The following is a 42615-nucleotide window of genomic DNA, read 5'->3' as shown; positions in this document are numbered from 1 at the left end:
GCCGAGTCGTAAAGCTCAGAAAGTTGTTATTGAACAAAGAAATTTAAATCCTGTGCTTGACTCTTGTAGTTAAAAACAGGACATTTTAAATGGTTTATCGCATAGACATTTTAATTGGTGAATAACAGTGTTTGTAAGCCCAAAATAGAAATGTCCGGTTTCTCCAAAGTAAAAATGTCCGCTTTTAGAATATGCGCTTTTGCAATTTCCTTAGCGGACGGTTTGATATGTTGGTGTCTATGTCGGATAAAGAACTTAAACGATTGTCGGTCTTGCAAGAAATCTGTGATCAACGTATAACTCAATCCCAGGCTGCTCAGCTACTTCATATCTCAGAACGTCAGATCAGACGCTTACTGCAGAAATACAAAGCTCAAGGTCCCGCTGCATTAGCCCATGCCGGTCGTGGCCAAATCAGCAATTCTAAACTTCCTGAAGAACTCAGACTTAAGTGTCTCAATATTGTTTCAGATCAACTTTATGGTTTCGGACCCACTTTAGCGCATGAAAAGCTCACCACTGTTCATGGATTTGATATTTCAGTGGAAACACTACGTTCTTGGATGATTGCAGCCGATTTATGGATCCCTCGCTGCAAGCGCCTGAAACGACCATATCAGCCTCGTTATAACCGAGATTGTTATGGTGAATTGATCCAAATTGATGGCTCACACCATGATTGGTTTGAAGGCCGTTCTGCCAAGTGCTGCCTACTGGTATTTATCGATGATGCCACAGGAAAATTGCAGCATTTACGCTTCTGTGCGTCAGAGTCAGCCTTTGACTATATGATTTCGACACGTTTATATATCGAACAGCATGGTAAGCCATTGGCATTTTACAGTGACAAACATTCAGTTTTTAGGGTGAATCAAAGTAGCAAGAAAGACACCAAGATTACCCAGTTTGGACGTGTTCTGAGCACTCTCAATATCGATATCATTTTCGCTAACTCCCCTCAAGCCAAAGGTCGTGTAGAACGAGCGAATAGAACACTTCAGGATCGTCTGATTAAGGAGATGCGTCTAGAAGGCATCAGTTCAATTGCAGATGCCAATAAGTGGCTGCCGTGCTTTATTGAGCAATTTAATCGTAAATTCGCCAAGATGGCTTTTAATTCCAAGGATCTACATCGGCCTATCGCTGAAACAGCCGAAGAATTAGATGATGTTTTTACCTGGCGTGAACCCCGCAGGGTCACGAACAGCTTGACGATTACTTATGATAAATGCGTATATATCTTGGAAAACAGCGAAGAAAATCAAAGATTGGGCGGCAAGTATCTTGAGTTCCTGGAATATCCGGATGGTACTGTAGCCATTGAATATCAGGGAAGAAAAATCAATTACAGCATCTTTGATAAATTAAGTCAGCTCAACCAGAGAGAGATCGTTGAGAATAAACGTTTGGGTTCTGTGCTGGCACATATTCAACAACAGCATGAACAACTGGAACACCAAAACAAACGCAATCGTTCTCAAAAGATGCCACGTAGACAAGCACAGAAAACAGCGATTGAACAACGAAATCTAAATCCTGTGCTTGACTTGGAAATGTCCATATAGGACATTTCTATTTGGTTATTAGGTAGGACATTTCTACTTGGTGAATAACATCTCTTCATCACACTTCTTACATTCCAACATTACCCCTAACTTTTCTTTCCGTCCTTGCTCAGTGATAACCCAAGGACGGTTTTGCCATGGAGGATCATGGCGGACATGCTGTGTATGACCACAAGCTAAAATGGCATACCAATGATTTTCATCATCCAAGGCAAAATCAACAATGGCTTGCTGCATATTAAACACCTATCTAAATTAAAATGATGCTGAAAAGGGAAAAGAGTTCATGTTGAGCAATCACAACGGCTTGAATATCGAATTGCAAAATAGACTGTGAAATTTGGTTTATTTCTGGCGCACACTTAGGCCGCGACAATTCTATTTTTCCCGCCATGTTTAGCTTTATACAGCGCTAGATCAGCACGTTGAATTGTATCTTCGTAGGTGCAATCTTCAGGCATGATGGTTGTCACTCCTATGCTCACGGTGACATGCGCGTTATCTATTGAAAACCGACTTAATTCTTTTCTGGAATGTTCATGAATCCGTTTGGCAAACTGGATGGCCTGCTCGCAGCCCGTATTGGGCAAGGCGACCACAAACTCATCTCCACCTAAGCGGCAGGCGCAATCAGTCTTGCGCAGCGTTAAACGAAGAATATCTGCGACTGCTCGGATTGCCTCATCACCGACATGATGACCTTTGCTGTCGTTGATTTTTTTGAGGTTATCAAGATCGAACATCAAAATCGAGGTCTGTATGGAATGCCGTAGGTATGACTCATAATGTAATGCTAAGTCATGCTCTAATTTTCTTCGGTTGAAAAGACCGGTTAACTGATCTGTATGGCTGAGTTCTTTCAGCTTGATTTCCAAGTCGTGACGCGCTGAAATATTACTTGCGACCCAAAGTACAACGTCTTCTTCATCTACCGAAAAACTAAGGGCTTGGATGCGCACTTCAAACCAAATGGGCTCTTCAGGACCATAATCGGGCAGACCTTTTACATCCCTATTGCTCAATTCGTACTCTTCGATGAGTAGATTTCCTGACGCTAGAGCTTGGTCGATCAGTTGCATAAAAAAGTTGGCTTTATCTGGCTTGATCACATCTGAAATATAGGTACCAACAAGACCGGAACCATCGTGGTAATAGCGATTATCGCGCCCACCAAAAACCGCAACGTATTTTCCACTACGCGATATGACAAAAGCAGGGTCTGGCAAAGCATTAAGAATGATAGCCATCTGCTCAATGTTGATCATTAATTAATTCTATTTCTTTATTTACAATAATTAACACAATAGCTAAAAAAAAATAAAAAGCACGTGTTTTTTCACCAAAAATAGTGATGGGCGAGATGTAGATGTGATGAATATCTGTATCGATTGTTTGGCGTCGATTTACACAGGCCTAACGCCATAATGCTTTCACGGCTTATTTCCTTTATTGAGATAAGGCCGATGATAGAAATATATCGAATTATCGCCTGCATCACACGAATCCATACATACACATGCAAAATCAGAATAAACAAAAGAAAAATCTCGGCTATACTCATTCATAAATTGATAATGAACAGAGCACTGAATAATGCGTGTACTTGTTGTGATGGATCCCATCGAAAATGTAAACCTAAAAAAAGATACCTCAATGGCGATGCTATGGGCAGCAGCACGTCGTGGACATGAGCTAGGCTATGCATTACAGCAAGATTTATATATCGATCAAGGCAAAGCCTTTGGTTTGATTTCACCGCTAAAAGTTTTTGAAGACTACAACCACTATTACGAACTCGGCGAAAAACAAAAAGAACCAATTGCTGCTTATGACGTGGTTTTGATGCGTAAAGATCCGCCGTTTGACATGAACTTTGTCTATACCACCTATATTTTGGAACAGGCTGAACGCGAAGGCGCATGGATTATTAACAAACCGCAAAGCCTACGTGACTGCAATGAAAAATTGTTTGCGACGCAATTTCCTGAACTTCAAGTACCGACCTTGGTGACTTCACAACAAAGTCTGATTCGTGAATTTTTACAAGAACATGGCGATGTGATCGTGAAACCATTAGATGGCATGGGTGGTATGGGTATTTTCCGTTTATACCAAGATGGCGTTAATATCGGTTCAACTATTGAAATCCTGACCAATAACGGCACACAGCCGATTATGGCGCAGAGATACATCCCTGAAATTGTGGATGGTGACAAACGCATTTTGATGATCAATGGCGAACCCGTGCCGTATTGTTTGGCGCGTATTCCGCAAAATGGTGAAGTGCGTGGTAACTTGGCGGCAGGTGGTTTGGGCGAGGCGCGTCCATTGACTGAAAATGATAAAGCCATCGCAGCCAAAGTCGGGCCATTCCTTCGTGAAAAAGGTTTAGTCTTTGTTGGTCTGGATGTGATTGGTAATTACGTGACTGAAATCAATGTCACCAGTCCAACCTGTGTACGTGAAATTGATGCGCAATTTGGTACCTCGATTGCCGATGATTTATTTGATGTCCTTGAGGCAGGTTTAAAAGCTTAATTTTGCACTAGATTTAAAAGAGTCCTTCACGGGCTCTTTTTTTTGTCCTGCGCTAAGGGGAGGGGAGCTTAAAAAGCAAAAAAACTGTAAGTGAATGCAATTAAAGTGAAAAATTGTCTGATTTTTTTTCAATTCTCATAGATTAATAATAAAACTAGTTTAAACTTTTAAAATAGTAGAAAAAAACAATCATACGCCTGTTGAAAAAAAGTAAATTACCTTTCACGGTCATGCGTTTGTGATTACAATTGTTTGCTTAAAATCGAATATCATTAGCCTCTTTTTAGAATTGAAGAATTAGACAGTGACCGAAGTAACGCAAGTAAAGCCGAAACATGTCATGATGATGGCTGCCGGAACCGGTGGTCACGTCTTTCCAGCGCTCGCTGTTGCCAAAGAGTTGCAACAACAAGGCTGTGAAGTTTCTTGGCTCGCAACGCCAACAGGCATGGAAAATCGCCTGCTTAAAAATCATAATATTCCAATTTATCAAATTGATATCCAAGGCGTACGCGGCAATGGAGTCGTGCGTAAGCTGATGGCACCATTTAAAATTCTCAAAGCTACATTGAGTGCCATGCGTTATATGAAACAACTCAAAGTCGATGCAGTTGCAGGCTTTGGGGGGTATGTGGCTGGGCCGGGTGGCTTGGCAGCTCGTGCATTGGGCATTCCAGTCATTATCCATGAACAAAATGCGGTGGCAGGTTTTACCAATACGCAGTTGTCACGTGTGGCCAAAATTGTTTGTCAGGCATTTCCAAATACCTTTCCAGCACAAGATAAAATCGTAACCACAGGGAATCCTGTACGTAAAGAAATTACAGAAATTTTAAATCCGTCATGGCGTTACCAAGAGCGTGAAAAAGCTGGGTTGCCATTACGGGTTTTAATTGTGGGTGGCTCACTGGGCGCACGTGCTTTAAATGAATGTGTGCCGGCAGCCTTGCAGCAATTAGAACAGCCACTCAGTGTATATCACCAGTGTGGTCAAAATAACGCTGAAAGCACATTGGCTCGTTATGCAAATGCACCTGAACATATGCAAGTTGAAGTTCAGCCGTTTATTGAAGATATGGCAGCAGCCTATTCTGCAGCGGATTTGATTATCTGCCGTGCTGGTGCGCTAACCGTCACTGAAATTGCGACAGCAGGTGTAGCAGCCGTGTTTGTTCCTCTGCCAAGTGCTGTGGATGACCATCAAACTGCAAATGCAGGGTTCTTGGCCAATATCAATGCCGCAAAAATTTGCCCACAAGCGGACATGACCGCAGAAAGTTTAACAGCGTTGTTGAAGCCGCTGATGAATCGCCAACGACTTATGGAAATGGCGGTTAAGGCTCGACAACAGGCACAACCCGATGCGACACAGCACGTGGTTGGTTTAATTCAAGATTTGTAAAATTCGAGTAATCTATGTCTCCATCAACGCCTGCCGATCAAGCGAAAAAGCTCATTAAAGTGCCAGAAATGCGCCGTATTAAACACATCCATTTTATTGGGATTGGTGGTGCGGGCATGTGCGGTATTGCCGAAGTATTGAAAAACCAAGGCTATAAAGTTTCAGGTTCAGATATTAAAGCGTCGAAAACCACGGCTCAGCTTGAAGAAAACGGCATTCAAGTTTTCATCGGTCATGCTGCTGAAAATATTCAAGGCGCCAATGTAATCGTTGTATCAACAGCTATTGATTCTGAAAACCCAGAAGTGAAAGCGGCGATTGAAACCCGTACACCTGTCGTGCGTCGTGCAGAAATGTTGGGTGAATTAATGCGTTACCGTCATGGTATTGCCGTTGCGGGGACGCATGGTAAAACCACGACAACCAGTCTGGTGACCTGCATGTTGGCAGAAGAAAATCTGGACCCAACTTATGTCATTGGTGGTTTATTAAATCGTACTGGTGTGAATGCTGCATTGGGTGCAAGCCGTTATATCGTGGCTGAAGCAGACGAATCAGATGCGTCATTCCTGCATTTACAGCCGATGGCAACGATTGTCACTAATATCGACGCTGACCATATGGATACCTATGGCGGTAGTTTCGATGTATTGAAAGATACCTTCGTACAATTCTTACAGCGCCTTCCATTTTACGGTTTAGCTGTGATGTGTGGTGATGATGCCAACATCCGTGAAATTATGCCGCGTATTGGTCGTCCTGTCGTGACTTATGGTTTCAATGAAGACAATGACATTCGTGCCGTTGATGTGGCTCAAGAAGGCATGCAATCACACTTTACAGTTTTGCGTAAAGACCGTGAGCCGTTACGTTTAACCATTAACTTGCCGGGTCTTCATAATATCTTAAATGCCTTGGCAGCGATTGGTATTGCAACGGATGAAGGCGTTTCTGATGCTGCGATTGCACGTGCCTTAGAAAGCTTCAGTGGCGTAGGTCGTCGTTTCCAAGTACAAGGCGAATTTGAAGTTGAAGATGGCTTGGTAAAATTGGTGGATGACTATGGTCACCATCCAAAAGAAGTGGAAGCGACCATTAAAGCGGCACGTGCAAGTCATCCTGATCGCCGTTTGGTGATGATGTTCCAGCCACACCGTTTTAGTCGTACGCGTGACTGTTTTGATGACTTCGTCGATGTCTTGTCTCAAGTCGATCAACTGTTGTTATTAGAAGTTTATCCTGCAGGTGAAAAACCAATTGTGGGTGCGGATAGTCGTGCGTTGGCTCGAAGCATTCGTCTCCGTGGTGAAGTTGAGCCGATTCTCATCGATCCAGTAGAAGGCAACTTACAAGCAGTAATGAAAAAAGTGTTACAAGCAAATGACTTGTTATTAACACAGGGCGCAGGTAATGTTGGAGCAATCTCAATCGAACTTGCTCAAAACAATCTCTATGTAAAATGATCACCGCTTGGTGATCCAAAGTTTGTTTAGACTGTAGATAAAAGTTTAAGGATATAAACGTGTCAAATGCTTCAAAATTCGGCAAAGTTGCCGTGTTATTAGGTGGGAAATCTGCCGAACGTGAGGTTTCTCTCGATAGTGGTAAAGCTGTACTTGAAGCATTGGTGCGTTCGGGTGTAAATGCCGAAGCATTTGATCCGCAGCAACGCAGTGTGACTGAGTTGGTGGCTTATGACCGTGCATTTATCGTACTTCATGGCCGTGGTGGTGAAGATGGTCAAATTCAGGGTACTTTGGAATGGTTAAACATTCCGTACACTGGAACGGGCGTTCAAGGCTCAGCGATTGGTATGGATAAAGTCAAAACTAAACAAGTTTGGCAAGGTTCAGAACTACCGACAGCACCTTATCGTATTGTCAGCAAAGATTCAGATTTACAAGAAATTGTAGATTCAATTGGTTTGCCATTTATTATCAAGCCAGTGCATGAAGGCTCAAGCATTGGTATGAGCAAAGTTGAAAAAATTGAAGACTTTGCAACCGCAATTGCCAAAGCGACCCAGCATGATGCCGTCGTGATGGCTGAAAAATGGATTACCGGACGTGAATTTACCATTGTGATTTTAAATGGTCAGGCATTACCGGTGATTCGTTTAGAACCGCCTGCAGATGTGGCTTTTTACGATTACGAAGCGAAATATAACCGTAACGATGTGCAATATGGTATTCCATGTGGCTTGACTGAAGATGAAGAAAAGCGTCTACAAGCTTTATCTTTACGCGCTTTCCAAGCGGTAGGTGCGAGTGGTTGGGGCCGTATTGACGCGATGCAGGATGCAGAAGGAAACTTCTGGTTACTTGAGGTAAATACTGTTCCGGGTATGACCAGTCATTCTCTAGTGCCAAAAGCGGCCAATGCCGTAGGTTATAGTTTTGATGATCTTTGTGTCGCGATTTTGGAACAAACCCTGACAGGTGCGGCACACTAAATTATGGCTCAACTTCCTGCGTCTATGCGCCGTAAACGTGCAGCAACGACATCGATACATGACAAACCACCGACACGTAAGGAAAAGCTTACCAATGTGGGTGGATGGCTGTTGTTGTTTATTGCATGTGTGGTTTTGATTGCCGGAATTTGGGGGCTATATAAAGTCATGACGGATGCACGTGTGGCTGAACTTGATGTGGTGGGTGTGCGTAGCGCCCAAGAAAAACAACAAGTGATGTCATACGTTTCACCGATGATGACTCAAAATTATTTTACCTCTGATTTACGTGTCATTCGTGACCGTACTTTAGAAATTTCGTGGGTCGATCGCGTGGTGGTATCACGTGCTTGGCCAAATGCAATTCGTGTACGGGTGATGCCGCGTCAAGCGATTGCACGTTGGGGAACTGGGCGACTGTTAAGCGACAGTGGTGATGTATTTGCCGAATTAACCCCGACCAATCATCAGAATTTGCCGTTATTGCATGGGCCGACGAGTCAGTCCAAAATGATGATGCGTCGCTATAATGAAATTAATCAATTATTTATACCTGTTGGCATTCGTTTAAAAGAATTATATTTAACCGAACGAATGACTTGGTTTATGCAGTTTGATTCAGGCTTACGCGTGATTGTCGATCAAGATCAGACCATGAGTAAGTTGCAGCGTTTAAGTTATCTCGCACACAGTGACTTAAAACCTGTATGGCCACGAATTTCTGCCATCGATTTGCGCTACCGAAATGGTTTAGCGATTCAATGGAAAAACTCTGTGCCAGCAAAGTCGGTAAATGGTCAGTTTGTTGTAACCAGTGATGACATAGGCATTGCGAATGCAGCGCCGGTAAAGCCATAATGATCGGCTTTATAAGTAGAGGCTTTAAGCCATAAATTAAACAAACATGTGAATGGTAGTAGTAAATAATGAATGAAGCTGTTCCCTCGGTTGTTGCGATTGACATTGGGACACACAAAGTTTCAGTTTTGATTGGTAAGGTACACGCGCCAGACAATATCCAAGTGGTAGGGATGGCGACCGCTCGTAACCGCGGCATGAATAAAGGGAAAATTGTCAGTCTCGATAAAGTTGTTACCGCAATTAAAAATGCAGTGCAGGAAGCGGAAGATATGGCGGAATGTCGTGTACATTCTGCGTGGATTTCCATTCCAAGTGCTGAACTAAAAAGTTTTTATGCCTCTGGTCGCACTCCAATTGAAAATAATGACCATGCGATTACCACCAATGAAGTGGTGCGTGCATTAGAACTGGCCAAAGCCAGTCATTTAACGTCTGACCACTATTTGGTGAGTGCTGTACCTTTAGGTTTTGAACTAGATGATGAACCTGAGTGGGTATTAAACCCGATTCGCATGTCAGCACGGAGTATGACAGGGCATTATCATTTGATGATGTTGCCCATCAGCACCATGCAGAATTTGGATCGTGCATTAAAAGGCGCCAATATTGGTGTTGAACGCATGGTCATTTCATCATTAGCAACAGCTGAAGCCAGTTTGCTTAAAGATGAAAAAGAATATGGTGTGTGCTTGGTCGATATTGGTGCAGGTACGACCAATATCGCGGTGTATTTAGATGGTCGCTTGGCGATGACACATACCTTGCAACGTGGCGGTGAGCATGTAACACGTGATATTGCTGCTGTATTGCAAACCACAACAGAAGAAGCTGAACGCATTAAGCTGTTGTATGGTTGTGTTGACCTGAAAGTGGTTAAACCTGAAAGTATGATTCAGTTCCAAGGGATTGATGGTCCACAAACCATTAGCCGTATTGAACTGACCGAAATCATTATTGCGCGCTATGAAGAAATCTTTAATCAAGTGCGTAATGAATTGGTCGATCATGGTGCGATTCATGGTTTATATCATGGTGTTGTACTCACAGGTGATGCCTGCCAAATTGAAGGGATGGTGACATTTGCACGTCGGATTTTAGGTGTCTCTGCACATTTAGGTAATCCACCTATGCAAGTGTATGCCGATGATCAACAGCAAGCTGCTTTACGTCGTTCACAATACGCGACTGCCGCAGGTCTGTTAATTTTCAGTCAAAGCGAAACACAAGATACGATCGTTGAGCCAGAAGATACGGAAAAACTTTCAGTATTGAATCGGGTAAAACGTGCATGGTCGGGCTTCAATGACACCTTGAAGTCGATCTTTTAAGTTGAAATATTTGGGAATATTGTTGGGAAGTTGTACGGATTATTGCTTGTACTTGACAAGCTGGAACTTGGACAGCATTCTAAAAAACAATTTTTATTAAGATCAAGGCAGTATACGGGCTGAAGTGTCTGCCAATTATGGATTAGGAATTTTTTAGGCATGGCCTCATTTGAATTTTTAGAAGATGATCAAAGCGACAGCAACGGTCAAGCCCGTTTCACAGTATTCGGTGTAGGTGGTGCTGGCGGTAACGCTGTGCAGCATATGTTGGAATCAGATATCGAAGGTGTAAAATTTGTTTGTGCCAATACAGACAAACAAGCGCTCGACCGCATGAATGCACAATTTAAAATCCAACTCGGCGAGCAAAGTACGCGTGGTTTGGGTGCAGGTGCAAATCCACAAGTGGGTCAAACTGCTGCTGAAGAAAGCCGTGAGTTGATTCGCCAACACCTTGAAGGTACGGACATGGTGTTCGTGACTGCAGGTATGGGCGGTGGCACAGGTACAGGTGCTGCGCCGGTTGTTGCTGAAATTGCCAAAGAAATGGGTATCTTAACTGTAGGTGTGGTGACGACTCCGTTTAACTTTGAAGGTAAACGTCGTCAGCAATCTGCTGAGAAAGGTATTGAAGCACTTGAGCAACATGTTGATTCTCTGATTATTATTCCGAACCAACGTCTACTTAAAGTATTCCGCGATATTTCAATGAAAGATGCCTATAAAAAGGCAGACGATGTATTGTTAAATGCGGTGCGTAGTATCTTTGATTTGGTGGTACGTCCAGGTCATATCAACCTTGACTTCGCCGATTTGAAAACTGCCATGAGTACACGTGGTTACGCAATGATGGGTGCAGGTTCTGGTCGTGGTGAAAACCGTGCGCGTCAAGCTGCTGAGCAAGCGATCCGTAGCCCGTTGTTAGATAACGTGACCATTATGAATGCAAAAGGCATTTTGATTAACGTTACAGGTGGCGATGACGTAACCTTCGGTGAAATTGAAGAAATCACTGATGTGGTGAACCAAATTGTCGATCTTGATGAAGGTCAAGTGTTCTACGGTACGGTATTTGATCCAGATGCACGTGATGAAATTAGCGTAACGGTGATCGCAACGGGTTTAACTCGTAATTCTGCCGATTCTGCTGAGCCAGTGAAACGCCCTGTCGCACAAGCAACACGTACAGTCGCTTCTGCACAAGCTCCTGTAGATGAAGATGATGTACCAGCGATTCAACGTCAGCACAATGAAGCAGCTGCTCCGGCGGCTGCGGCGGCGTCAGCATCGAATTCACGCCCTACGCCAATGAGTATTCAAGACTACTTGAAAAATCAGCAACGTAAATAAAACAAATTCAATGACTTAAGTGTCTATTGATTACAAAAGGTAGCTGATCAGCTACCTTTTTGTTTTTTATCAATGGCTAAATATGCTAACGTATAGCGGTTTTGTGAACTGATGATAGAAGACACATGTTGAAACAACGTACCCTGAAACGCATCGTGAAAGCGAGTGGCATCGGACTGCATAGTGGGCAAAAAGTGATGATTAACTTTGTGCCACATCATGCCGATGGGGGCATTGTGTTTCGTCGTATCGACTTAAATCCACCGATTGATATTCCAGCTGATGCTATGCTGATTCAAGAAGCATTCATGTGTTCTAACTTGGTGCAAGAAAACGCCAAGGTGGGCACAATTGAGCACATTATGAGTGCGATTGCTGGTTTAGGGATTGATAACCTGATTGTGGAAGTGTCGGCATCTGAAGTGCCTATTATGGATGGGAGTGCAGGCCCGTTCATTTATTTGCTTATGCAAGGTGAACTACAAGAACAAAATGCACCTAAAAAATTCATAAAAATACTTAAACCTGTCGAAGCACTGATTGATGATAAACGTGCTGCCTTTCAACCGCATGACGGTTTCCAATTAAATTTTACGATTGATTTTGACCATCCTGCATTTAAGAAAGAATTTCAATCGGCAACCATCGACTTTTCAACCGAAACATTTGTCTATGAAGTCAGTGAAGCGCGGACTTTTGGCTTTATGAAAGATTTGGATTATCTCAAAGCCAATAATTTGGCTTTGGGGGCGAGTCTCGAAAATGCCATTGGCGTAGATGAAAATGGTGTGGTCAATGAAGAGGGTTTACGCTTCTCGGATGAGTTTGTTCGTCACAAAATATTAGATGCTGTGGGTGATTTATATTTGCTTGGTCATCAAATTATTGCGAAATATGATGCCTATAAGTCAGGTCATGCATTAAATAATCAGTTATTACGCAATGTCAAAAGTGATCCAGATAGCTATGAAATTGTAACATTTGATGACATTAATGATTGCCCAATTAGTTATGTGAATGTGACATAAGTCATTGTCTTATAATAGTGATGTTATATTGTATCATTTGTAAGTGTTAAGTCTGTCACATTCTGAGCATTCAAATTTGTCTGTTACAACTGGGTGGTTACTTTTTATTGCTTGCCAAACGCAGCATTGCTTGGCTAAGCTTAGGGTCGCTCACAAAGTCAGCAGCATTACGGAGTAAATCCTGAGTTTCTGTACTGAGGGTTCTTGAAATTTTTTCAGGGGAATGAGGCGTTGGAGACGGAGTTCTCAGACGGACTTGAATCTTGTGCAAATCCTTGAATTCGTATATTTGTGATAATTGTGCAATATATTGCTTTTGCAAATAGGCCAACTGACTAATCAGTGCCTGATTTTCTCCAGTTAATATAAGTACACCATTTATATAACAAACAACTTGCCATTGATCCGGTTGGGGCAATAGCGGTTGAACAATTTTCGTAAGTTTCTGCCATACAGCAACTTGCGTTGAGAGAAACGACAAGTTTCCTGTTTTTATGTGTTTTCTTGTTGGTTGAAAGACGTTGACAGGTTCTGACATACATATTTCCTACATGTTTATGTCTTAATCTTATGCGCTCCTTTTGGCTGATATCAAGGACGAAATCACACAAGGAACGAAAGAGAACAGTTTATAGAGGTTTTTTATGCATTTACGACGTATTTTATTGGCGTTTTCATTGACAGCTTCGGCCGCTTCAGTCGCTTTTGCAGATTTAGTTGAATTAAATCAAGCAGACTCATCATCAGATCGTATTGAACAGTTAACTCGCACCTTGTCTCAAGGTGCTTACTCTGAAAGCAATGATATTGATGTTCCAGCGGAAACGAAGTTGAATGTTCAAATTCGTGAAAAATCAATTGAACTCAACAATACGACAATCGCAAAAAAATACGGTTCAAGCACTTCCTCTAAAAACTATTCTGCAAGTTCAAATAATCCATATTCATGGTTAATTGCCCACCCACTTCCAGACATGAAGCGCGTGAGCTCAAACTATGGTGGCCGTACCATGGGTGGTCGTGCAGAAAATCATTCAGGTTTAGATCTTTCTGCGGCAAGTGGTACGCCTATTTATGCAACAGGTCCAGGCATTGTAACCAAATCAGGCTGGGGCACAGGTTATGGTCAATATGTTGAAATTAACCATGGTAATGGTTACCTGACACGTTATGCACATGCATCACGCTTAATTGCACGTGTAGGCGACCGTGTTGCTGCGGGTGAGCATATTGCTAACGTTGGTTGTACTGGTCGTTGTACTGGCCCACATTTGCATTACGAAGTAGTGAAAGATGGTCAACGTAAAAACCCATCGACGTATTTAGCGATGTTGCCATAAGCGCATACAAAATTTGTATACGAAGCCATTGTCCGAACCTCTACAGACAATGGCTTTTTTATTTATCGCTAATAACTATAAAATTATCATTCTAAAAAAATATTGTCTGTATGAAATATGGCGAAAATTGACCCAAAAATGTAAATTTGTGTAATTGTTAATCAATAAGTATTTAGTAAATAAATAATAGAGCTATTTCGTATTCATCTGTGGCGATAACTGAGCCTAGCCAAAATATGGTACTAATAGAGCCATATATTTAGCACATAGGATAGGTGAAGTATGGCGTTTTATGGCGATACAGATGCGCAAGAAACCCAAGAATGGCAGGACGCATTTGATTCAGTTTTACAGCACATGGGAACTGACCGCGCTGCATTTTTGCTTGAAAAACTCTATCAACAAGCGATTGCTAAGCACGTTCCCATTCAGCGACTAAATACTCCTTACTTAAATACCATTTCAGTTGAAGAACAACCGCCTATGCCGGGTGATTCGGATATGGAGCGCCGTATTCGTGCGCTGATCCGCTGGAATGCCTTAGCGATGGTACTGCGTGCCAATAAAACAGGTGATGACTTAGGTGGTCACTTGGCAAGTTTTGCATCATCTGCAACTTTATATGACGTGGGCTTTAACCACTTCTTCCGTGCCAATAGCGACAGCTTTGGCGGTGACATGATCTATTATCAAGGTCACTGTGCGCCGGGTATCTATGCACGTTCGTTCTTAGAAGGTCGTTTGACTGAAGAACACTTAAATAATTTCCGTCGTGAAGTCGGCGGTAAAGGTTTGCCGTCATACCCACATCCGTACTTGATGCCAGATTATTGGCAGTTCCCAACTGTATCGATGGGTCTAGGCCCAATCATGTCGATTTATCAAGCACACATCCAAAAATACTTGATGAACCGTGGTTTGATCAAAGAAGAAAACCGTAAAGTTTGGGCTTACCTCGGTGATGGTGAGATGGATGAGCCTGAAAGTACAGGTGCCATTTCACTTGCAGGTCGTGAAAAGCTCGATAACCTGATTTGGGTCGTGAACTGTAACTTACAGCGTCTAGATGGCCCTGTTCGTGGTAACGGTAAAATTATTCAAGAACTTGAATCATTGTTCCGTGGTGCAGGCTGGCGCGTGATTAAAGTGGTATGGGGTCGTCATTGGGATCCGCTACTGGCAAAAGATGATACAGGTGCTTTAAAAGCTGTGATGGAAGAAGCGGTTGATGGTGACTTCCAGCGTTATCAAGTGAAAGGTGGTGCGTATACGCGTGCGCATTTCTTTGGTAAATATCCTGAAGCTGAAGAGTTGGTTCGCAACTTAAGCGATGAAGATATCGATAACCTGAACCGTGGTGGTCATGACCCGTACAAAGTGTATGCGGCTTATGCAGAAGCGATGAAGGCCAATGGTCAGCCAACTGTAATCCTAGCGAAAACAGTGAAAGGCTATGGTTTGTCTGAAGAGATTGAAGCCGTCAACAAGACGCATCAAATCAAGAAAATGCAGCTTGAGTCGTTGAAATACGTGCGTAACCGTTTCAACTTGCCATTTACCGATGAACAGCTTGAAGAAGTGCCATTCTATCGTCCGAGCGAAAACTCCCCTGAATTAAAATACATGAAGGCGCGTCGTGAGGCATTGGGTGGTTATTTACCGGCACGCCGTAAAGAAAGTGAGCAGCTGGCGATTCCAGAGTTGTCTGTGTTTGATGCGGTGCTCAAAGGCAGTGGCGGTAAAGAACAATCGACAACTATGTTGATGGTGCGTTTGATTTCTTCGTTATTGAAAGAAAAAGCCATTAAAGACCGTGTCGTGCCAATCGTACCAGATGAAGCCCGTACTTTTGGTTTAGAAGGTATGTTCCGTCAGTTGGGGATCTATGCTGCGCATGGTCAAAAATATACCCCTGAAGACCAAGAACAGTTGATGCACTATCGTGAAGCCAAAGATGGTCACATGTTACAAGAAGGGATTAACGAAGCGGGTGCGATGAGTGCTTGGGCTGCGTTAGGGACCAGTTATTCGACCAATAACTTGCCAATGATTCCGATGTATATGTACTACTCGATGTTCGGTTTCCAACGGATTGGTGATATTGCATGGGCGGCAGGTGATGCGCAGGCACAAGGTTTCTTGTTGGGTGCAACTGCGGGTCGTACAACACTGAATGGTGAAGGTTTACAGCATCAAGATGGTCATTCACATATCTTGGCAAATACGATTCCAAACTGTATCTCTTATGACCCATGTTTTGGTTATGAGTTGGCAGTGATCGTACATGATGGTTTAAAACGTATGTACGTGAACCAAGAGCGCGTGTTCTATTACTTAACAGTAATGAATGAAAACTACGAACACCCTGCTATTCCTGAAGGTGCTGAAGAAGGCATTAAACGTGGTATGTATCTCTTCGAAGAAGATGAGAAAGCAACGGTTCAGTTGATGGGTTCAGGTGTGATTCTGCGTGAAGTGATTAAAGCGGCGAAAATCCTTCGTGATGAATATCAAATTCATTCAAACGTGTGGAGCGTCACTAGCTTTAACGAATTAGCTCGTGATGGTATGGCGTGTGAAGAATACAACCGCTTACATCCGTTGGCTGAAGATACGAAAGAAGCTTGGGTCTCTCAATTACTTCGTGAAAAAGACGGTATTGTGGTATCGGCAACCGATCACATGCGTGCATATAGCGAACAAATCCGTGCCTATCTTCCAGACAATCGTCCATTCGTGGCATTAGGCACAGATGGTTATGGTCGTTCAGATACACGTGGCAACTTACGTAGCTACTTTGGTGTTGATGCCGCACATATTGTGGTTGCAACATTGAAAAAACTCGCGGATGAAGGCGAAGTTGATGCACGTTTAGTTAAAGATGCCATCTCAAGCTTTGAACTAGATACTGACCGTCCAGTGGCATGGGCTCCGCAAGAAACGCCGGAACTGCATGCTGTGGCTGACTACAAAGAGGAGAACTAATCATGCAAATTACGACTCCTGATATTGGTGTAGATAAAGCAACGGTCGCTGAGATTTTAGTGAAAGTCGGCGACACCATTAGCGTTGATGACAGCATTGTGTTGTTAGAGTCTGACAAAGCCTCTGTTGAAGTGCCAAGCACTTCGGCAGGCGTGGTGAAAAGCATTGCAGTTAATCTGGGTGACAGTGTTGCTGAAGGTGCTGTGCTGATCGAGTTGGAATCAGAAGGTCAAAGTACTGCTACCGCTGAGCCAGTACAAAATGCAACTGAAGACCAAGCAGTAGAACCAACTCCGGTTGTGGAAGCAGAACAAGCTGCAGCAGCACCTGTTGCAGCCAATGCTACTCAGTCGCAAAGTATCGATGTGCAAGTCCCTGATATTGGCGTAGAGAAAGCTACGGTGAGTGAGATTTTGGTCTCTGTTGGTGATGAGATTGATGTCGATCAAAGTATTATCGTGGTGGAATCAGACAAAGCGACAGTCGAAGTTCCAAGTACTGTATCAGGCCGTATCGAATCGATCACGATCAGTGCTGGCGATGTAGTGAAAGAAGGCGTAGTGATTTTAACTGTGAAAACGGCGGCTTCATCTGCTGCGGTTGCATCGGCTGCTGTGCAAGAAACTGCACAGCCTGTTGCTGCACCCATTGTCGCAGAAGCAACACCAACGCCGTCTACGGCTGCGGCGTCTGGGCCTGTAGAAATTGCAGTGCCTGACTTAGGTGTTGATAAAGCAGCAGTGGCTGAAATTTTAGTCGCTGTGGGTGATGTGGTTGAAAAAGACCAAAGTATCATCGTGGTGGAATCAGACAAAGCAACGGTAGAAGTACCAAGCTCTACCGCTGGTAAAATCACCGCGATTCATGTTCAGTTAGGGCAAAGTGTCTCTGAAGGCGTCGCTTTAGTGACGATTGAAGCCGAAGGTCAAGCTGTTGCAGCACCTGCACCAGCGCCAGCAGCGAAACCTGCACCAGCTGTAGCACAGCCTGCGACAGTTGCACCTAAAGCTGAAAGCAAAGTTGAAGCAGCAGCACCGCAACCACAAGGCGCAGATAAGCTCACCAAAGAGCAAAATGCTGCCAATGCCAAAGTGTATGCAGGTCCGGCCGTTCGTAAGCTTGCACGTGAATTAGGTGTGGTTTTGGCAGAAGTCAAAGCATCTGGCCCGCATGAGCGTTTAATGAAAGAAGATTTATTCGCTTATGTAAAAACCCGTTTGACCACTCCGCAAGTTGCACCTGCAGCTCAAGCTGTGGCACAGGTTTCAGGCTTACCGAAATTGCCAAGCTTTGATGCTTTTGGTGGTGTCGAAGAGAAAGTTTTGACACGTTTACAACAAGTGTCGATTCCGCAATTGTCTTTAAACAATTTTATCCCGCAAGTGACGCAGTTCGATGCTGCGGATATTACCGATCTTGAAGCTTGGCGTAATGACTTAAAAGCCAACTTTAAGAAAGAAGGTATTGGCTTAACCATTATGGCCTTCATCATCAAAGCAGTGGCTTACTTGTTGAAAGAAGAGCGTGAATTTGCAGGTCATTTGTCTGATGATGGCAAGTCAGTATTGTTACGCAATGAAATCCACATGGGGATTGCCGTGACAACGCCTGATGGTTTGACCGTGCCTGTACTGCGTAATCCAGATCAAAAATCGATTAAGCAGATTGCAATTGAGCTGGGTGAACTGAGTCAAAAAGCACGTGACAAAAAACTGTCGCCGAAAGATCTACAAGGTGCGAACTTTACCATTACCAGTCTGGGTTCAATTGGTGGTACGGCATTTACACCGCTGGTTAATTGGCCACAGGTGGCGATTTTAGGTATTTCACCTGCAACTATGCAGCCGGTGTGGAATGGTGAAGGCTTTGATCCACGTTTGATGCTGCCGCTGTCATTGTCATACGATCACCGTGTAATTAATGGTGCGGATGCTGCACGTTTTGCCAATAAGCTGACGAAGCTGCTCAAAGATATCCGAACTTTATTGATCTAATCTGACCTGTTTAAGTTTCAAAATGAACCCTGCTTTGGCAGGGTTTTTTTATGGCGTCGTGGTGGTGGACTGACAAAGCCAATCAGGAAGTTCAATGGGTGAAGGGTAGAGCTTTAATGCTGAGTTTGCATTGAGGTTATAAGTGAGTGGAAGCGTACGATGTGGGTGCGCCGTCGACCAAAGCTTATGTCGTAAATGTTCAAAGCGTTGGAAGTCTTTTAAAAATAAGCCCTAAAACTTTTCATAATGCCCCAGTTCTTGTACATGTTGATACGCATGTGTTTGGCCCTGTTGGTGCTGGAAGTCATAGTCCATCAGCCAAATACGCTGCGGTTGAAAGAGATGTGCGAGTGAATAGGCTTGAAGGCCGCAATTATTACCATACACAAAGTACGGTGAATGAAATAACTCCGCTTGCGTATCGATGCGCACGGTTTTGAAGTTAATCACTTCATGTTCAGGATATGGACGGTTGTGACCTAAACCACATCCGCTAATGATGTCACCTTGAAAGCAGGCTTTGAGCATGGGTTGATAGTGTAACCACCACGCATAATCTGAATGATGGGCAATTTGAGCCTGAGGAAGTTGAAGAAAACTTTGATTACAGCAAATGATTAGCAGCTTTTTTGAGGGCTGAATGGTGGTTAAGTCAAAACTGAGCTGAGACGGGCCGCCTGCAATGATTAATACATCCTGCACATGCATATAGTGTTGAATAAATTCTTGAAATTTTTGATTATTGTTTTGCATATCAAATTGAGTCATCGAAAATTAAAATTGCGAAAACATGCATTCCTCGCTAGAATAGCATTACTTCATTGGGGAGTAGCCGCTTTTTACGCAAAGTAAAAAGGTGATGGTCAACATATTTGCTCTAAAACGAGCATGGTCATCATAGCAAAGAACCAAATGAGCTCTTCGTAGCTTTCTTTTGTTGGCAAGACCTTTGATTTATCACTCTGCACATTGGCTAGCAGGAGGGATAAGTCATCGGTATATGTTATTGCTAGCCAGAGAAATGCACCATGTTAACCGCTTTCTTCATTTCCCTTGCTGTTGTTGCCCTGTCAGAAATGGGCGATAAAACACAATTACTTGCCTTACTGCTTGCTGCACGTTTTCGTAAACCCGTTCCGATCTTAATTGCAATTTTCCTCGCGACTGTGGTGAACCACGGGGTTTCTGCTGTGCTGGGTCAATGGATTACCACTGTTTTAAGTCCAACCGTTTTATTGTGGATCGTTTCTCTGGGCTTTATTGCTATGGCGGTGTGGATGTTGATCCCCGATCAATTGGATGATGAATCTGAAAGTATCAATAAGTGGCAAAAATATGGGGTTTTCGGCGCCACTTTCGTTTTGTTCTTCTTGGCTGAAATTGGAGATAAAACCCAAATTGCCACTGTTGCACTGGCTGCACGCTTTGACAGTATTGGCTGGGTGACTTTGGGGACGACATTAGGCATCATGTTGGTTAATGCGCCTGCGGTATTTATTGGGAACAAGCTAGCTGAAAAACTACCGATTTCACTGATTCATAAAATTGGCGCCTTGGTATTCTTGGTGATTGGTTTGGCTGCGTTGGCACAACACTATTTATTTTAAATAATGATCTCACCATATTAAAAATACATGAAATCCTGAGTTAAAAACTCAGGATTCTTTGCCAATAAATGAGACCCAATTCACTGATATTTCAGATAATATTGACTTAATATTTATTGTAAGTTTCCCTAAATAAATATATGTTATTCACCTATAGAATCTATTTTTTTTGATAAAAAATTTGGGGAATGGGAATGGCTTTCGAACGCACAACATCACAGGTACTTTATGATGATGGAAAGCATAAATGTATTAGCTTTACCAGCTTGGTAAAAGGCGAGGGCGTACAGGCGAACCAGTTCCTGATTTTGGATAATGAGCGCGCAGCGGTGCTCGATCCGGGTGGTGACTTGACCTATGTCCCACTGACTATGGAACTGAATAAATATACCCGTTTGACCAATCTTGACTATGTGATGGCCTCGCATCAGGACCCAGACATTATTACCTCGATGCCGCGTTGGTTGGTTTATACCGACGCCAAAGTGGTGGCATCTAAGCTGTGGGCGCGTTTCTTACCGCATTTAAACTCTGCATTTATGAGTGACCGGATGAAAGGCAACTGGTTGGATCGTCTGATCGAACTGCCAGATCATGGTCAGGTGATTCCATTAGGCAACAGTCATTTGGTGGCTGTTCCTGCACATTTCCTACATTCGGTTGGTAACTTCCAATTTTATGACCCGATTGCCAAAATTTTATTCTCAGGGGATATGGGCGCATCTATGGTGGATGATGCCTCTAAACCTTTAGAAAATTTTGCCGCTCATATTCCTAAAATGAAAGGCTTCCATCAGCGCTACATGTGTTCGAACAAAGTGATCCGTCTGTGGGTCAACATGGTACGGACGATGGATGTGGAAATGATCGTACCGCAGCACGGCACGCCATTTATTGGTAAAGAACAGATCAACCAATTCTTAGATTGGATCGAAACCTTGCAGTGTGGTGTCGATTTAATGGATGAAACAGTCTTTACTTGCCCAGTATAATGACTTGAAAATTCAGAAAAAATAATTGAGTTTGCAGATAACATTTTTTAGTATTTTTCGTCCATAAAATAAGCTTTTAGATGACGAGAATAGATAAAAATGTTGTCTCAAATACCGACTCAGGATGCATGTTTAACCTGTGGAGCATGTTGTGCCCACTATCGCGTTTCTTTTTATTGGGCAGAAGGGCTGAATATGCCCGAACATTATACTGAGCCGGTTAATGCCGTGTATTCATGTATGGCGGGCACCAATCAAACACAGTCTCGTTGTATCGCTTTGGGTGGGAAAATTGGGCAAGCAGTGAGTTGTAGGGTGTACGAGGCTCGGAGTTCCACATGTAAAAGTGTGCAGATAGCTGATGAGCAATGTAATAAAGCACGCATCGCGCATCAAATGATTCCATTGATCAGTATTCCACTGCATGACGCTGAAAATGATGAAGATTTCGATCAAGTCAGTTAAGGCTTTAGTTCCAGAATAAATTTATTGAAATTAAGCGGTAGAGTCTTCGGATTCTGCCTGTATTGAACAAGTTGCTGACTAACCCTCAGTGTATTCTTGCTGAAAACAGCATATTCGATGGTTAATATTGAAAACTCTGTAAAGAATTGCCGCAATTAAAATGAAAATTGAACGGAAATTTGTATATAATGGCTCACGGAAATTACCAGCGAGACTGTTATGTTGACCATCGTTCAAGAAGCCCTAACCTTTGATGATGTCTTATTACTCCCTGCCTATTCTACTGTTCTCCCAAAAGATGTCTCTCTTAAGACACGTTTCACACGTGGCATCAATTTGAATATTCCACTTGTTTCTGCTGCGATGGATACTGTGACTGAATCACGTATGGCAATTGCAATGGCGCAAAACGGTGGTATCGGTATCCTGCATAAAAACATGGATATTGCTGCACAAGCTGCAGAAGTTCGCCGCGTGAAAAAATTTGAAGCAGGTATGGTGAAAGACCCAATTACCGTTACACCAGAAACGACTGTACGTGAGCTGATTGCTTTAACTCAAGCAAATAACATCAGCGGTGTACCAGTGGTGAAAGACGGTCAAGTGGTGGGTATTGTTACTGGTCGTGACACTCGTTTTGAAACCAATCTTGAGCAACCTGTTAGTAACATCATGACAGGTCATGATCGTTTGGTGACTGTTCGTGAAAACGAATCAAAAGAAAATATCCAAGCATTACTTCAAAAACACCGTATTGAAAAAGTCCTTGTTGTAAATGACAACAACGAACTGAAAGGTTTAATCACGGTTACTGATTTCCGTAAAGCTGAAAACTATCCAAACAGCTGCAAAGATGACTTAGGTCGTTTACGCGTTGGTGCTGCAGTTGGTACAGGTGCAGAAACACCAAGCCGTGTAGAAGCATTGGTAGAAGCGGGTGTTGATGCGATTGTTGTTGATACTGCACATGGTCACTCTGCAGGTGTAATTGAACGTGTACGTTGGGTTAAAGCCAACTATCCACAAGTTCAAGTGATTGGCGGTAACATCGCGACTGGTGATGCAGCTCTTGCATTATTAGATGCTGGCGCAGATGCAGTGAAAGTGGGTATTGGCCCAGGTTCAATCTGTACTACACGTATTGTGGCTGGTATTGGTATGCCGCAAATCTCTGCGATTGACAGCGTTGCCAATGCACTGAAAGACCAAATTCCATTGATCGCAGACGGTGGTATCCGTTTCTCTGGTGATATGGCAAAAGCGATTGGTGCAGGTGCGAGTACCATCATGGTAGGTTCATTGATGGCGGGTACTGAAGAAGCACCAGGCGAAGTTGAATTCTTCCAAGGTCGTTACTACAAAGCTTATCGTGGTATGGGTTCATTGGGTGCGATGGCAGGTGCAACAGGTTCTGCTGACCGTTATTTCCAAGACTCAAAAGCCGGTGCTGAAAAACTTGTACCAGAAGGTATTGAAGGTCGCGTACCGTACAAAGGCCCAATGGGTAACATCGTTCATCAAATGATGGGTGGTTTACGTTCATCTATGGGTTATACCGGTTCTGCGGTGATCGATGACTTACGTAAAAATGCACAGTTTGTCAAAATTACTGCGGCAGGTATGTCTGAATCTCACGTACATGACGTGACTATTACTAAAGAAGCACCAAACTACCGTGTTGGTTGATATTTAGTAGCTTTTAGCCGAAAAGGCCGTCATTAATATGACGGCCTTTTTGTTTTTGGTGTAAAGTATTTGCAGTAAAAAGTGATGATTAAGATCACCATTAAGAAGTGAGTACAACATGAGTTATTTTGGTACAGATGGCATTCGTGGCAAATTCGGTGAATTGCCTATTACCCCTGAATTTGCATTAAAACTAGGATTTGCCGCAGGTAAAGTATTAAAACAATACAGTAAAAAAGCAAAGCCCATCGTTGTACTAGGTAAAGATACCCGATTATCGGGCTATATTTTAGAGTCAGCATTACAAGCCGGTTTAAACGCAGCAGGTGTTTATGTTCATTTGCTGGGTCCATTACCTACACCCGCAATTGCCCATTTAACCCGTGCATTACATGCCAGCTTAGGCATCGTGATCTCGGCGTCGCATAACCCTTATTTTGATAATGGCATTAAGTTCTTCTCGAGCGAAGGTAAAAAATTGCCGGATGAAATTCAAGAAGCTATTAACAAAGAACTTGAAAATGACTTGGTGATCGAAGACCCAGCAAACTTAGGTAAAAGTGTGCGTGTGAAGGATGCCAATGGTCGTTATATCGAGTTTTGTAAATCAACCTTCCCGTACCATTTTGACCTGACAGGCTTAAAAATTGTGGTGGACTGTGCCAATGGTGCAGCCTATAGCGTCGGTCCTTCGGTATATCGTGAACTGGGTGCAAAAGTGATTGCGCTGTTTAACGAACCGGATGGTTTGAACATCAATAAAGACTGTGGTTCGACGCATCCTGAGTTTTTACAAAAAGCAGTTGTTGAACATCAGGCGGATTTAGGGATTGCCTTTGATGGTGATGCTGACCGTGTGATTATGGTCGATAAAAATGGTCAGCAAATTACCGGTGACCATATTCTCTATATTTTAGCCACTCAAGCGAGTCAAAAGCCTGCGGGTATCGTGGGTACCGTGATGAGCAATATGGCGCTTGAAATTGCTTTAGATCAAGCCAAAGTGCCGTTGCTTCGTGCCAAAGTTGGTGACCGCTATGTTTTACAAGGCCTAGAAGAAAAGGGCTGGGTAACGGGCGGTGAGCCATCAGGTCATATTCTGACTTTGGACAAGAGCACCACAGGTGATGCGATCATTGCTTCACTTCAGGTGTTAACGGTGATGGTTGAACAAGGTAAAGCCTTACATGAATTGGTGGAAGGTTTTGAATTATTACCAAACGTTCTGGTAAATGTTCGCTTGGCTGCGATGTTTGACCCCTACGCCGTACCTGCACTGGTGAGCGAGTTTGAAAAAGCTGAAGCGCAGCTCAAAGGACGCGGTCGAATCTTGATTCGTAAATCAGGCACAGAGCCGGTGATTCGAGTCATGGTTGAAGGTAATGACCTTGAAGAAGTCACCGCATTGGCAAATCATTTGGCCGATGCTGTTCGTGCCAATGCAGCTTAAATCAAGAGGGGAAATTGCATGAATGATGTGATTAAGGACTTAAGTGAACTGCGTTTAACTTATCAAAAAGGTGAGTTGCATGAAGATCAGGTGAACCGTGATCCACATGAGCAGTTTTTATTATGGTTTAACCATGCCTTAGAAGCACAATTGCATGAACCCTATGCTATGTCTTTGGCGACGGCAAATGCCCAAGGTCGTCCGCACGTGCGGACGGTCTTGTTGCGCGGTGCGACCCATGCAGGTTATGACTTCTACACCAACTATGACAGTCAAAAAGGTAACGATCTGCTCAATAATCCTTATGCAGAGTTATTGTTTTATTGGCAAGAGCAGGAACGTCAAATTCGGGTCAGTGGTCGTGTGGAAAAGATATCTTCAGAAGAATCTACGGATTATTACCATAAACGACCGCGTGACAGCCAAATCGCAGCGCACATTAGTACTCCACAAAGTGGTGTTATCGCTAGTCGTGAAGAATTACAACAGCGTTTCCAAAATTTGCATGATCAAGTGGAAAGCAAAGACGTTTTGGAGAAACCTGAGTTTTGGGGCGGCTATCGTTTAGTTCCGGATTATTATGAATTTTGGCAAGGCCGTCCGAATCGTTTACATGACCGCTTGAGTTATAAACTACAGGATGGTCAATGGGTTCTACAGCGACTGATGCCATAAATGTCTAAACTTTTAATTCAACAAAGACCCTATTTGACGCGCCCTGAAGATATTCAGGGCGTTGCCCCGTTTATTGCTGATTTATTGGCACGTCGCGGGGTTTCTTCCGCACAAGAGCTGGAATTTAAGCTTAAGCACTTACATGCGCCAAACTTAAAGGGTTTAGAGCAAGCGATTGAAATAATCGATCAAGCAATTGATACTCAAAAGAAAATCGTCATTGTGGGTGATTATGATGCCGATGGTGCAACCAGTACTGCATTGATGGTCTTGGCACTGCGTGACATGGGCGCGGATGTTGAATATCTGGTTCCAGATCGTTTTAAGTATGGTTATGGCCTGACACCCGCCATTGCTGATTTGGCCTTCGTGAGCTTTACACCAGATGTGCTGATTACGGTCGATAATGGTATTTCGAGCCATGCTGGTGTAGCGCAGGCACAGGCACATGGTATGCAGGTGATCATTACCGATCATCACCTGACCACAAAGGAAACACCACTAGCAGAAGCGGTGGTAAATCCGAATCAGTTCGGATGTGAATTTCCAAGTAAAGCCTTGGCTGGCGTAGGTGTTGCATTTTATGTGTTGGCAAATTTGGCCAGTATGCGTAAAAAAAATGCTAAATCCACAGCCAACCTCAGCCAATATTTGGACTTGGTGGCCTTAGGCACTTATGCCGATGTTGCAAGTCTAGATCTGAATAATCGGATTTTGATCGATGCTGGTTTGAAGCGGATACAGCAAGGATTATGTCGTCCAGGGATCAGTGCATTATTGGATATCGCTGGTCGTGATCCCGCACAGTTAAAAGCACAGGACTTGGGCTTTGTAGTTGGCCCACGACTCAATGCAGCTGGGCGTATGGAGACTATGGATATTGGGATTGAGTGTCTGATTGCGGCGGATTTAAGTACGGCTTATCCGATTGCGCAGCAGTTGAATCAACTCAATATTGAAAGACGCCAAGTCGAAGGGCAGATTAAACAGGAAGCTCTGGCTGAGTTAGAACATATTCAGCTTGATCAGGATAACTTACCTGCAGCCTTGATCATGTTTGAACAGCATTGGCATCAAGGGGTGATTGGGATTGTTGCAGGGCGTTTGAAAGAACAATTCCATAGACCTGCAATCGTCTTTGCTGCAGATGAAGATGGCGTACATATTAAAGGCTCTGCGCGTTCTATCGAAGGTATTCATATTCGAGACAGTATTGAGCGTATTGCTGAATTACATCCGCATTTGGTCAGTCATTTTGGTGGACATGCAGCCGCAGCAGGACTAACCATTCAAAAGCAGCATTTTTCTGAATTTAAAACCGCTTTTGAAGCACTCATCGCTGCGCAAGATGAAAGTTTATTTCAGGCCACTATTTGGACAGATGGCGAATTGCCCGATTCGGCCATTAATGTCGAAACCGTGGATCTTCTGCAAAATTTAAGTCCATGGGGACAAAAATTCCCTGCACCGGTCTATGAAGGCCTATTTAAAATTTTAGATTATCGTTGGTTGAAAGACCTACATTTGAAATTAAAACTTGCTTTAGATAATGGTTTAATGGTGGACGCAATTGCATTTAATGCGGCAGAAAAATATGAATTTAATCCTATGCAAGATAAAATCCGCTTGGTCTACGAACTCGATAAAAATGAATTTAGAGGAAATGTCAGTGTTCAATTGAGAGTTTTACACTTGGCTCAATAAATTCCATTTTTACAGGCAAATAAAAAACCGCTCAGAAGAGCGGTTTTTTTTATGGTTTTGACTTCAATGGATTAGAAGCGGTATTTCGCTGCTACACCAAATGAATTGTAGTCATTGTTGCCAACTTCACCGAAACCAACACGACCTTCAAGGCTCACTTGTTGGTTGAAGAATTTACGTGCATTGATCCCTACTTCGTTACGATCAGTGACATCGTTGTTGTAGTAGTCAGCACCAACACTGAATGTTTTGTCGATGAAGTAATCCGCTGCTAGATTGAATTCATCTAGATCACCGAATGCTGCACCCGCTTCAAGGTTGATGTCTTTACCATTGCTTAAAGTTGTTACGTATTTAGCACGTAAAGTTGGATCTACACCATCATCATCATCGTTATCCCAACCTTTCACACCAACTGCAACTAAGAAGCCTGGTGCTGGAAGATAACCGACTTCAGCACCGTAGTAAGTTGTATCGTTGTCTACTGTGCCAAATGGAGTGTCAACTTCGACATTATTACGGCTTACATCACCAGATACATAGAAATCTGAGTTTGGTACGAAATATTCGATACCAACGCCATAAGTATTGTCGTCAACATTGCCACGGTCAGCGAAAGTTGCATGTGCATTTACGTTACTTGCACGGTTTAAGAATGCAGCTTCTGCAAGAGGAGCGTTACGCGTTTGAACAGGGTTGAAGTAATAAGTACCGGTTACACCAAATTCACTGCCAGAGCTTCCATTATCTGGGTCGATGTAACCAGCTGAAGCGCCCACTTCTGCTTGATAAGCATGAGCTGTACCTGTAATAGCAAGTGCAGAAAGAAGTGCTGAAGCAATTGCGAGTTTTTTCATGGAAACTACCCCTCTAAATTGTTTGGCTAAATTTAATACATTTTTTGTTACAAGTTTTAGTCTAGAGAATTTTTAAAGATGGTCAATCGCTGCAAAGTTGCAGAACTGTGTATTCGGTAATTTTATGTAATTTTAATTATTTAAGGTATTGAAAAATATATAATTATTATTAATGTTTTGTTTTATTAAAACTGTGTAGATATTATGAATTTGTAGATTATTTGGTCAACAACTGGACTTTTTTTAAAGTAAATATTACATCGAAAAGAAAAAAGCACCTCAAATTTGAGGTGCTTTTTTAATGCACATTCCTAATTCAAACGAAATTAGAAACGTAAAGTTGCATTGATGTTGAACGCTTGAACGTCATCACCAAAACCAACTTGACCACCGATTGCTAGGTTCGGGTTAAGGAAGTATTTTGAACGGATAGCGAAGTAATCCGTGTCTTCATCACCATCATCTTCGATGCTATAAGCAGCGCCAACGCTAAATGCTTGGTCGAAGTAGTAGTCTGCACCAATCGTAACAGCATCTACATCACCAAAAGCACCATCTGCTTCAAGGTTGATGTATTGACCATTGTTCAACGGCGCAACATATTTTGCTTTTACAGCAAAACGGTTGTCTTCGTCTTCATCATTGTCGCCTTGATAGCCATCAATACCTGCAGCAAGTAATAGGTTTGATACAGGAAGATAACCCACTAATGCACGGTAAGTAGTCACATCGTAGTCTTCATCATAAAGAGTTTGACCAAATTCAGTTTCTTTTTGATTGTATTGACCAAGACCAATTTCACCATTGATATAGAATTGATCGACAAAATATTCAATACCTGCGGTTAAGTGGTGAGTATCAGATTCAAGTTTTGAACCAAAAACTTCATTACTTTCCCAAGTGTTATATGAATAACCAAGATAGGCATTGCTGTTATGACCTAGAAATGCAGCTTCATTTAATGGACCATTACCAGTTTGTACTGAGTCAAAATACAAAGTACCTTTTAGGTTGAATGTATTATCAGTATCAGTAAAATCATCATCCCAATCTGTATAAGTAAAACCGCCATCAATTTGCGCATCATAAGCAAAAGTTGATGAAGTGATAACAGCTAATCCTAGTGCAAGTAATGTCTTTTTCATAAAACCCTCGAAACATTATTGTTGTAAATAAAATGTAATAAATAGTAACGCGAGCGTATTGTTCATATTATGTGCATTGAAGTCAATGATTTGGATGATCAATCTGGCTGAAACTGTGCAAATGCTCTGTGATATAATAGGCGGCTATTTAAGCCAAATTTTTTGATTGAGAGTAATTCACGTGGAAATTAATCCGTATCTATTACAGCTAAAAGACTTAAACGACCGTGGTCAAACATTACGGGGGTATCTTTGACTACGATCTGAAAAAAGAGCGTTTAGAAGAGGTTCTACGTGAGCTGGAAGACCCAGCAATTTGGAATGATCAAAGCCGTGCGCAAGCAATGGCAAAAGAAAAAGGTGAACTCGAAAACGTCATTAACGTGCTCGAAGGGCTTTCAACTCAACTAGAAGATGCCCAAGCGATGCTGGATCTTGCGGTTGAAGCAGAAGAAGAAAGCTTACTTGTGGATGTGCAAGCAGAGTTAACTTCAGCGGAAGCAGAACTTGCGAAATTAGAATTCCGTCGTATGTTCAGTAATCCGATGGACCCGAACCCATGCTATGTCGAAATTCAAGCGGGTTCTGGTGGTACTGAAGCACAAGACTGGGCATCGATGTTACTACGTATGTATCTACGTTGGATTGAACGTCATGGCTTTAAAGCAGAAGTGATGGAAGAGTCTGATGGTGATGTGGCAGGGATCAAGTCTGCAACGATCCGTGTAGAAGGTGAGTATGCATATGGTTGGTTACGTACAGAATCTGGCGTACACCGTTTAGTCCGTAAGTCACCTTTTGACTCGGGTAACCGTCGCCATACTTCATTCTCAGCGGTTTTTGTATCGCCTGAAATTGATGACAATATTGAAATTGAAATCAATCCAGCTGATGTACGTACTGATACCTATCGTGCATCTGGTGCGGGTGGTCAGCACATTAACAAAACAGACTCTGCGGTACGTTTAACTCACGCTCCAACAGGGATTGTGGTGGCATGTCAGAACCAACGTTCACAGCACGCCAACCGTGACCATGCTTGGAAACAGTTACGTGCAAAATTGTACGAACTTGAGATGCAAAAACGTAATGATGCGGCACAAGCGTTGGAAGACACCAAGTCCGATATCGGTTGGGGCAGCCAAATTCGTTCATACGTTTTAGATGACTCGCGTATTAAAGACTTACGTACCAGTGTGGAAAGTTCAAACACCGGCGCGGTACTTGATGGTGATTTAGATAAGTTTATTGAAGCCAGCCTCAAACAAGGTTTGTAATTTAAATTTATATAGAAAACAAAGTTCTATCTGTTTTTGATCATCATATCTAAAAAAATCGATATAAAAATCGAAAAAATACGATATAGTGTATTCAAGATGCTGAATAGAACTTTGTTGTCCAAATTTTTATTTAATTAAACCCGTTTAAATTATGGATATTGATTTAATTTTTAAAGCACTTGCCAATCCGACTCGACGTCAAATCTTGGAATGGTTGAAAACACCAGAACAGTTTTTGTCAGAAGAACAATGTGGCGGCTTTAATCGTGGTGTATGCGCTGGCAATATCGAAAAACTCGGTAATGTTTCGCAGTCTACGATGTCTAATCATTTGTCTGTGTTACAACAGGCGGGCTTAATTCAAGCCGAGAAATATGGTCAATGGTCGTATTTCTCACGCAATGAAGAACTCATTCAGCAATATATCGATTATCTGCAAAACTCACTTTAAATCGTATTTTACATTTGAAGTGTCAGGCGAGACATATATGGCTGAACTTAATACTCCTCTCATTTTGGGTGATTTACACCTCAAAAATCGCGTTGTAATGGCGCCACTAACCCGTAGTCGTGCAACCATTGACCGTGTTCCAACGCCGATGATGGCTGAATATTATGCACAGCGCGCAAGTGCTGGATTAATCATTTCAGAAGCAACAGTCATTTCAGAAGCAGCTAATGGCTATTTGCAGACGCCGGGTTTATTTACCGATGCTCAAGTTCAGGGCTGGAAATTGGTGACCCAAGCCGTACATGAACAGCAAGGTTTAATTGTGGCACAATTGTGGCATGTCGGACGTGTCTCACATCCCGATCTTTTGAATGGTGATACACCAGTTTCTGCCAGTGCGGTACAACAGGCGGGTTATGTCAGTCTGCTTCGCCCAAAACGCGAATATGTCGTGCCACGTCCATTAGAGATTGCAGAAATCAAAAGCATTGTAGAACAATACAAACAGTCTGCGATCAAAGCCAAAGAAGCGGGGTTTGATGGTGTGGAATTGCATGCGGCCAATGGTTATTTGATCGATCAATTCCTACAAAGCAAAACCAACCTACGTGAAGATGAGTATGGTGGTTCTGTCGAAAACCGCGCACGTTTATTGCTTGAAGTGGTGGATGCGCTGATTGAAGTGTGGGGGGCTGGTCGTGTAGGTGTGCATCTTGCGCCGCGTGGTGATGAACACGACATGGGCGATCATGATCCACGTGAAACCTTTGGCTATGCCTTAGAGCAGTTGGGGCAGAGGAAGATTGCATTTTTCTTTACCCGTGAATATCTGGCGGATGACAGTATTAGTAATTATCTGAAACAGCGCTCAAATGGTGTGCCGTACATTGCCAATATGCGTTTAAGCCGTGAAGATGCTGTTGATTTATTAGCCTCAGGTAAAGCCGATGCGGTATCTTTTGGTAAAGCTTATATTGCCAATCCAGATTTGTTTGAACGTTTGCTGGCGAATGCTGCACTGAATGAATTGCAGTTGGAAAACATGATTGGAACAGATGTTGCCGAAGGCTATATTGATTATCCAAGCATGAAAAATAAATTTGGTTCAGGTCGTTCAACCTATTAATCGACACTTGAATACGCATTATCCATTAACATGTGGATAATGCTCTGATATATTCTGCCGATTCAAACCGTTTTTGAGCGTAATAATTTGACTACTCCTTTTTGGTATAACGCAGCTTTGGCGCTGATTAAGCCGCTATATCAATGGCGCATCAAAAAACGTGCTGAAGATTTCCAACTATATCAGCAAGAGTGTCTTGAGCGCTTTGGGCCATTTCAGCCGGTTAAAAACCGCGATGCAATTTGGTTTCATGTGGTTTCCGTAGGAGAAACCAACGCTGCACAGCCGCTGATTGAACATTATCTCAAAGCAGGTCATCCGGTCTTAGTCACCAATACCACCAAAACCGGACAAGCGCGTGCGAAACAATTATTTTTAAAAGCACCGTATGAATCACTGTTTCAGGCCGTGTATTTGCCGGCAGATCAAAAAAAATTAGTCCGTCGTTTTATCGAAAAATATCAACCGAAAATGTTGGCTCTAGTTGAAACTGAACTCTGGCCAAATTTGATGATTGAAGCCGATCAGGCCAACGTTCCGTGTTTATTAATTAATGCCAGATTATCTGAAAAATCGGCGAAGGGTTATGGCAAAGTCCTGAGTTTGACGCAGCCGATGCTAAAGAGTTTGAAACAATTATTGGCGCAAGATCAGGCAACTTTAACGCGATTTATTGAGTTGGGTGCAAACCCGCGTACCAGTCAAGTCGTGGGAAGTATCAAGTTTGATATTCATGCGCCTGATAGCTTTGTGCAACAAGCAGCGCAGTTGCGTCAAGATTGGGCTTTACAAGAGCGTAAGATCATCACCATTGCCAGTACGCATGCACCAGAAGAACAAAAACTGCTCGCGGCACTGCAGCCGATTTTGCAACGACAGCCTGAGCTGTTATGTGTCGTCGTACCACGTCATCCTGAACGCTTTGATGACGTTTTTGTAGAAGCGCAGAAACTGAATTTACGTACACAGCGCCGCAGTTTAAAGCAAACGATTCAGCCTGAAACGCAGGTATATTTGGCAGATAGTATGGGTGAATTATGGCTTTGGCTGGCACTGAGTCAGGCGTGCTTTGTCGGCGGTTCTTTAAATGAACCGGGCGGTGGACATAATATTTTGGAGCCTATCGCGCTGCATGTCCCGACAGTATTAGGTCAGCATTATTTTAATTTCCAAACCATTGTGGATGAATTTGTAGCAGCCCATGCGGTTGTGGTTGTGCAGGATTTTGAGCAGGCGGCCAGTGCATTGGTTGAGATCATTCAAAATACTGCGAAAGCGCAGGCTTTAAATGATGCAGCGCAGCTGATTATGCAAAAAAATACTGGGTCGCTGCAAAAGCATATTCAGGTGATTGATCAGTACCTTTAAGTTTTAATTTTGCGATACATTAATTTTTATTAGGCAAGTTTTATCACGGCCTTATTTTATGGTGATCGTTGAACATCCTATTCGTAGGCATAATCTACTTTTAAAGGATTAAAAGTAGCAAAAATCCTCTGTACGCTGAAGGTACTTCCTGTACCTCAGCGCACAGGCGACATCCATGTCGCCTGTCCTCAATGACATATGCTTTGCGTGAATTGATATGGTTATTTATGAACATCGTCTTGCTTGATCCTCGTCAAACTGAATCTGAACTTTGGAGTATTAGCGCCAAACGTCAAATTGAGCATTTAAAAAACCATGTGAATATACAGGTGGGCGATACACTCAAAGTCGGTATTCGGGAAGGAAGACGCTATTTAACCCAAATCGTCAGTATCAGTGATGAGCGCATTCAACTTAAACCCTTACAAGAAGAAGAAGTACCTGCAAAGCATCCGGTGACTTTAATTGTGGCAATGCCTCGTCCGAAAGTGTTGCGCCGTCTGATCATGGATGCAGTCACTTTAGGTGTAGAAAAAATCATTCTGCTGCACAGTTATCGCGTGGATAAAAGCTATTGGCAGACACCATTTTTACAGCAGCTCGATCACTATGTGACGTTGGGTTTGGAGCAGGCAGGTGACACCATTGCGCCCAAAATTGAATTGTATAAACGCTTTAAACCCTTTGTGGAGGATGTTTTGCCGAGCATGATCTCCTCGGCCTATCCGGCTTATGTGGCGCACCCTTATGTCGAAGATGTGATGCCTGCAGGGATTCAACATGGATGTACGATCATTATTGGGCCTGAAGGTGGATTTATCCCTTACGAGGTCGATTTACTCATAAAAAACGGTTGCCAAGCAGTCAGCTTAGGCAACCGAATTATCCGGACAGAAACTGTGATTCCGTACGTTTTAGGGCGATTATTTAGCTGTTGACGCTTCTGTCTCAGCTTGATCACCACGGTAAACTTTAACTTCCTGTACAGGGTAAGGAATTGAAATACCATTTTGATTGAATGCTTGGATAACGTGTTCTTGCACTTCACTGATCGAGTTCGCAGTGGTGGTTTCTGTGGTATCTACCCACCAACGGACATTCAGATTGACTGAGAAATCAGCCAAAGCATTCACGTTTACGGTAAACGCAGGTTGGCTCAAAATCGTTGGGTCTTTGTCCAAAATAGCCAAAACAATGTTTTTAGCTTTTTGAATATCATCTTCATATCCAATACCCACCACAAATTCACAACGACGACGTTGATAAGCGGTATTCACCGTTACCGCACTGGTGTAAACCGTCGCGTTTGGAATCACGATACGACGACCATCTGGAGAGCGTAGGAAGGTTGCACGGATCTGAATATCTTCAACAGTACCTTCCATTCCTGACACAATAATGTCATCACCGATTTTAAACGGTTCACCGAGGAGAATCAAAATACCCGACAGTAAGTTCTGGAAAATATCTTTAAACGCGAAACCGATTGCGACCGAACCAATCCCCAATGCACTCATGAGCTGACCCGGTGTGAAACCTGGGATCGCAATGACCATTGCAATTAGGAAACCGAAGAACATAATGGCTGAGCTACCCACACGGTTCAGGACCAAAACTAGATTTTGTTTTGAGTAAGAACGGTCAGTGAGCGCTTTACGAACAAAGAATCTAAAGAGTTTAGACAGTAGATAGAAGATCGTAAAAACAATTAATGCGATACAAATATATGGCAGGCGTTCCCAAAATCCATCGACAAATTTATCGATCGTTGAGTATGCGTCATTATATTTAGAGGTATGTTCCAGCACTGTTTGTGCGGTTTTTTCTGTTGCCTCTTGCAAAAGTTGAGTCGTGCCTTGAGTGACATCACTCAAGGCATTTTCTTTTTCAGCCACGAGTTTTCCAAATGTTCCGGTTTTTCGCTATTTTGCCTGAAATTAGTGGCGAAAATAACCCTCATTTACAGGCTTGCGAACAGATGTATCAAAATTCAGACAGGCTCAAATTCGGTTAGTGGCTTAGAAATATTCAGTGCCTTGTTGAATGATTTCTGTTGGCGATTCAATTTCTCCGCTACCCATCATATACGAGGTGATGCTACCTGTAGCCAAGAGCGACAAGACACTGATTAAAATCATCAACCATGCCAGAATTTTTTCCCAAACGGCTGCAGGGCGTGGCGCGCCGTATTGATTTACGGTCGGTGTGCCTGAGGCCAATAATAAATACAGGATAAAGAATAGATTGATCACGGGGATAAATAAAAGCAGTAGCAACCAACCGGCTTTATTGAGGTCATGCAGTCGACGGACGACAAAGACACAATAAAAATAAATGTAAAGAATCATAATCGCCAAATAGGCGAGGCCAGATATCCCAGTGAATATACCAACAAATTGCTCATTTAACGCCATGGTATTGATGTTGAAAATACCCACGGCAAGGCTTAAAGCGATTATGGCAAAAAAGCTGATGATATTGAGAAAGCCATACCAACCAATCATGCTCAGTCGACCAAAACGTCCATCAGGTTTCAGGGGATTATCCGATGTAGTGGTCGTCTGACGGGAAAAGAAAGAAGAGTCATTGGTGTTCATGATCGGATCAACTCAACGTATATGAAAGAATAAAAAAGCGGAGTGCTGAGTAAAATTACCTTTGCAGTATAGGTTTAATTGAACTGGTCAGATACTGAATTAAAACATGTTTTTGTTGAAATTTTGCTTATAGATGTGCTTTAAATGGGAAAGAATAATACGACCAAAGCATGATTGCTGCGATTAAAAATTAATCGTCATACTGCTGTGATGCAGGAATTATAAAAGTAGAAATGTGGCATGGCATCTCGTGATGAGATGAATCAGATCAAGGAAAATACAATATGAAAGAGATCTATCCAGTACCTGAAAGTTTTAAAAAAACCGCGCGCATCAATGAGTCGGAGTACTTTGAGCGTTATCAAAAATCGATTGAACAACCAGATGAGTTTTGGGCGGAGCAAGCGCAAAAGATCGATTGGATCAAACCGTTTACCCAAGTTAAAAATACCAATTTTAAGCAAGATGATTTCAAGATTGAGTGGTTTGCTGACGGTGAACTGAATGTCAGTGCCAACTGTCTCGATCGACATTTAAAAGAACATCCACATAAACCAGCCATTATTTGGGAAGGAGATCATCCTTCACGGCATAAAATTATTTCTTTTGAAGAACTGCATGATGAAACTTGCCGTTTTGCCAATGTGTTGAAAAAACATGGTGTGGGCAAAGGCGACCGTGTGGTGTTGTATATGCCAATGGTACCAGAAGCGGCAATTGCGATGTTGGCCTGTACCCGAATTGGTGCTGTACACTGCGTAGTTTTTGGCGGTTTCTCACCAGACTCATTGGCAAGTCGTATCGATGACAGTCAGGCGAAAGTCGTGATTACTGCGGATTGTGGGATGCGTGGTGGTAAGCCCATTCCACTCAAAGAAAATGTCGATCTTGCACTCGACATCGAAGGCACATCTTCGGTTCAAAATGTCATTGTGGTGCACCGTACAGGTAACCCGATCGAAATGAAAGCGGATCGTGATTTGTGGTATCACATGGAAATCATGTCGGTTAATGATATTTGTCCACCTGAACCCATGAATGCCGAAGACCCGCTGTTTATTTTATATACATCAGGTTCAACTGGAAAACCGAAAGGTGTATTGCATACCACGGGAGGCTATTTAACCTATGTGAATTGTACTTTCCGTGAAGTTTTTGACTTAAAACAAGATGATGTGTTTTGGTGTACCGCAGATGTCGGATGGATCACTGGGCATTCATATGTATTGTATGGCCCATTGTCGAATGGTACTACGACCGTGATGTTTGAAGGGGTGCCGCAATATCCAAGTTGGGCACGCACGGGACATATTGTCGATAAACATAACGTCACCATTTTATATACGGCACCGACTGCAATTCGCGCCATGATGCGAGAAGGCGATGCCTTTGTCCGAGAAAGTGACCGCAGTAGTTTACGTTTATTGGGATCGGTGGGTGAACCCATTAACCCAGAGGCATGGAATTGGTACTACACCGTGGTAGGTGAAAGCCGCTGTCCAGTGGTGGATACATGGTGGCAAACAGAAACGGGTGGTTTCATGATTACGCCATTGCCGGGAGCAACTGATTTAAAACCGGGTTCAGCGACGCGTCCATTCTTTGGTGTACAACCTGCGATAGTGGATGCTGAAGGCAATGAGCTTGAAGGCGCCGTAGAAGGCAATTTGGTGATTAAGGATTCTTGGCCGGGACAAATGCGAACCATTTGGGGTGATCCTGAGCGCTTTATTGAAGCCTATTTCTCCACTTATCCGGGGACGTATTTTACAGGTGATGGCGCACGTCGTGATGAGTCTGGCTACTATTGGATTACGGGCCGTGTGGATGACGTCTTGAACGTTTCAGGGCATCGATTAGGAACGGCTGAAATTGAAAGTGCGTTGGTTGCGCATGATGCTGTGGCAGAGTCTGCGGTGGTGGGTATGCCGCATGATATTAAAGGACAGGGGATTTGCGCCTTTGTCACCCTACAAGCAGGTACAGCTGAGACGGATGAGTTACGTCAGGAACTGGTGGCTTGGGTACGAAAAGTCCTTGGACCAGTGGCAACGCCAGATGCACTGCATTGGGCGCCAGCCTTACCAAAAACCCGTTCTGGTAAAATCATGCGCCGTATTTTAAGAAAAATTGCGGCCAATGAGCTGGACTCTTTAGGCGACACTTCGACCTTGGCAGAGCCTCAAGTGGTTGAACATTTGATTGCGACGGTTTATCCGAAGGCATAAGCAACTTGAGCGTGAGTGATAGCGTTCTGATGAAAGTTCACTATCGCTCATGCGATGGGTTATTAAGGCAATATTTAACGTCCTTTCCCCTAGAAATGTTGATTAGGATGAGGTGACGTTCATGATGCATTTTATCCATCGTACATACGATGGATAACAAAGACCAAGCCATGAGTCGCCTGAATGTTGGTGACTTAGATTTCATAAGATATAGATTTTACAGATATAGACTGCAGGCATTGAGATAAGCTGAATGCCTGCGCTTTGTTAAGCTAAAACGGTAACAGAATAATCAGATAGACATATGAACGCTTCAACTCCATTGACTCAAGATCCAATCGATATTGCCCAAAAACTGGCGGCAGAATTTGCCACCACGGCTGCTCAGCGTGATAAGCAGGGGGGAAATCCCAAAGCTGAACGTGATTTGATTCGTCAAAGTGGTTTGCTTGCACTGTCCATTGGACAGCAATATGGTGGACAGGGTGCAGATTGGCAGACGATTTTTAAAACCATTCAAACCATTGCCCAAGTGGATAGCTCATTGGCGCATGTTTATGGTTTCCATCATTTATTGATTGCAACCGTACAGTTGTTCGCGCAGCCAGAGCAATATGGCCCATGGTTTGAACAGACTGCACGTGAGCATTTATTTTGGGGCAACACCTTAAACCCTTTGGACCGTCGTACGACAGTGACGCAACTGTCTGAACATGAATATGTGTTTCATGGCGATAAAAGTTTTTGTTCGGGTTCCATGGATTCTGACATTTTGCTGTGTTCTGGGTTCAATGATGACGGAAAATTATTGATCGGGGTGATTCCTACAGCACGTGAAGGCGTCAGTTTTCTCGGCGATTGGGACAATATGGGACAACGTCAAACCGACAGTGGAAGCAGTCATTTTGAACAGGTAAAAATTTCCAAAGATGAATTACTACTGAACCCGGGGCCTTTGAGTACGCCGTATTCCAGCTTGCGTCCATTGATTGCACAGTTGATCTTTGTGCATTTGTTTTTAGGGGTGGCAGAAGGAGCTTTTGAAACAGCAAAACAGACGGTTCAAAACCAAAAGGCGTGGTCAAAATCATTGGCTGAAAATGCAGTGAATGACCCATTTATTCAAAAGCATTTTGCTGAGTTTTATGTGCAATTAGAAAGTGTACGTTTATTGGCAGATAAAGCGGTTCAGCGTTTGCAAGGGGCTTGGGAGATTGGTGAAGCTTTGACGGCGGAACAACGTGGAGAAGTCTCTATTGCGATTGCAACAGCCAAAATTGCAGCCACCAATAGCTCGCTGTACATTACGCAAAATATTTTCCAAGTGATGGGTGCACGTGCCACGACGGCCAAACTGAATTTAGACCGCTTCTGGCGCAATGTGCGTACCCAGACCCTGCACGATCCGATTGATTATAAATATCAGGAAGTTGGTGAATGGGTGCTCACAGCCAAAGTGCCAGATCCAAGTTTTTATTCTTAAACGTATATTGCAAATGAGCCAATAAAAAGCCTCCGTTTTGGAGGCTTTTTTGCAATGTGCTGTCAGTCGATTTTAACGCTGATGAATATTTTCTAAGGTATCGACTAAGGTTCGCGTTGTTTGATCAATTTCATAATTCACGGCATCACCGACTTGGACATCTTTCCATGTAGTGAGGCGCAGTGTTTCAGGAATGAGATCGATTGAAATTTCACTATTGGCACGATCAACACGGTTCACAGTCAAACTGCAACCATTGAGTCCAATAAAACCTTTGAGAAAGAAATATTTAATATTGCCTGCCGGAATGTGAATATCGAGATGAAAGGTTTCCCCACGATGCTCTAAGTTTTTGATCGTGGCTGTGCCTTCGATATGACCATAAAGATTGTGACCACCATTTTCTGCGCCAACTTTGGCTGAGCGTTCGACATTGACCTCATCACCGGCCTTGAGAGCTTTTAGCGTGGTGAGTTGATTGGTCAAATCTGAGACATCAAAATGTACTTGGTTGGCTGCCAAATCAATATGTGTGGCCGTTAAACACACGCCATTAATCGCCACACTTGCCCCGATAAAGACATCATGAAAAAAATTCTGATGATTTGAAATCACCAAGGTTGTGAAGCCATTGCCTTGACGAATGTCTAAGACTTTTTCTAAACCTTGCACGATGCCTGTATACATGTGAGCGTCTCTAAAATGATTTGCGTTTTCTGTATTGTAGGGACAAAACGACCGATCGGCTATGCCTTAGAGTGACCATTTCAGTACAGCGTTTTGATCCCTAGCAGTTCGATCTTGGCAATGGCCTACAATGCTCGGAAAGTTTCAATTGCAGCTAAGCGAGACTGCTTTAAATCGACGATCGGTTGAGGGTAGTTCAATTCTAGTTGAGGATTTTTGGCAAAGGGTTGGTGAATTTGTTTTGCATCCAAATCTGCCAGTTCAGGTAGCCATTGACGTAAATAATCCCCGTTCGGATCAAATTTCTGAGATTGGCTGATCGGGTTAAAAATCCGAAAATAAGGTACAGCATCTGTACCCGTCGAGGCGCACCATTGCCAACCGCCATTATTGGCTGCTAAGTCACCATCGACAAGGTGCTGCATAAACCATTGCTCCCCCAACCGCCAATCGATCAGTAGATTCTTACTGAGGAACATGGCACAAATCATCCGCACCCGATTATGCATCCAACCCGTAGCCAGTAGTTGACGCATCCCTGCATCGACAATTGGAATGCCTGTCTGACCTTGCTGCCATGCAGCCAAGTCTTGTGGTGCATTGCGCCATTTTATTTTTAAGGTTTTGGTTTGAAACGGCTGGTGCTGAGATACCTGCGGGTAGTCAAATAAAATGTGTTGGTAAAATTCACGCCAAAGTAGCTCATCGAGCCACGCTTGTTGCCCTCTGTGGTCGATCTGGAAATAGCCACCTTGTTCACGAAACAGAGCTTGCAGACATTGGCGAATAGACAAGATGCCCAAGTTGAGATACATGCCAATTCGACTGGTAGCATTGAGCGCTGGATAGTCCCGATCATCAGCATAACGACTCAGATGTTGTTCTATAAATTCATCTAAGCACTGCTGTGCATGATTTTCCCCAATCGGCCAAAGCTCGATTTGAGCTGCTAACAGCCCTGCGGGATAAAAAGGACGAAGATCGAATTCGGTTTGCCACAGAGGATGCTGGGCGAGAGCCGTTTGGGCTTCGATCGCAGGATAACAACTGGGCACACTGATGCTCAATTTCTCGTAGCAATTTTTCTTAAATGCACCGAAAACTTGATAAGGATGTCCAGATAGATTGCGAATACTGCCAACAGGAAACAGGGTGCGGTCATGGTACAACTCGACAGAGATCTGCTGCTGTTCTAATAACTGTTGTACTTGGCGATCTCGTTGGAGTTCATTCACACCGTGTTCAATATGTGCATGCACAGTGTGTACATTGAGCTGAGTGCATATGCTTAAAAGCTCAGTGGCGATGCCTGACCAATCCGGAATATGCTGAATAATCAGTGGAATATTTAGTTCAGCCAATTGCTGTCGCAAAAGTTCCAGCTGGGCAAGATAGCGATGGATTTTAACGGGGGCATCATCATGCCTTGCCCATTGTTCAGGAGAAAGCGCAATAAAGGCAACCGTTGGACCAGACTGTGTCGCCTGCCACAGTGCGCTATGGTCATGTCGTCTTAAATCTTGTCGAAACCAAACCAGTTGCATGTTTATTGCCTCTTGTTTTGTTGGAAATATCACAGGAATTATGAGGTGTCTATTGGTGGTAAAACCATCTAAAAAATATCGATTTTAATAAAAAACCATATAATATCTATGGTTTAAGTTAACCGATTGCGCACAATTCTGTCAGCTTAAGCGTACAAGCAACGAAGTTTTTGACGCTAGGCGCACTTTTAAATTTTACCTAAGATTAACTTATACAGGAACAGGACGTTCCGGAGCATAAAACAATAACAAAGTGTTCACCATCAGGACTGTGAAGCAAGACAGGAGTCATGCTTAAGTATGTCTTGTCCTGAAATAGATTGACAGTATTCCACTTCAAACCGAGTTAAGCAATTAGCTCGGTTTTAGTTTGCTCATACGTCTGATTCGGGGTGTTCATATTTAAACTTAAATGTGGTCTATAGCA

At 43.1% G+C, this 42615-nt stretch carries 36 protein-coding genes and 1 riboswitch; of the genes, 26 read left to right on the top strand and 10 right to left on the bottom strand.

Going from position 1 to position 42615, the window contains the following annotated elements; genetic code table 11:
• Nucleotides 1-239 precede the first annotated feature (239 nt).
• Entirely contained in the window at nt 240-1565 is a 1326-nt protein-coding gene (locus FTU37_RS11620; RefSeq protein ID WP_180124388.1) for an ISNCY family transposase, read from the top strand.
• Nucleotides 1566-1598: 33 nt separating this feature from the next.
• On the opposite strand, the gene FTU37_RS11615 is transcribed toward FTU37_RS11620, so the two are convergent.
• On the bottom strand, nt 1599-1802 hold the full coding sequence (locus FTU37_RS11615; RefSeq protein WP_168379395.1) for a DUF3565 domain-containing protein: 204 nt from the start codon (nt 1800-1802) through the stop codon (nt 1599-1601).
• A gap of 125 nt (nt 1803-1927) precedes the next feature.
• A complete protein-coding gene (locus FTU37_RS11610; RefSeq protein ID WP_168379396.1) occupies nt 1928-2830 on the bottom strand; it encodes a GGDEF domain-containing protein in 903 nt (300 codons plus the stop codon).
• 328 nt (nt 2831-3158) lie between these two features.
• Here FTU37_RS11610 and gshB point away from each other — a divergent pair, with 328 nt between their 5' ends.
• From gshB to lpxC, 8 genes are all read left to right on the top strand, one after another.
• The gene (gshB, locus tag FTU37_RS11605; RefSeq protein ID WP_168379397.1) at nt 3159-4103 is read left to right on the top strand and encodes a glutathione synthase; all 945 of its coding nucleotides are present in this window, start codon (nt 3159-3161) and stop codon (nt 4101-4103) included.
• A gap of 304 nt (nt 4104-4407) precedes the next feature.
• A complete protein-coding gene (gene murG / locus FTU37_RS11600; protein WP_168379398.1) occupies nt 4408-5505 on the top strand; it encodes an undecaprenyldiphospho-muramoylpentapeptide beta-N-acetylglucosaminyltransferase in 1098 nt (365 codons plus the stop codon).
• A 14-nt stretch (nt 5506-5519) separates the two neighbouring features.
• A complete protein-coding gene (murC, locus tag FTU37_RS11595; protein ID WP_078190576.1) occupies nt 5520-6968 on the top strand; it encodes a UDP-N-acetylmuramate--L-alanine ligase in 1449 nt (482 codons plus the stop codon).
• A gap of 59 nt (nt 6969-7027) precedes the next feature.
• The gene (locus tag FTU37_RS11590; RefSeq protein WP_078193219.1) at nt 7028-7957 is read left to right on the top strand and encodes a D-alanine--D-alanine ligase; all 930 of its coding nucleotides are present in this window, start codon (nt 7028-7030) and stop codon (nt 7955-7957) included.
• 3 nt (nt 7958-7960) lie between these two features.
• Complete coding sequence (locus tag FTU37_RS11585) at nt 7961-8815, top strand: cell division protein FtsQ/DivIB (RefSeq protein WP_078190574.1); 855 nt, start codon at nt 7961-7963, stop codon at nt 8813-8815.
• Nucleotides 8816-8883: 68 nt separating this feature from the next.
• Nucleotides 8884-10146 (top strand): cell division protein FtsA, encoded by a 1263-nt coding sequence (gene ftsA / locus FTU37_RS11580; protein WP_078190573.1) that lies wholly within the window; start codon nt 8884-8886, stop codon nt 10144-10146.
• Nucleotides 10147-10305: 159 nt separating this feature from the next.
• The gene (ftsZ, locus tag FTU37_RS11575) at nt 10306-11496 is read left to right on the top strand and encodes a cell division protein FtsZ (RefSeq protein ID WP_168379400.1); all 1191 of its coding nucleotides are present in this window, start codon (nt 10306-10308) and stop codon (nt 11494-11496) included.
• 125 nt (nt 11497-11621) lie between these two features.
• Nucleotides 11622-12524: a UDP-3-O-acyl-N-acetylglucosamine deacetylase gene (gene lpxC / locus FTU37_RS11570; RefSeq protein WP_168379401.1), complete on the top strand. Its 903-nt coding sequence runs from the start codon at nt 11622-11624 to the stop codon at nt 12522-12524.
• 97 nt (nt 12525-12621) lie between these two features.
• Here the strand turns inward: lpxC and FTU37_RS11565 are convergent, their stop codons facing one another.
• Nucleotides 12622-13062, bottom strand: a complete 441-nt coding sequence (locus tag FTU37_RS11565) for a DciA family protein (protein WP_168379402.1) — start codon at nt 13060-13062, stop codon at nt 12622-12624.
• Between the two features lie 106 nt (nt 13063-13168).
• On the opposite strand from FTU37_RS11565, the gene FTU37_RS11560 reads away from it, so the two are divergent.
• The 3 genes from FTU37_RS11560 to FTU37_RS11550 all read left to right on the top strand — a co-directional run bounded on the left by FTU37_RS11560 (nt 13169) and on the right by FTU37_RS11550 (nt 18843).
• Nucleotides 13169-13864 (top strand): M23 family metallopeptidase, encoded by a 696-nt coding sequence (locus FTU37_RS11560; RefSeq protein WP_180124387.1) that lies wholly within the window; start codon nt 13169-13171, stop codon nt 13862-13864.
• A 282-nt stretch (nt 13865-14146) separates the two neighbouring features.
• On the top strand, nt 14147-16849 hold the full coding sequence (gene aceE, locus FTU37_RS11555; protein WP_078190568.1) for a pyruvate dehydrogenase (acetyl-transferring), homodimeric type: 2703 nt from the start codon (nt 14147-14149) through the stop codon (nt 16847-16849).
• A 2-nt stretch (nt 16850-16851) separates the two neighbouring features.
• Nucleotides 16852-18843, top strand: coding sequence for a 2-oxo acid dehydrogenase subunit E2 (locus FTU37_RS11550; protein ID WP_168379404.1), 1992 nt, complete (start codon nt 16852-16854; stop codon nt 18841-18843).
• A gap of 231 nt (nt 18844-19074) precedes the next feature.
• On the opposite strand, the gene FTU37_RS11545 is transcribed toward FTU37_RS11550, so the two are convergent.
• Nucleotides 19075-19596 (bottom strand): hypothetical protein, encoded by a 522-nt coding sequence (locus FTU37_RS11545; protein WP_168379405.1) that lies wholly within the window; start codon nt 19594-19596, stop codon nt 19075-19077.
• Between the two features lie 58 nt (nt 19597-19654).
• Nucleotides 19655-19797, top strand: a riboswitch (yybP-ykoY riboswitch).
• Nucleotides 19798-19871: 74 nt separating this feature from the next.
• On the opposite strand from FTU37_RS11545, the gene FTU37_RS11540 reads away from it, so the two are divergent.
• From FTU37_RS11540 to recJ, 7 genes are all read left to right on the top strand, one after another.
• On the top strand, nt 19872-20450 hold the full coding sequence (locus FTU37_RS11540) for a TMEM165/GDT1 family protein (protein WP_078190565.1): 579 nt from the start codon (nt 19872-19874) through the stop codon (nt 20448-20450).
• A 194-nt stretch (nt 20451-20644) separates the two neighbouring features.
• Complete coding sequence (locus FTU37_RS11535; RefSeq protein WP_078190564.1) at nt 20645-21442, top strand: MBL fold metallo-hydrolase; 798 nt, start codon at nt 20645-20647, stop codon at nt 21440-21442.
• A gap of 99 nt (nt 21443-21541) precedes the next feature.
• Nucleotides 21542-21907, top strand: coding sequence for a YkgJ family cysteine cluster protein (locus tag FTU37_RS11530; RefSeq protein WP_168379406.1), 366 nt, complete (start codon nt 21542-21544; stop codon nt 21905-21907).
• Nucleotides 21908-22126: 219 nt separating this feature from the next.
• On the top strand, nt 22127-23593 hold the full coding sequence (gene guaB, locus FTU37_RS11525; protein ID WP_078190562.1) for an IMP dehydrogenase: 1467 nt from the start codon (nt 22127-22129) through the stop codon (nt 23591-23593).
• Between the two features lie 118 nt (nt 23594-23711).
• On the top strand, nt 23712-25043 hold the full coding sequence (gene glmM, locus FTU37_RS11520) for a phosphoglucosamine mutase (RefSeq protein WP_111884469.1): 1332 nt from the start codon (nt 23712-23714) through the stop codon (nt 25041-25043).
• A gap of 18 nt (nt 25044-25061) precedes the next feature.
• Complete coding sequence (gene pdxH, locus FTU37_RS11515; protein WP_168379407.1) at nt 25062-25718, top strand: pyridoxamine 5'-phosphate oxidase; 657 nt, start codon at nt 25062-25064, stop codon at nt 25716-25718.
• Nucleotides 25719-27422 carry a single-stranded-DNA-specific exonuclease RecJ gene (gene recJ / locus FTU37_RS11510; RefSeq protein WP_168379408.1) on the top strand — a complete coding sequence of 568 codons (1704 nt, stop codon included), beginning with the start codon at nt 25719-25721 and terminating at the stop codon, nt 27420-27422.
• A 71-nt stretch (nt 27423-27493) separates the two neighbouring features.
• Here the strand turns inward: recJ and FTU37_RS11505 are convergent, their stop codons facing one another.
• Entirely contained in the window at nt 27494-28279 is a 786-nt protein-coding gene (locus tag FTU37_RS11505) for a putative porin (protein WP_180124386.1), read from the bottom strand.
• A 326-nt stretch (nt 28280-28605) separates the two neighbouring features.
• Nucleotides 28606-29424: a putative porin gene (locus tag FTU37_RS11500; protein WP_168379410.1), complete on the bottom strand. Its 819-nt coding sequence runs from the start codon at nt 29422-29424 to the stop codon at nt 28606-28608.
• A gap of 181 nt (nt 29425-29605) precedes the next feature.
• Between FTU37_RS11500 and prfB the strand changes: the two genes are divergently transcribed.
• The 5 genes from prfB (at nt 29606) to FTU37_RS11475 (ending at nt 34587) form a co-directional block, all read left to right on the top strand.
• Nucleotides 29606-30701, top strand: a protein-coding gene (prfB, locus tag FTU37_RS11495; RefSeq protein WP_168379411.1) for a peptide chain release factor 2 whose coding sequence is annotated in 2 segments (ribosomal slippage) — nt 29606-29677 and nt 29679-30701 — 1095 coding nt in all. Because the reading frame shifts where the segments join, the coding sequence is not laid out codon by codon here.
• Between the two features lie 154 nt (nt 30702-30855).
• On the top strand, nt 30856-31155 hold the full coding sequence (locus FTU37_RS11490) for a helix-turn-helix transcriptional regulator (protein ID WP_078190555.1): 300 nt from the start codon (nt 30856-30858) through the stop codon (nt 31153-31155).
• Between the two features lie 37 nt (nt 31156-31192).
• Nucleotides 31193-32281, top strand: a complete 1089-nt coding sequence (locus FTU37_RS11485; protein ID WP_180035436.1) for an alkene reductase — start codon at nt 31193-31195, stop codon at nt 32279-32281.
• An 87-nt stretch (nt 32282-32368) separates the two neighbouring features.
• On the top strand, nt 32369-33649 hold the full coding sequence (locus FTU37_RS11480; protein WP_180124385.1) for a 3-deoxy-D-manno-octulosonic acid transferase: 1281 nt from the start codon (nt 32369-32371) through the stop codon (nt 33647-33649).
• A 227-nt stretch (nt 33650-33876) separates the two neighbouring features.
• Nucleotides 33877-34587, top strand: coding sequence for a 16S rRNA (uracil(1498)-N(3))-methyltransferase (locus tag FTU37_RS11475; RefSeq protein ID WP_180124384.1), 711 nt, complete (start codon nt 33877-33879; stop codon nt 34585-34587).
• On the opposite strand, the gene FTU37_RS11470 is transcribed toward FTU37_RS11475, so the two are convergent.
• A complete protein-coding gene (locus tag FTU37_RS11470; RefSeq protein WP_078193200.1) occupies nt 34573-35544 on the bottom strand; it encodes a mechanosensitive ion channel family protein in 972 nt (323 codons plus the stop codon). The two genes, FTU37_RS11475 and FTU37_RS11470, sit on opposite strands and share 15 nt — an antisense overlap.
• 123 nt (nt 35545-35667) lie before the next feature.
• The gene (locus FTU37_RS11465) at nt 35668-36246 is read right to left on the bottom strand and encodes a DUF805 domain-containing protein (protein WP_180124383.1); all 579 of its coding nucleotides are present in this window, start codon (nt 36244-36246) and stop codon (nt 35668-35670) included.
• A 284-nt stretch (nt 36247-36530) separates the two neighbouring features.
• On the opposite strand from FTU37_RS11465, the gene acs reads away from it, so the two are divergent.
• Both acs and FTU37_RS11455 read left to right on the top strand, forming a co-directional pair.
• Nucleotides 36531-38474 carry an acetate--CoA ligase gene (acs, locus tag FTU37_RS11460; RefSeq protein WP_078190549.1) on the top strand — a complete coding sequence of 648 codons (1944 nt, stop codon included), beginning with the start codon at nt 36531-36533 and terminating at the stop codon, nt 38472-38474.
• A 304-nt stretch (nt 38475-38778) separates the two neighbouring features.
• Nucleotides 38779-39957 carry an acyl-CoA dehydrogenase family protein gene (locus FTU37_RS11455; RefSeq protein WP_168379415.1) on the top strand — a complete coding sequence of 393 codons (1179 nt, stop codon included), beginning with the start codon at nt 38779-38781 and terminating at the stop codon, nt 39955-39957.
• Nucleotides 39958-40029: 72 nt separating this feature from the next.
• Here the strand turns inward: FTU37_RS11455 and FTU37_RS11450 are convergent, their stop codons facing one another.
• Nucleotides 40030-40644: a riboflavin synthase subunit alpha gene (locus FTU37_RS11450; protein ID WP_180022763.1), complete on the bottom strand. Its 615-nt coding sequence runs from the start codon at nt 40642-40644 to the stop codon at nt 40030-40032.
• 125 nt (nt 40645-40769) lie between these two features.
• Complete coding sequence (locus FTU37_RS11445) at nt 40770-42188, bottom strand: deoxyribodipyrimidine photo-lyase (protein ID WP_168379417.1); 1419 nt, start codon at nt 42186-42188, stop codon at nt 40770-40772.
• Nucleotides 42189-42615: the final 427 nt, after the last annotated feature.

Source organism: Acinetobacter sp. YH12097 (assembly GCF_013419225.1).
GTDB lineage: Bacteria > Pseudomonadota > Gammaproteobacteria > Pseudomonadales > Moraxellaceae > Acinetobacter > Acinetobacter amyesii.
This window is presented reverse-complemented; position numbering and strand designations above follow the sequence as displayed.

Excerpts from the sequence above, each read along its gene's own strand:
- FTU37_RS11620 (WP_180124388.1), top strand. The coding sequence starts at position 240 with ATGTCGGATAAAGAACTTAAACGATTGTCGGTCTTGCAAGAAATCTGT.
- FTU37_RS11615 (WP_168379395.1), bottom strand. The coding sequence starts at position 1,802 with ATGCAGCAAGCCATTGTTGATTTTGCCTTGGATGATGAAAATCATTGG.
- FTU37_RS11610 (WP_168379396.1), bottom strand. The coding sequence starts at position 2,830 with ATGATCAACATTGAGCAGATGGCTATCATTCTTAATGCTTTGCCAGAC.
- gshB (WP_168379397.1), top strand. The coding sequence starts at position 3,159 with ATGCGTGTACTTGTTGTGATGGATCCCATCGAAAATGTAAACCTAAAA.
- murC (WP_078190576.1), top strand. The coding sequence starts at position 5,520 with ATGTCTCCATCAACGCCTGCCGATCAAGCGAAAAAGCTCATTAAAGTG.
- FTU37_RS11585 (WP_078190574.1), top strand. The coding sequence starts at position 7,961 with ATGGCTCAACTTCCTGCGTCTATGCGCCGTAAACGTGCAGCAACGACA.
- ftsA (WP_078190573.1), top strand. The coding sequence starts at position 8,884 with ATGAATGAAGCTGTTCCCTCGGTTGTTGCGATTGACATTGGGACACAC.
- ftsZ (WP_168379400.1), top strand. The coding sequence starts at position 10,306 with ATGGCCTCATTTGAATTTTTAGAAGATGATCAAAGCGACAGCAACGGT.
- lpxC (WP_168379401.1), top strand. The coding sequence starts at position 11,622 with ATGTTGAAACAACGTACCCTGAAACGCATCGTGAAAGCGAGTGGCATC.
- FTU37_RS11565 (WP_168379402.1), bottom strand. The coding sequence starts at position 13,062 with ATGTCAGAACCTGTCAACGTCTTTCAACCAACAAGAAAACACATAAAA.
- FTU37_RS11560 (WP_180124387.1), top strand. The coding sequence starts at position 13,169 with ATGCATTTACGACGTATTTTATTGGCGTTTTCATTGACAGCTTCGGCC.
- aceE (WP_078190568.1), top strand. The coding sequence starts at position 14,147 with ATGGCGTTTTATGGCGATACAGATGCGCAAGAAACCCAAGAATGGCAG.
- FTU37_RS11550 (WP_168379404.1), top strand. The coding sequence starts at position 16,852 with ATGCAAATTACGACTCCTGATATTGGTGTAGATAAAGCAACGGTCGCT.
- FTU37_RS11545 (WP_168379405.1), bottom strand. The coding sequence starts at position 19,596 with ATGCAAAACAATAATCAAAAATTTCAAGAATTTATTCAACACTATATG.
- FTU37_RS11540 (WP_078190565.1), top strand. The coding sequence starts at position 19,872 with ATGTTAACCGCTTTCTTCATTTCCCTTGCTGTTGTTGCCCTGTCAGAA.
- FTU37_RS11535 (WP_078190564.1), top strand. The coding sequence starts at position 20,645 with ATGGCTTTCGAACGCACAACATCACAGGTACTTTATGATGATGGAAAG.
- FTU37_RS11530 (WP_168379406.1), top strand. The coding sequence starts at position 21,542 with ATGTTGTCTCAAATACCGACTCAGGATGCATGTTTAACCTGTGGAGCA.
- guaB (WP_078190562.1), top strand. The coding sequence starts at position 22,127 with ATGTTGACCATCGTTCAAGAAGCCCTAACCTTTGATGATGTCTTATTA.
- glmM (WP_111884469.1), top strand. The coding sequence starts at position 23,712 with ATGAGTTATTTTGGTACAGATGGCATTCGTGGCAAATTCGGTGAATTG.
- pdxH (WP_168379407.1), top strand. The coding sequence starts at position 25,062 with ATGAATGATGTGATTAAGGACTTAAGTGAACTGCGTTTAACTTATCAA.
- recJ (WP_168379408.1), top strand. The coding sequence starts at position 25,719 with ATGTCTAAACTTTTAATTCAACAAAGACCCTATTTGACGCGCCCTGAA.
- FTU37_RS11505 (WP_180124386.1), bottom strand. The coding sequence starts at position 28,279 with ATGAAAAAACTCGCAATTGCTTCAGCACTTCTTTCTGCACTTGCTATT.
- FTU37_RS11500 (WP_168379410.1), bottom strand. The coding sequence starts at position 29,424 with ATGAAAAAGACATTACTTGCACTAGGATTAGCTGTTATCACTTCATCA.
- FTU37_RS11490 (WP_078190555.1), top strand. The coding sequence starts at position 30,856 with ATGGATATTGATTTAATTTTTAAAGCACTTGCCAATCCGACTCGACGT.
- FTU37_RS11485 (WP_180035436.1), top strand. The coding sequence starts at position 31,193 with ATGGCTGAACTTAATACTCCTCTCATTTTGGGTGATTTACACCTCAAA.
- FTU37_RS11475 (WP_180124384.1), top strand. The coding sequence starts at position 33,877 with ATGAACATCGTCTTGCTTGATCCTCGTCAAACTGAATCTGAACTTTGG.
- FTU37_RS11465 (WP_180124383.1), bottom strand. The coding sequence starts at position 36,246 with ATGAACACCAATGACTCTTCTTTCTTTTCCCGTCAGACGACCACTACA.
- acs (WP_078190549.1), top strand. The coding sequence starts at position 36,531 with ATGAAAGAGATCTATCCAGTACCTGAAAGTTTTAAAAAAACCGCGCGC.
- FTU37_RS11455 (WP_168379415.1), top strand. The coding sequence starts at position 38,779 with ATGAACGCTTCAACTCCATTGACTCAAGATCCAATCGATATTGCCCAA.
- FTU37_RS11450 (WP_180022763.1), bottom strand. The coding sequence starts at position 40,644 with ATGTATACAGGCATCGTGCAAGGTTTAGAAAAAGTCTTAGACATTCGT.
- FTU37_RS11445 (WP_168379417.1), bottom strand. The coding sequence starts at position 42,188 with ATGCAACTGGTTTGGTTTCGACAAGATTTAAGACGACATGACCATAGC.